This is a genomic window from Phyllobacterium sp. RCAM01083 (assembly GCF_055685835.1).
Map to the genome: position 1 here is coordinate 2264589 of NZ_JBVFZN010000005.1, position 54255 is coordinate 2318843.

The window sequence follows — 54255 nt, forward strand, 5'->3', positions numbered from 1 at the left end:
TCGCCAAGGATGAACCGCATCCGTTGTCGGCGCCGTTCACGCTTGACCGGTTCTACAGGGGCTATGTCATCGACGATAAAGGCATGGGGCCGACGCCGCGGCTGCACTGAACGCGGCTTTAGTCTCCGGCGGCACGCTGCCGCAACACGTCACGAATCTCGGCAATATCGGCGAGCATGTCCTCGATATTGGAGTTGTCATGATGACGCGGAGCGAAATGCATGTCGGCATATTCGTAGAGAAGCTGCGCAACCGCGACCTGATCCTCGGCCCATGCCGCATCTTCATCGGCCATTTCAGCGGCATCGGAAGCGGAATTGCGCGTTTGGGCCTGCTTGATGGCAGCACCCAGGCGTGACTCGGCGGGCGCTGCAACCGTTTTGTCCGTACCATGTTCCGTCCGCTTTCCGCCCGACGGCGGACCCGGATCAAACGGGCCGTCGTTTCCGGCACCGGCTGGTGAAGGCTCATGTCGGTTGCGGGCACCCCGCCCGCGCAGCATTGCGACACCCAGTCCGGCAAGCAGGCCAGCCAGCATCCCGCCAATCACGGGAACGCTGCGTGACGGCCCTGCGGGCTCGGCGGATGGCTGCGCTGGCGAAACGACCCGGATACTGGTTCCGCTCATATCGGCGTTTTGCGCGCTTGCCTGGCCGCGCTGCGCATAGGCGTCATAGGCCGCGCGCTTTGTTGCGGCATCCTGCTCCAGTGCTCGCAGCCGGGTCATGTCCCCGCTCGTTCCGGCTGTGCGCGATTTGAGCTGCGCAAGCTGGTTTGCCAGATCCTGCTCCCGCTGCACCGAACGTTTGAGTTCGGCCTGCGCCGAGGCCGCCATGCGGCTCAATTCGTTGCGCACGTCCTTGCGGATTGCTTCGACTTCCGACCGCGCCTGTATGAGCAGCGGATGGCGCGGTCCAAGCTTGATCGCCAGCGTATCGGCCTGCTGCTTGAGAACCGAATATTGCGAACGCAGCGCTGCAATCGCGTCGGACCCCAACGCATCCGGCACCGTGTTGCCGAGAACGCTATCCACCGACGCGCCTTGAATGGCGGCGGCCTGCGCGTTGAGCTTTATTGTCTGATCGCGGGCGGCGGCGAGCGCATCGCCCGCCTTTGCAACATCGTCAGCCGGTCCGCCCTGGGCATCGGCGAGATTGTTGTCGATCCTGAATTTCTGCGCCGCGTTCTCGGCATCTTCCGCAGCACTGCGCAGCTCATTCAGCCGGCCGGCAAGCGGGGCCGCTGCTCCCGCACCCGGTGACGGATTGCGCTGCTCCTCGATGAAGACATCGGACAGAGTGTTGGCAAGGTGTGCAGATTTCTGCGGATCGCTGGATTTGACAGTAATATCGAAAACAAAATTCTGTGCGCTCCTCCCGACCGTGAGATTGTCGGACAGATTGCGCACCAGCAATGCTTCGCGTGACGCTGTGTCCGGTGTGCTGTCGGTCGAGAAAAGCTCGCGAACGGCAGCAAGCCAACCCTTGTCCTTCAGATTGCCATTGAATTCCGGATCTTTGGCGAGACCTGTCCGGTCGATCACCTGGGAAAGCACGCGGTTCGAGCGGATGGCGCGCAATTGGCTCTCGGCAATGGCCAGGGATGCCTCGGTCGGCAGCTGACCGGGCGCAGGCGTTGTCCCACTCAATGGGATGTTGCTCGGGTCGACCAGCAGTTCTGCGGTTGACGGGTAGAGCTTCGGCATTGTCATCGCATAGCCGGCACCAAGCAAAGTGCCGATCACGGTCGTCGCGATAATCAGTTTTTTGGAATTGACGACGCGATTGAGGGCGTTGGACGGCTCGATGAACCGTTTCATCGCGACATGATCGTCCGCAACGGGCTCGACGGGGCTTGTCGCCGGTGCAACGGGTGCATCAACCGCAACCGTCGGCGAAACTGGCACGGCGGATGCATTATCGTCGATCCGGCGGTTGAGTTCGGCCTTGATGGCCGCCATGTCGGCACGCATGCGATCGATGGCGATCTGCTCGGCCTCTTCATCTGTCAGGGCAGTATCGGACGCCGGCGCGGGGAGCTGCGTGATTTCGCTGCTGGCCGCCAGACGCAGCGCCCGCATCCGCTGATAGTGTTCCAGATCGTCTTCGCGGCGGGGCGCTTGCGGGGGTGTTGCAGGCGCCACGCGTGCGGGCGCACTACCCGCCGTTTCCGGCTGGCTGGCAAACGAGAGCAGCGAGCGTCGTGGCCGCTTGTCTATCCCGTTGTCCCGATCACCCATTCCTGTCCGCACTCCATAAGAACCGTTCAATACCTTACCCCCGAAGCATGGCTTACGGTTAACCCAACCTAAAGTTCTATGGGAAATAAATCGTTAATCATTGGTGAAACACCGGGGAATTTATCCGAAGATGCCCTGCGGTATCGCGATGTCTCCCATTATTTCAATGATCGGTGCACCGGCCGCAGGGTTGCCCAGTTGACCCGGCGCTTAGGACCGGATCAAAGTGCGGCCACATGATTTGGGAGAAGACAAATGGTTGACAGCGTGGTTCTGGTTGGTTGCGGCAATATGGGTTTCGCCATGCTCAAGGGCTGGCTGGATGCGGGCATATTGCAGCCAGGACAGGTCCATGTCGTCGAACCGACCGATGCCTTGCGGGATCGGGCAGCGACACTCGGGGTCAACGCCGTGGCGGACGCCGCATCGCTCGCCGCCGGTCTTCAGCCGCGTGTGATCCTGGTCGCGGTCAAGCCGCAGGTGATGGGCGACGTCCTGCCCGCCTACAAGCGCTTTGCCGAACACGCGACATTTGTCAGCGTGGCCGCTGGTATTACCGTGAACTTTTTCGAGAAGCATCTCGGCGATAAGACCGCGATCATTCGCACGATCCCCAACACCCCAGCGGCAATCGGCAAGGGCATGATCGTCACGTTCCGCAATCCCCATGTCGGTGACGACGATGCGGCATTTGTCGACAAGCTGCTGAAAACCAGCGGTGCCGTCGCCTCCGTTGACGATGAAAGCCTGATCGACGCGGTGACGGCCGTTTCGGGTTCCGGGCCCGCCTATGTGTTCCATTTCATCGAAGGCCTGACCGAGGCCGGGGTCGCCGCCGGGCTGACGCGGGAGATCGCCGGTCTTCTCGCCATGCAGACCGTTTATGGCGCCGGTGCGCTGGCTGCCGCCAGCGCCGACACCCCGACGACGCTGCGCGAACAGGTGACCAGCCCCAACGGCACCACGGCCGCGGCGCTGAAGGTGCTCATGGGCGAGGACCGGCTGAAAAACCTTCTGACCGAGGCCGTGCATGCGGCGCACCAGCGCGCCATCGAACTTGGGAAAGTTTGAGCTTTCCCACCCCGCCGGGCTGCGCTAGCCTTGCAGTATGAACGTTCACCCGTCGCTTGACCTGATACCGGAAACCAGGCCGCAGCGCGCCTACGGGCATGCCCGGCTGGCTGTGAAACCCGTCAACGGGCGTACGCGCATCGCCACGCTCTATCAGGAAGGCTGCGCGAAAATCCGGCTGCCGGATCGCGACGATGCGGCGCTGGAAGCCGTGATGATCAACACATCCGGCGGCCTGACCGGCGGCGACGACATGCGCTGGCAGTTCGATGCGGGCAATGATTGCCACGCGCAGATCACCACGCAGGCCTGCGAGCGCATCTACAAAGCCTCGTTTTCTGTCGCCCAGGTGGAAACCACGCTGTCGGTTGGCGAGAACGCCGGTCTCGCCTGGCTGCCGCAGGAGACGATCCTGTTTGAGCGCTCCGCCCTGAAGCGAACGCTGACCGCCCGGCTTGCCGGAACGGGCCGCGCGCTGATCATCGAGCCGGTGGTGTTCGGCCGCAAGGCGATGGGCGAGGACGTCCAGACCTGCACGTTCCGTGACCGCTGGCGCATCTACCGGCAGGACAGGCTGGTTCACGCCGAAGACTTTGCGATCGGTCCCGATACGGCAGCCATGCTTGCCCGGCCTGCCCTGCTCGGCGGACTGCGGACAATGGCCACCATCCTGCTGCTCGACCATGATGCGGAGCGGCATCTGGAGCCGGCGCGAAAAATAATCGGTGAAAAAGGCGGTGCTTCCGCCTGGTCTGGCAAGCTTCTTGCGAGGCTGGTGGATGAGGATGCCTATTCCCTGCGGAAACGGCTGATACCGCTGATCGAACTGCTGAATCAAAAGGCAGGCGTGCCTAAAGTCTGGTCAATCTAGGGTCTGGACCGCGGCGCACGGAACAAACATGGGATGGCCAAGAGGACAAAATGAACCTGACACTCCGTGAAAAAGACAAGCTCCTGATTGCCATGGCGGCAATGGTCGCCCGCCGCCGCCTCGAACGCGGCGTCAAGCTCAATCATCCGGAAGCCATTGCGCTCATTACAGATTTTGTCGTGGAGGGCGCGCGCGACGGCCGCTCGGTCGCCGAACTCATGGAAGCCGGGGCCCACGTCATCACCCGTGCCCAGGTGATGGAAGGCATCCCCGAGATGATCCACGACATTCAGGTGGAAGCCACGTTCCCCGACGGCACCAAGCTCGTCACCGTTCACGAACCGATCCGTTAGGAGACACCATGATCCCGGGTGAAATCATTCCTTGCGCAGGCGAGATCGAACTGAACGCCGGCGCAACCACTGTAACACTAAAGGTTGCAAACACCGGCGACCGTCCCGTGCAGGTCGGCTCGCATTATCATTTCTTCGAAACCAACAATGCGCTGATATTCGACCGTGCTCAGGCACGCGGCATGCGGCTGGATATCGCGGCGGGAACCGCGGTGCGGTTCGAGCCGGGACAGGAGCGCGACGTGACGCTCGTGCCGCTTGGCGGCAACAGGACCGTTTACGGGTTCCAGCAAAAGATCATGGGAAAGCTTTGACCGACCAGCTTCCCCAATGCTCTGTCGCGCGGTCAGCTCGGCTTTTTGGTGACAAGGGTCAAAAGGCCCTTGGCATCGAGGCTCGCGACAACCACCGCCGCCGACGTCAGGCCCTTTTCCTTCAGGGCTGCGGAGACTTTCGGCGATGCATCGATCGAGGTGCGCAGCTGCTGCATGTCCTTGTCGGAGCGCTTGGCCACGGCATCGTTGACCTGGGTTTTCGTGCTCTCGGGCAATTCGTTGATATCGACAATGTTGATCGTCGTGATCGGCACCGCTCCAGATTGCGCCGGGGCCTTGCTGGCCGGTTGCTGTGTGGCTGGTGCCGCAGTCTGCGCATAGGCGGCGGACGTGGCGAGCGGGAAAGCGGCACACATGGCCAGGATCATCATCTTTCGCATCGTTTTTCCTTTCACGTGATTGGCGAACGATCATCTTTTGATGACGGGCGCAGTTCACCTGCGGAATTCGATCTCAAGCGGTCGGTTATCGGGTCATTCCGGGGCGATATCGTGGCCGGAATGTGGCTCCGGTCTCCCGCCGCCGTGCGCGTACCGTGCCAGACCTACAGCCCAGGAGGGAACCACCATGCCCGCTAAAATCTCCCGCTCCGCCTATGCCCGCATGTTCGGCCCGACAACCGGCGACAAGGTGCGCCTTGCCGACACGGAGCTGTTCATTGAAGTGGAAAAGGATTTCACCATCCATGGCGAAGAGGTGAAATTCGGCGGCGGCAAGGTCATTCGCGACGGCATGGGACAGAGTCAGGTGGCCCGGGCTGACGGCGCGGTCGATACGGTCATCACCAATGCCCTGATCGTCGACCATACCGGCATCTACAAGGCGGATGTCGGGCTCAAGGACGGACTGATTGCCGCCATCGGCAAGGCCGGCAATCCCGACACGCAGCCGGGCGTTACCATCATTATCGGACCGGGCACGGAAATCATCGCCTGCGAGGGCAAGATACTGACGGCCGGCGGCATGGACGCGCATATCCATTTCATCTGCCCGCAACAGATCGACGAAGCGCTGATGTCGGGCGTGACCACCATGTTCGGCGGCGGCACGGGCCCGGCACACGGCACGCTGGCGACCACCTGCACGCCGGGCCCATGGCATCTGGCGCGGATGATCCAGGCCTTCGATTCCATTCCGATGAACCTCGGACTATCGGGCAAGGGCAATGCCTCGCAGCCGAAAGCGCTGGAGGAGATGATCCTCGGCGGCGCCTGCTCGCTGAAACTGCACGAGGATTGGGGCACCACGCCGGCCGCCATCGATAATTGCCTCACTGTTGCCGACCGGTTCGACATTCAGGTGATGATCCATACGGACACGCTCAACGAGAGCGGGTTTGTCGAGGATACGGTTGCCGCGTTCAAGGGGCGTACGATCCACGCCTTTCACACGGAAGGCGCAGGCGGCGGGCATGCGCCTGACATCATCAAGATCTGCGGCCTGCCCAATGTCATTCCCTCGTCGACGAACCCGACACGGCCCTACACGAAGAACACCATTGCCGAACATCTCGACATGCTGATGGTCTGCCATCACCTGTCGTCGTCGATCCCCGAAGACGTGGCGTTCGCCGAAAGCCGCATCCGCAAGGAAACCATTGCGGCCGAAGATATCCTGCACGATATCGGCGCGTTCTCGATCATCTCGTCGGACAGCCAGGCCATGGGCCGCGTCGGCGAAGTTCTGATCCGCACATGGCAGACCGCCGACAAGATGAAACGCCAGCGCGGCAGCCTGCCGCAGGAAACCGGCGACAACGATAACTTCCGCGTGAAACGTTATATTGCCAAATACACGATCAATCCGGCGATTGCGCAGGGCGTTTCCAGACATATCGGGTCGATCGAGGTGGGCAAGCGCGCCGATCTCGTGTTGTGGAATCCGGCCTTCTTCGGCGTCAAACCCGACATGGTGCTGCTGGGCGGCTCCATCGCCGCCGCACCGATGGGCGACCCCAATGCATCCATCCCGACGCCGCAGCCGGTGCATTACCGCCCCATGTTTGGCACCTTCGGCAAGAATGTCTCCAATTCCTCCGTTGTCTTTGTCAGCAAGGCATCGATTGAGGCAGGCCTGCGCCAGTCGCTTGGAACGGACAAGCGCTTGATCGGCGTCGAGAACACCCGTGGCGGCATTTCAAAGGCATCGATGATCCACAATGACGCCACGCCGCACGTGGAAGTTGACCCTGAAACCTATGAAGTGCGCGCCGACGGCGAACTTCTGACATGCGAACCGGCGACGGTGCTGCCCATGGCACAGCGCTATTTCCTGTTCTGAGGAGAATGAACCATGAAACGCGTCACAGGCCATGCGCATGCCGGTCACTACAGCGGCACGCCCTTCGACCATATCGTCCTGGCACATGACGAGAGGCATCTGCGCCGCAAGGTCCTGACCCTGCAACAGGGCGAGCAGATTCTGATCGACCTGCCCGATCCCATCGCCTTCACCCATGGCGACGTCCTTGTCCTCGACGATGGAAGGATGGCAGAGATTATCGCCGCCGAGGAAGTCCTCTACGAAGTGACGCCGCGCGACAGGCAGCACCTGTCGGAACTGGCCTGGCATCTGGGCAACCGCCATTTGCCGGCGCAGCTGGAAGAAGACCGCATCGTTATCTTACGCGACCATGTGATCAAGGCCATGCTGGAAGGTCTGGGAGCCAAGGTGACCGAGATTGTCGCCCCATTCCATCCGCTGCGCGGCGCCTATCACAGCGGCCATGGTCACGATCACCACGATCATGCGCATCATGATCACGGGCATCACCATCATTCCCATGACTGAGTTCACCGCAAACACCGCGCTGCTGCGGCTCATGACCTGGCTGTCCCCGGCCTTTCCCGTCGGCGCCTTTTCCTACAGCCATGGCATTGAACGGGCGATCCATGACGGACTGATCCGCGACAAGGATACGCTGCATGCCTGGCTGATCGACCTCCTGCATCACGGCTCCGTCTGGAACGACGCCGTGCTGTTTGCCGCCGGTTGGCATGAAGCGGGGGAAGGCGGGGATTGCCAGTCCATTGCAGCCCTTGGCGAAGCCATGGCCGGATCGAGGGAACGGCACATGGAAACCATGCTGCAAGGCAGCGCTTTCCTGCAAGCCATCGCGCACTGGGGAGCAGACCAATCGGGCACGAGCAGCGAAATGCCCTACCCCGTTGCGGTGGCCATTGCCGCTGCCGGCAATGGCGTGGTGCTGCAGCCTGGGCTGGCCGCCTTTCTGCATGCGGTCATTTCCAACCTCATTCAGGGTGCGGTACGGCTTGTTCCGCTTGGCCAAAGCCACGGGGTCGCGCTGATAGCGGCACTGGAACAGCCGATCCTGACGGTTGCGCAACGCGCCGCCGCCTCAAGCCTCGATGATTTGGGATCGGCAGCGATCCTGTCGGACATCATGGCGATGCAGCACGAAACACAATATTCAAGGGTTTTCCGGTCATGATTTCACAGAATGGACCGCTTCGCGTTGGGATTGGCGGCCCCGTTGGCTCCGGCAAGACCACGGTCACCGAAATGCTGTGCAAGGCGATGCGCGACCGCTACTCCGTCGCCGTCGTGACCAATGACATCTATACCAAGGAAGACGCGCTGATCCTCAGCCGCCTGCAGGCCCTGCCGGAAGACCGGATCATGGGTGTGGAGACCGGCGGCTGCCCGCATACCGCCATTCGCGAGGATGCCACAATCAATCTGCAGGCGATTGCCGAGATGAACAAGCGCCATCCGGACCTCGATATCGTCTTCATCGAATCCGGCGGCGACAATCTGGCCGCAACATTCTCGCCCGATCTCGCCGATCTGACGATCTATGTCATCTCGGTTTGCCAGGGCGAAAAAATACCGCGCAAGGGAGGACCCGGCATCACCCGTTCCGACCTCCTGATCATCAACAAAAAGGATCTGGCACCCTATGTCGGTGCCGATCTTGACGTCATGGATGCCGACACGAAGCTGCAGCGCGGGGCCAAGCCCTATGTTTTCACCGACATGCTGCGGCGCAACGGGCTTGATGAGGTCATCGCGTTCATTGAGACCGCAGGGGGTCTGCGGCCTTAGCCGCTGGCCCGTGCAGGCTCGGCCTGCTGCCCTGCGATCATGACCTCGGCGAGAATTTCGTAGGACCGAATCCGCGCCTTGTGATCGAATATGTGGCCCGTCGCCATGATTTCATCAGCCCCGGTACGCCGGATGAACTCTTCGACACCCGCTTTGACGGTCGACGGTGAGCCGGCGACCGTGCACGACAGCGACTGGCGCAAGATCGCGCGCGCGTGCAGGTCGAGTGTTTCCTCGTAGCCTTCGACAGGCGCGGGCAATGGCCCCGGCATGCCCGTGCGCAGATTGACGAATGCCTGCTGCTGCGAGCTTTTCAGCAAGTGTGCTTCATCATCCGTTGCCGCTGCAAAAACGTTCAGCCCCAGCATCACATAAGGCTTTTCCAGATGTTCGGACGGTTCGAAACGCGCGCGATAAATCTCGACTGCCCGTTCCATCTCGGCCGGAGCAAAATGCGAGGCGAAGGCGTAGGGCAGCCCGAGGGCCGCGGCCAGCTGGGCGCCAAACAGGCTCGAACCCAATATCCAGACCGGGACGTCGAGGCCCGCTCCCGGCACAGCCTGGACCTTCTGGCCCGGCTCCGGTTCGCGGAAATAGCTCATCAGTTCCACCACATCCTGCGGAAAACCGTTGATGTCCTGTTCCAGATTGCGGCGCAGGGCATGGGCGGTTATCTGGTCCGTCCCCGGCGCGCGGCCAACACCAAGATCAATACGGCCTGGGTGCAGCGCCGCCAGCGTGCCGAAAGCCTCGGCGACCATCAGCGGTGCATGGTTCGGCAGCATGATGCCGCCGGCGCCGAGGCGAATGGTCGACGTGCCGGCAGCCACATGCGCGATGACGACGGCTGTCGCAGCACTCGCAATCCCGCGCATGTTGTGATGCTCGGCAAGCCACAATCGGTTGTAGCCGAGACGTTCGGCATGCTGAGCCAGATCCAGCGAATTGCGGAGGGATTGCCCTGGCGTGCTGCCAACAGGAACCGGTGAAAGGTCGAGGACGGAGAGTGGGGTCATTGCCTTCATATAGGCGAGCAATCACCGCGCACAATGCGCGGCAACCGATTCATGATTCACAAAATTTGAAGCCATGTTCAATGGAAGATAATGAATCCCCGCGCCCTGAATTGGACCAGCATTCAGTTCTTCAGGACCCGCAGACCGGCAGACTCGGCACGCAATTCCATTCCGACAAGCGCACGTGTTTCCTGGGACAATTGTTCATCGGACTCACGGATAGCCGTTTCAATGAAATAGGCGATCATCTCAAAGCCTTCACCATCGGCAATAGCGCACAGTTTCGAGAGTTCTGTTTTCAATACTTTCAGCGTCTGAACTCTTTTGTTCATGCTATTCTCTCCAGATCCCACCAGCGGCACTGCCATTTTTTCTTTTCATTGAAACATTCACACTATTGCAGATAAAAATCCATGTTGCAGACCACGCGATCAACAAACTCCACGGCACAATTTATGGATATTTTCCTCAGTAGTTAATTGTTCTTGCAGTTTATATTGAAAGTTTTCTAACGGTATTATTAGCAAAATTCACCGCTTGAAAAGCCCCGCAATGATCACAACTTTTGGCAATAACTTCTTACCTTGATTCAAATTTACATAAAATTAGAATTACTTACGAACAACATCATGAATGCATTCATTTATTTTTTCCGGCCCCAAATTTGTCGGTCAGAGCCGGGAAATTCGCAGCTGTGGTTTTCCGCATATTTCTTTTGATCCCGACTTCACCGCCTTGTCGATCAGGCCGGAAGCAAGGTCTGAAACCACTTCGACGGCGATATCTTCCGGCAATCCGGTCTCGGCCATTCCGGCTTTCATGGCGGCAAAACTTGCCGCACTGTCGGTTCCGCAAATATAGGCTTTGGCTTCCAGCAAGGCGGCCCGTTCAAACTTCTTGTTGTAGATCTCACTGGCCTCGGACGGCGCTGCGGCCTGCCCCTTCATGCTGAAGGCTCCTGCCGGCTGGATCGACAATGCCGACGCTATCATTGCTACCATAAGGACTGACGCAGATATTTTACGCATCTTCTCGGCCTCGATTGCGGAGGTCCGATGCTTTCATCATCGGCCTCTTTACGAAGCATTAACGAATCAGGATGCCCGAAAGTTCCGTTCGCGCGCTCAACTCGGCGTGATGGCCAGGTGATAATTGAACGCTTCTTTGCTGCATTGCACCAGGCGCATTGCTGCTATGCAATATTATCTGTATTAAATCACATCAATGGAGTTATTGTTGGATCAGGAATTTTCGACAGCGTCACCTCCTCCCGGCTCTGTCGAAACGGTTGGCCTCTTCTCCTCCCAGAAGGCCTTCCATAACCAACGAAACCCACCGCACCTCCTCCCGCGGTGGGTTTTGTTGTTTCAGGGCTTCCCACACTTCCCTCATGCAACACGCCAGACGAAAACACCGGCCGGAGTTTGATCTCGCGGGCCGGTGCTTTGAAAAACATTCAAGTTTTTGAAGGTGTATCCAGGTTTTACTGCACCGCGTTCTGCGCGCCCGGTGTCTCGGGAACCTTTGACGGAACGGCCTTCTGGGTCAGGGACTTGGGTGGCGGAACAAAATGCGTGTCCTTCGCCGGCGACAGGGCATCAGCTGCTGCTTTCGGACTGTTGCTCGTGCTGGTACTCATGCTTGTGCTGCAGGCCGCAAGGGCCAGAAGAGACAAGACAGCCAAGGGTAATGCAATGCGCATTCGACATTCCTTTGTTTGCATGAAAGAGCCGCCCAAGCGACACTTAGGACAATCGCGCCCGCTTGACCACCCAATCCAAGCCATCGAGCGTCAAATAAAGCGCGGGCACGGTCCTTGAAAACCGGGCACGCGTTCCCTAGCGAATAAGGATCGCCCTGAGATCATTGACATTGGTGCCGGTTGGCCCCGGGACGAAGAGATCGCCGATGGCATTGAACGCCGACCAGGCATCATTGCCGTTGAGATAGGCGGATGCGTCGAGCCCCTTGGCCAAAAGCCGCGCGATGCTGCCGCTGTCGGCAAAGGCCCCGGCATTGTCCTCCGAGCCATCGATCCCGTCCGTGTCCGCCGCAAAGGCGCTGATACCGTCATATCCGTCGATATCGAGCGCCAGGGACAGCAGGAACTCGCTGTTGCGGCCGCCCTTGCCTTTTCCCCGCACGGTCACCGTGGTTTCACCGCCGGAAAGCAGGACCACGGGTTTGGCAAACGGCTGATTTTTCGCCAGCACCTGCTTGGCCAGCGCCGAATGCACATGCGCCACCTCCCGCGCCTCGCCTTCAATGGCATCGGACAACACGACTGCCTCCACGCCAAGTGAACGGGCGGCATCGGCCGATGCTTCCAGCGAAACGGCAGCGGAGGCAATGACCCGGTGCTCATGCGCCGCAAATACCGCATCTGACGGCTTGGGTGCGTCGGCCGCTGCCGACTGCAGGTGTTTCAGGGCTGCCGCCGGCAGAGCGAGACTGTAGCGCTCGACGATCCGCAGGGCATCCTCGCGGGTTATGGCGTCGGCAACGGTCGGACCCGATGCAACAAAGGCCGGATTGTCGCCGGGTATATCGGACACGATCAATGAAAAGACGCGCGCGGGATAGGCGGCCGCAGCCAACCTTCCGCCCTTGATCGTGGAGAGATGTTTGCGCACGGCATTCATCGCGGAAATCGGCGCTCCCGAAGCGAGCAGCGCCCTGTTGACCGCGATCTCGTCATCGAGGGTCATGCCATCCGGCGGCGATGGCAGCAAGGCCGACCCGCCGCCTGAGATCAGCGCGACCACCAGATCATCGCTGGTCAGGCCCGAAACGGTTTCGAGCAGGCGCTTCGAGGCAACAAGACCCGCCGCATCCGGCACGGGATGCGAAGCTTCGATGATCTCGATGCGCTCGCATGGAACACCAAAGCCGTAACGGGTGACCACCAGCCCTTCCAGCGGGCCATCCCAGGCCTTTTCAAAGGCGCTTGCCATCTGCGCCGATCCCTTGCCCGCGCCGATCACAATAGTCCGGCCCTTGGGCTTTTCCGGCAGATGCGCGGCAATCGTGCGCTGCGGATCAGCGGCAACGACGGCGGCTTCAAACAGCTTTTTGAAAAACTCCTTATCCTGCATGCGCATCACATATCCAGATCAAAGACAAGAACACCCTGAACGCCGTCGGCAGCGGCGGCAACAATGCGCCCGCCGATAGCCCTGTGCCCGGCGTCGTCAAGGTAGGTGTCACGCGCATCCGCATCGGCGAAATCGATGATGAAGCCTTCGCTGAAGCCTTTGTCCATGCCGGTTTCCGGACTGACATTGGCACCGGCATGAAAGGACAGGACGCCGGGCAGTTTTCCGCACAGCGTTGCAAGATCGTTGTATATGTCCTGGCGGGTAGCGGCGGCGACATCACCGCGAAAGCGAATAAAAACACAATGGCGTATCACGGAAGAGACTTTCACTGATGGTTGGCGGCCCGATTGTGCGGTGAAGCAGCAAGGCCTGGCATTATCTTGGATCAATCGACGCGTATCCTGACGGGATTGCCGAAAATTGCGAGCGCTATTTCCGCCTCCTGCGCAAATTTCTCTGGACGGAACCTAACCGAACAATCGTTCCACCGACATGGCCATCGACAACAGGCGGCGATCCGCACCATGCCGGGCAAACAGCATCAGCCCCCCGGGCAATGCCAGGCCCGGCATAGGAATGCTGATCGCGGTCAAATCGAACTGGTTGGCAATCTGCGGGTTGCGTAACAAGAGGCCTTCCGTGCGTTTGTAGAATTCCTCGTTCTCGCTTACGTCAGCGATCAGCGGAGCCGTCATCGGCACCGTCGGCAGAGCCAGGAGATCATAGGCGGCAATATGCCGGTCCATTTTTCGCACCAGCGCCTGCCGCTTTTGCATCACGCCGATGTAGTCGGCTTCCGAAACACTCAAGCGCCGCCGCAAGGTTTTCTGGACGCGCTGATCCACATCAAGCCCGGTCTCATTCAACCAGTCCGCATGAACCCGGCTGCCTTCGATCCCGGCAATGGAGCCGACCGAGGTCGCCTCAGCCATTTCATCGACCAGTTCATCCAGCGAGCATTCCACCAGGATCGCTCCGGCTTTTTCGCATAGAAGCAGGCTTTCCTCGAATGCCCGAGCGATAACCGGCTCCATTGCGGAGAGAACCTCCCCCTGCGGCAGGCCGATGCGCAGGCCGGTCAGGGACAGGGGTTCAGGGACATCCGGGGCCTCGCCCGCCATCACCGCATCCGCCACGGCGCAATCGGCGACCGAGCGCGCCAGGGGACCAACGGAGTCAAGACTTGGCGCCAAGGGAAAAGCGCCCTGCAGGGGAACACGCTTTGCCGTGGGCTTGAAACCGGCAACACCATTCAGCGCCGCGGGAATGCGGATGGACCCGCCCGTGTCCGACCCTATGGAAATCTCGCTCGTGCCATCGGCGACAGAAATCCCCGCGCCGGTCGACGATCCGCCGGCAATGCGGCTGCTGTCGCGGGCATTTCCGGCGATGGGATAGTGCGGATTGAGGCCAACGGCGGTGAAGGCAAACTCGGTCATGATGGTCTTGCCGAGAATGACAGCACCGGAGCGCCGCAAACGCTCGACGATCACCGCATCCTTGACCGGGGCCGGGGCACTCTGGCGCATGCGCGAGCCAGCCAGGGTTGGTTCGCCAGCCACATCGAACAGATCCTTGATCGAAACGATCCGGCCATCGAGGCCGCCAAGGCTGGTCTCCTCGCGCATCCGCCGGTCCGAGGCATCCGCCTCCGCCCGTGCCGTGGCGGCATAGAGCTTGACGAAGGCATGCCCGTCTCCAGCAGCGATGGCCGCAAGGCTTTGCTCCAGTTTATCACGCACAGATCCGGCCGATTGAGACAAAGGCATCCTCCCCTCCCACATGAACTGCATTGTCTATAACGCCGCCTGCTGAAAATTCAAAAGGGGGTTCGGATTGCCGGTCATATTGCTATGCAGCATGCTCATTGCTGCCATGCAACATTAGCAATTTTCATGTGGCCGGACGCGTCGCACTATTTTCCCCGGGAGGTTGGTCAAAAATAAGGGGAATACCAAATGAGCCTTCGCAACCATATCCAAAAGTGGCGCCAGTATCGTCAGAACCTGTATGAATTGAGATTGTGCACCGATCGCAATCTCGCCGATCTGGGCATCGCCCGCTCGGACATCCGCCGCGTCGCGTGGCAGGCCTGCGACTGAGCCTTTCAACAGCTGCATTTATATGGACTAAATCGGGCAGGCCGTTACCGGCCTGCTTCAGTGACCGACGCCGAACGAGTAATTCCAGGTCACGCCGATTGCCTTCTGGTCTTTGGACCCGAGTTTCGGCACAATCGGACTATCCTCCGCATCGCCCGCCAGCCGGTCATACCGGCCGAACACCTGAACGCTCCACGTGTCGGAGAATGAGTAGGTGGTGGCTGCGACAACCCCGTATGATTTGACCCCGCCACCCGGCGTGTACGGCTCGACGCGGTGGTTGTTGTGGGATTCCTCTTCCGTCACACCGAAGGTGTTGCGCATATAGGTGCTGTCGGCAAGCGACAGGCGGGGCCCGACAGAGAACAGAAATTTATTATAGCGCTGGAATACGTCAGCCGAGAGATCGGCGACGAGACCCTCGGAATTATTGAAAGCCTGCCTCACCTCGGCGCGCACCCGCAGGCGATCCTGGATCGGCCAGAACTGCGCGAATACGCCGCCATCCACGGTCCATGACACATGGCGCAGGCCGACAAAGCCCCGATCATCCGAATGGGAACGGCCGGACCGGAAACCGATGACAGGGCCGATCTCCAGCCCGCCGAGGGTCAGCAGCGTATAGTCGATATTGTCGTCGGGCGCACTCATGCCCTCGGGCTCATCGCCACGCCGGATATCGAAGGACGGCATGAAACCGAAGCCGTTGGCGCGCGCACCTTCAAACTTGCTGCCATATTCGACGCTGGCGCCAACCGTCACGATCCAGCGCGCCGGATTGACGGGCTTGCCGTCGCTGGCAATCGGGTCAGAATCTGCCGCAAATGCACTGTGGGCGGTGGCGGTCACAAGACCAGCGCACGCCAGTGCGGCGGCAAATTGCCTTATACTCCGATACATCATCTCAAACGGTTGTCCCGATTTGCAATCATCCAGGATTGCCCCACCAGCAAAATTCATTTCTCTGGCCAATGCCAGCGCCATTCTCATCAGAGAAAATAGGCGCTTGAATGATATAAGTCACCTTCTGAACGGAAACGACAGGAAAATCGATATACGCAGTGAATCAATTTTAAACCAGAGACAATCCACAGGGACACGCGCCCTTCCCGCAAACGACGCAATCGCGGCGGCGGGCCTGTGAGCGTATTGCCTTTTTACAACCGCTGATTTAGTGACGATTATGGTGTCACTCTCGAAGCTTCGAATAGTATTTCTCCGTGCAGTTCGACGTGAAAATAAGCGGCGCGTTGTCTATACTTGCCTTTTTGGGTATTCCGAACGTTTCGCAGACTTTGAGTACGACCGGCCAGAGAATACAGATTTCGTCTGCTTCACAGATGATCCGAAACTGTCCTCAAATTTTTGGCGGGTTATTCACGTGCCCGCCTCATCGCTCGATCCGCACAGGACATCCAAAGGCTATAAAATTCGACCGCATCTGTATTTCCCCAACCACAAATACAGTCTCTATCTCGACAATACGGTGAAACTAAAGAAGCCGGTCTCGACCATATTCGACGAGTTTGCGGCCTCGAGAGATATGATGCAGGCGTTTGTTCATCCTGAGAGAGATTGTGCCTATGACGAGGCCAGGGTTGTCGCTGATATCGGATATGACAGAAAATCCATCGTCGAGCAGCAAATGGCACGCTATCGAGAGCTAGGTTATCCGCAGACCAATGGTTTGAATGTCGGAACGCTACTGCTGCGCAAGCACAATGAGCGGCGGGTCGTTGCCGCAATGAATGCATGGTACGAGGAAGTGCTGAAGTTCTCGAAACGCGACCAGCTCTCCTTCAATTTCATACAATGGCGTCATGGCTTGCAGGTATCGCCAATCCGCGGATCGCCGCACGAAAACGAAATGATGGAATGGCCAACTGTTTTGAACAGCCAAAGGCTGCCGCGCGACTTCGAAGATAACAGGTACCTGGAACTCAATCAGGACGTCGCTGCTGCCGCGGTAAATCCGCGTGAACATTACTTGCATTACGGCATAAGCGAAGGCCGATCGTATAAGTGATTGCCATTCTATGGCCCTGATGCCTGCTGCACCACGACGCAATATAAAATCGGCTGATATCCGACATGGCTATCAAGCAAACTATTGATCTTATTGAGAAAGAAGTGGTGCCCAGACGCGGATTCGAACCACGGACACGCGGATTTTCAATCCGCTGCTCTACCAACTGAGCTATCTGGGCACTTCAGGCATTTCCGTTATCCGGCAAGCCTTTCTGACAGCGTTGATTTTCCGTCAGAAGCGGGTGGGTTATAACACTAAAAATCCCCCTGTCCAGCATCAACTGACGAATTTTTTGCCGTTTTTCTGCCTCTTGCAAACAGCATGCATTGATGCGTTGTTTATTATCCAAAGAGACAGGATTCGCATTTCATGGATGAAACGGGGGACAAAGCTGCCAGGAGCAGTGCTTTTGGCTGGGGAATCATCGGCAGCGGCGAGATCGCTCAGCGATTTGCCGCCGATCTTGCGTTTGTTCCGCAGGCCTTCATCGCCGCCAATTATTCCCGCTCGCTCGCCGATGCCGAACAGTTTCGCGATGCATTTGGCAGCAAGTGTGCCTATGGCGACCTTGATTCCCTGCTGGCGGACCCGGCCGTCGACGCCGTCTATATCGCAACACCCAATTCCATCCATCTGGCACAGGCCCTGAAGGCCGTGCGCTCCGGCAAGGCCATCCTCACGGAAAAGCCCATTGCGCCATCCCACACGGAAGCCTCGGTCATCCAGCGCGAAGCAGCCCGGATCAAGGTCTTTGCCATGGAAGCCATGGAGACCCGCTTCCTGCCGGCTGTCGTGGCGGCCAAAGCGAGAATCGATGCGGGCGAGATCGGAGCGATTCGCCGAATCACCGCGGAACTCGCCCATGCCGAGGACTACACCCCGGAAAACCGCCTGTTCAACCGGTCCCTCGGCGGCGGTGCCACGCTTGACCTCGGCATCCACGGCGTCTCCCTGGCGATGCATTTTCTCGGCCAACCGCAAAAAGTATCCGGCCTGTGGCACGCCGCGCCGAATGGCGTGGATATGAGCTCGGAAATAGCGCTGCACTATGATGGGGCCGACGCGATCCTGTCCTGCGGTTTTGATCGCAACGGCGCGAATCATTGCGTCATCGAGGGAACGCAGGGCACGCTGCGGCTGGATGCCCCGTTTGACAAGGCGCAGCGGCTGACGATGTACCGGCCCTTCCTGGTTGCGACACCCTTCGGCCCGCTGAAACGGCCGGGAGGCCTGCTTGGCAGGCTGCTTGATCGCCTGCCGGTCCCCGGGCGCAGGAGCGAAGACTATCCGTTTGAAGGCAACGGCCGGCAGTTTGAAGCCATGGCGGTGATGGACGCCATGCGCAAGGGTGAAACAAGCGCAAGGACCATGCCCCTGAGCGACAGCATCCATGTCCTGCGTGCGATCAATATCGTGCTGGCACAGCCCGCCACACCGCGTGTGATCAAGCTCTGAAACGTTTCACGGCGGTGCGTTCAGCGTTCGGTGTCGTCTTCGCTGTCGTCGGCGCTTTCAACCGCCGGAAGAACATAGGCACCCGTCAGCCAGCGATTGAGATCGACATTGCGGCAGCGGCTCGAGCAGAAGGGATAGTGCTCCCGCTGTGACGGCCGCTTGCATTCTGGGCATGGCCGTGTCGGCCGCAATGGCGTTACCTTCGCCGCGCTGTTGTTTTCGTCCATCAGTCCAAGACCTAGTGTGCCGATGATTGCCAGTTTGCATAGACGGGATAACCCTCGCCATGCAGGAGACCGGCTGTCTCGTAAAGCGGCAGGCCGACCACATTGCTGTAGGAGCCGACAAGTTTGACCACAAAACCGCCCGCAAGTCCCTGAATGGCGTAGCCACCGGCTTTTCCGCGCCATTCACCCGATGCAAGATAGCTCTCCAGCTCCTCGCGCGAAAGACGCTTGAAGCGCACCCGGGTTTCGATCAGATCCTGACGGATCTTGCCCTTCGGCGTGACAAGGCAAAGACCGGTGAAAACGCGATGCGAACGGCCGGACAAAAGGCGCAGGCAGCTGGTTGCGTCGTCGAGAATTTCAGCCTTGGGCAGAATGCGGCGTCCAACCGCCACTACGGTATCGGCAGCGATGATGTAGGACTTGCCAAGGTCCGCGTCACCCTTCAACTCGTCTGCCACCTTTTCGGCCTTGAGGCGCGACAGACGGCGTGCGAGCGAGCGCGGGTGCTCGGCACGCAAAGGCGTTTCGTCCACGTCGGCGGGCAACAGGCGATCGGGCTCCAGGCCGATCTGGCCCAGCAGCGCCAGACGGCGCGGCGAGCCGGATGCCAGAACCAGTTTGTGTTGATCGCTCATGAACGCATTCCTGGAAATTCGTGTCCTGCGGACAAGTCAGGCCGAAGCCGGGAGGACTGTTATTTGAAGCGGTAGGTAATGCGACCCTTGGTCAGATCGTATGGGGTCATCTCGACAAGGACCTTGTCACCCGCCAGAACGCGGATGCGGTTCTTGCGCATACGGCCGGCCGTGTGAGCAATGATTTCATGATCGTTTTCAAGTTTGACCCGGAACATCGCGTTGGGCAGCAGCTCCGTCACGAGACCGGGAAACTCTAGTACTTCTTCTTTCGCCATGCGTAGTTCTATCTCCAGAAAGGAATTTGCGGTCACACTCGACCGCAATTTTGGGCGGAACCTATAGTATTGCGCGGCATTTGTGAACAAGGGAGTTCAATGCAATTGTGCACGGGCTGACAAAGGTTCGAATTGCCTAGCCGAAACGCGCTTGAATATGGTGTTTGAGGTTGTCGCGCACGTCGCGGTAGGCCTCCATGATCTGGTCACGGCGTCCGCGCACCAGCGTCGGATCGGGTGTCGGCCAATATTCCACATGGACCGATGTCGTTCGCGTCAGCTCCAGCGCCATGTGATGGGCCTTGGGCGACAGCGTGATGATCAGGTCGAAATAGTCGTCCTCAAGCTCTTCGAACGTGCGCGGGTGAAGGGAAATGCGCTTCAACCCGAGTTCTTCCAGCACGGCATCGACGAATGGGTCCGGTTCGCCTTTTTCAACACCGGCCGAGGCAACATAAACCCGGGGCGGTAGCAGGCTGCGGGCCAGCGTTTCGGCAATGGGCGAACGGATGGAGTTCATGCCGCAGATGAACAGCACCGCACCGGGCATGCTCCGTTTGGCAGGCTCCTGCCCGTCCGGGAGCTTGTCGGGTTCGGCGCCCACTGGTCCGCTCATCCCCGCCAATGCAGCACACACACCAGGGTAAAGAGGCGGCGGGCGGTATCGAAATCCACCTCGATCTTGCCGTTCAGGCGATCCATCAGCGCTTGCGATCCTTCATTGTGCAGCCCCCGTCTCCCCATATCGATGGCCTCGATCTTGCTTGGACTGGATGAGCGGATGGCCTCGTAATAGCTCTCGCAGATCATGAAGTAATCCTTCACCACCTTGCGCAATGGCGTCAGCGACAGAATATGGGTGACCACATCATCGCCGGCCTCACGCGAAATGGCAAAGACGAGACGCGACTCGATCAGTGACAGTCTCAGGCGATAGGGGCCCATCCCATCGTCATTGACAGGACGGAAACTGTTTTCCTCGATGAGATCAAAGATGGCAACGGCGCGCTCATGCTCGACATCGGGCGTGGAGCGGCCGATGGTCTCGTCCAGCTCCACATCGATCAATCGCGCATCGGTATTGCCCGTTGCTGTCATTGTCACCCTATAGGTTCAACCGGATCGCGACGGAATTGCCGTGCGCATCAAGACCTTCGGCGCGCGCGAGTTCTATCGCCGCCGGCCCCAGAGCGCGCAACTGTTCCACACCCAGCTTCAGGATGGACGTTCGCTTGACATAGTCAAGCACCGAAAGGCCGGAAGAGAACCGGGCTGACCGCGCTGTCGGCAGGACATGGTTGGAGCCGCCGACATAGTCGCCGATCACCTCGGGCGTATAACGGCCAAGGAAAATGGCCCCGGCGTTGCGCACGCCCGCCAGCAGGGCTTCCGGATCAGCGGTCGCGATTTCCAGATGCTCGGCCGCGATGCGGTTGACCAGCGGCAGTGCAGACTGCAAATCCTGAACCTGGATGACCGCGCCATAATCGCGCCAGCTGGCGCTTGCGGTTTCCGTCCGGGGCAGTCTTGCCAGTTGGCGCTCGACGGCGGCGATAACAGCATTGCCGAATGCCTCGTCGTCAGTGATCAGGATCGACTGCGACGCCGTATCGTGCTCGGCCTGGGCCAGAAGATCGGCAGCGACCCAGTCCGGGTCGTTGTCGCTGTCGGCCAGAATGAGGACCTCCGACGGACCTGCGATCATATCGATGCCGACCGTGCCGAACACGCGGCGCTTGGCAGCGGCCACATAGGCATTGCCTGGACCAACGATCTTCGACACCGGTGCTATGGTTTGCGTGCCATAGGCCAGCGCGGCGATTGCCTGTGCACCGCCCACCCGGTAAATCTCGGAAACACCGGCAAGGCGTGCGGCCACGAGAACCAGCGGATTGAGCTTTCCGTCCGGAGACGGCACAACCATGACGATGCGCTCGACGCCGGCCACCTGGGCCGGGACAGCGTTCATGAGGACCGAGCTCGGATAACTCGCCGTGCCGCCCGGCACGTAAAGCCCGACCGATTCCACCGCCGTCCAGCGCGACCCGAGTTCCACACCCAGTGCATCGGTGTAGCGGTCGTCCTGCGGCATCTGCCGCTGGTGGTGGGAATGAATGCGGTTACGGGCGAGCTTGAGCGCCTCGACGGTTTCCAGCGGCGCTGCCGCCATCGCCGCATCGATTTCGGCTGGTGTGATGGCAATGCCGTGCTGCACAAGGTCGATGCGGTCAAAACGCTGCGAATAGTCGATAAGCGCCGCATCGCCTTCGGTGCGAACCCGATGAATAATATCGGCAACCACGCGATCCACATCCTCCGATACTTCGCGCTTGGTCAGAAGAAACGCGGAAAACCGGGATTCAAAATCAGGGTCGGACTGCCTCAACACCAAAACCACAATAACTGCTCCTCTTGCCCGTCAGGCTTCGTGTTCCGGCTTGAAATCGGTTTCCCATGCGGGGCCGAGATCGGTCAGCTGGGCCTCGATGGCTTCCACCTCGAGCCGCAACGCCCTGTTGGCAGCAAATGTCAGCTCGATCACGCCTGAAGGCGCATCGCCAACGATGAAGCGGATCGCCAGCAGGGAAAGCACGTCGTCCTTGAAACGGCGGTCGATGCCGGTTGCCTTGAGGCTTTTCACCCGGGCGAAATGCAGTGCCGTGCGCCGGCGTTCAAAACTGCGGTGGCGCTTGCCATCGGCGGCCAATTCCCAGACAAACCGGTTGACGGCCAGCACCAGACGGCTTTCGGCCGGCAGATAATCGATATCGGCTATTTTCAGCACCGAATCCTGCAGATGCGCAGAAAGGATTTGCAGATCTTCCTCATCAAGCGCGATGAGTTTGAGAGTGTCCATGTCTACCCTTTGCATAACTTTTCAGGACCATGGCGCGCAAAACACGCCATGCTCCCTTCCCTGTTAGAGGAAAGTTCAGGCAAATGGAATTCTGCTGCGCGGAGAAAGTGCGCCAGCAGAAAAAACAGCCGGGAATCAGTCGCTGATACGCTCGACAACCGCACCGCAACGGGACAGTTTTTCTTCCAGACGCTCGAAGCCGCGATCAAGGTGATAAACGCGGTTGACCGTCGTTTCGCCTTCGGCGGCCAGACCGGCGATAACCAGCGAAACCGATGCGCGCAAATCCGTCGCCATGACCGGCGCGCCCTTCAAACGTTCCACGCCTTCGATCTTGGCCGTTTGCCCCGACAGGGAAATTTTCGCGCCAAGGCGAGCCAATTCCTGCACATGCATGAAGCGGTTCTCGAAAATGGTTTCGGTGATGTGGGACGTGCCCTTGGCCTTGGTCATCAGGCCCATGAACTGTGCCTGCAGATCGGTCGGGAAACCCGGGAATGGCTGGGTGGTCACATCGACCGGCATGATGCCATGGCCGTTGCGCACAACACGCAGACCGGAATTTGTTTCGGAAATTTCCGCACCGGCCTGTCCGAGCGTCTCCAGTGCCGCACTGAGGAGGCTGGCATCGGCGCCTTCGAGGATCACGTCACCACCCGTCATGGCAACGGCCATGGCGTAGGTGCCGGTTTCAATGCGGTCGGGAATGACGCGAACCCGCGCACCGGAGAGGCTGGTCACGCCCTCGATGGTGATGGTCGGCGTGCCTGCACCGCTGACGCGGGCGCCCATGGCATTGAGGCAATCGGCGAGGTTGACGACTTCGGGTTCCTGTGCGGCGTTCTCGATGACGGTTTCGCCCTTGGCCAGGGTCGCGGCCATCATCAGCACATGGGTGGCGCCGACCGATACTTTCGGGAAGGTGAAGCGCGTGCCGACGAGGCCGCCCTTGGCGCTGGCCTTGACGTAACCGTTTTCAATGTCGATGTCGGCGCCGAGCGCCCGCAGACCATCGATGAACAGATCGACCGGACGCGTGCCGATGGCGCAGCCGCCCGGCAGCGATACGGTGGCAACGCCCATGCGTGCCAGAAGCGGCCCAATCACCCAGAAACTGGCGCGCATCTTGGACACGAGTTCGTAGGGGGCGGTCGTATCGACAATATTGCGGGCGGTGAAGTGGATCGTGCGGGAATAGGCGCCGTCCTGGCGTTCGCGGCGGCCATTGACCGAGTAATCGACGCCATGATTGCCGAGAATGCGGATCAGCTGCTCCACATCGGCCAGATGCGGCACGTTTTCGAGCGTTAGCGTATCATCCGTCAGCAGCGACGCGATCATCAACGGCAGGGCCGCATTCTTGGCACCGGAAATCGGGATGATGCCATTGAGCTTATTACCGCCAACAATCTTGATACGATCCATAATGTGTCACTTTCGCGGGGATAGACCCGTCCTGTCGTTGAGACCCTTTGCAGAGCCGGTTGATCTAAACCATCGCAGAGAATGGTTCAAGAAATGCTTCGATCGCAGCGCGACCGGTCAAGATTCCGAAGACGGGGTATCGGAGGATGTCTGTTCTGCAGCGGTGATTCCCTCGTCCCGGTCATCTGCAGCCCCGGAGCGCCGGGAACGTATTTGCTGTTTTCGCCGCGCCAGATTCGCCCGCAATTGTTCTGAACGCCGCTTCTCACGGCTTGTTTGCTCGGAATTCGGGTTTTTCGAAGACGGCGATGTCATAAGTTATCTTTCAAAATCCGTGCGCCCCAACGCGGCTTTTATCCACGTAAATACAGGGCTTTTGGCAAATACTGATATTTTGCCCAAGAGATTACAATTGCTTGCTTGCGATTTGAGCAATGATATGGCAGAAGTCCGCCGCGTTCGCAAATCAGCTGCGGTAGCTCAGTGGTAGAGCACTCCATTGGTAATGGAGAGGTCGAGAGTTCAATCCTCTCTCGCAGCACCAGTCTTTTCGATGATCGGACGATCATCCCGTGTGCGAACGTTATCCACAGATCATTTTGACGATACAGCCTGATCGCTGACCAGGGGTCATGTTCCGCTGACGCGCTTGTAGTGGGCTGATTCGCTGCCCATGCATGCCCGCAGGACGCCGACGATACTGCCCAGGCGCGACGCCGCCTTGACCAGTGTTCTTCCCCGCGTGAACGGCACGGCGATCAGGTAGAGGCAAAGCGACAGCAGGCGGCCAATGAGCGAGCCGGGCAAACGCAGGAGCGTTGCGGCCCTGTGCTTGTTCAGCTTTGTGCCCATTTCAATGATGCTGATGTCCCGGCTGCGCCGGTATTGATAGGCGAAGGTCAGCCGGTCCTGCGGTACGGTTTCATAGGCGACGGCCGCCGGGGTCCAGCCTGTCTTGGCACCGAGCCTGCGCGCGTCCGCCCACAAGCGCCAATCCTCGCCGCCAGCCAGGGCAAGCGCATTGTCGAAACGCACGCCGGTTCTGCGGAAGAATGCCAGATCTCCCATCCAGCTGCCGGTGGCGATCCGTATCCGGTCGCCCTGTCCGGCATTGCGCCTGCGCAGGTACTTTGCTTCGCTGTTCCGGTTGGCGCGGTCCATGCCGGACCAGATCATTTTCTGCCACACCGTCACACCCGGACCATGCGGCGCGAGCCGAACCGGAGACCCGACAATATCAAAATCAAAGGCATCGCGCTCGGCAAGCAGCTGAACGAGCCAGTCCGGTTCGACGGTTTCGTCATCGTCGGCAAAGGTCAAAAGGTCATCGCCGGCATCGAGCGCACAGTCCAGAACCCGATTGCGGGCAAAGGCAATGCCGAGACGCGGCTCGACTTCGTACTGAACGGTGGACTGCGGCAGCAGGGCCCGGAACGTTTCCACCACGTCGGAAAGGGTTGGCTGGTCATTGTTCTCGACCACGACAAAACGGATGCTGGTACCCGCCGGAACCTGCATCCGCGCATAGGATTCGAAGAGGTTTTTCAGCATCATCGGCCGATTGCGGGTGATGGTCCCGACGCAGATGCTGCGTTCCCTCACCGTTTCTGCGGACACAGGATTTCCCATCATCAACCGGTGACGGATTTGCGCAGGACGTTCAGCCAGCCATCGGTCCGGCGAACGATCTTGCGGGGCAGGAGCAGCATGTCATGCTGCGGTGTCGCCCGGCCGCGCTGGGTGGTGGTCGCCGTGGTATATCCCGCCTCCACAACCATTTGCCTGACCTCCCCGGAAAAATCGCCATAGGGATAACAAAAGGCATCCACCGTGCTGCCCAGCATGTCTTCGAGTTCGTGGCGCACATCGGCAATCTGACGCCGCGCCTCGTCCGGGCTGACCTCGGTCAAGTGCACATGATCGAGCGTGTGCGCACCGACTTCATGCCCCGATGCCGCCCATTCCAGCATTTCCGCGCGGGACATGCAGGGGGAATGGGGAACGCCGACGTCAGCATCCCATATGTTGGAGCCGCCGATCTGCCGGCTGACAAAATAATTCGTGGCGGTAAAGCCCAGTGCATCCAGCACCGGCAGCGCATGCGTCATGACGTTGCGGAATCCGTCGTCAAAGGTGATACCCACCACTTTGCCGGTCTTTTGGCCCGCCAGGTAGGGTTGCAAATCCCGCATCGACATTCCGGCATATCCCATGCGCTTGAGCCATTTCATCTGGCGATGGAAGTTGGCCGGATCGACGGTCAGATAGCGGAACGGACTGCCGCGCCCTGCCGGTTTGTCAATCTGATGGTACATCAGGATGGGTATGGGCATTTTATGCGAACTCAAATGAAAGTGGACCGGGTTGAAATTTCAGACATGACATATGACGGTATCCATCGAATATAGGAGAAACAGCTGTTGCGCCAATTCTAGCTCCGGCGAACATGCTTGTCTCCGAATCTGTATGTTACGTTTTCAACATGACGCCTGGGTTGCCGCGGGCAAGATTCGGCCTATAGACCACTCAGTAAGCGCATGCGGCCATTTCCCGCGCGAATCGCTCGACCCACCATTTTGCAGCGGGTCCGAGGGGATGGTCTGCCATGTGGAGGGCAAAGAGCGAGTAGTGGCTCTCCGGATAGGGTTCAAGGTCGAGTTTCACCAACCGGCCTTCGGCAACGTCGTCCTTTATCATCCATTTGGGCAGGCCGCCCCAGCCCAATCCGGCGACCATCAGCTCATGTTTGATCCCTACGTCGGTCAGCCGCCACGTCCGGTAGGCGAAAACGCCAAAGTTCCGGCCCTTGGTCTGTTCTGAGAGGTCAGTCACCACAAGCTGGACGTGATCGCGGATGAAGGAGAGCGGCACCGGCCCCTTGTACAGGGCCAGGGGGTGATCCGGCGCGGCAGCGGGTGTCATGGTCATCTCACCAACCCGGATCGTGGTCAGGTCATCGCTGGTCTGAACCGGCGGCCCGCCAATACCGATATCCGCCTGCCGTTTTTGCACGAGATCCCATACCATGCCGAGCGCCCCGACATGCAGCCGCAGGCTCACAGTCGGGAATTGTTCCTGAAAAGCCTTCAGCACGGATATGAGCACCGGCGACGGCACGGACACATCGACGACAATCGCTATTTCCGCCTCCAGCCCCGCCTTGAGACCCTCGGCACGCGCCCGCAGTCCCTGCAGCGCCGATGCCATTCGCCGGGCGTCCTCCAGCATGGCGACACCCGCCTCCGTCAGACGCGGTTCGCGGGTTCCGCCGCGGGAAAACAGCTGCAGCTCCAGCTGCGATTCCAGATTGGCGATCGTATAGCTGATAACCGACTGGGACCGGTTGAGATGGCGCGCAGCCGCGGAAAAACTGCCGGTATCGGCAACGGCAAGGAAGACCTGGAGCTGATCGAGAGTCGGATTTGGCTGCATGATCTATCTAATCCATAGATGGGTTTGATAGATATTTTCCCAGTTTTCTAAATGGATGTCGAGCACCAAATTACGGACATCAATTCATTGTCCTTTTTGGAAGGTACCAAAACCATGTCGTCCATACTTCTCATTACCTCGAGCCCACGCGGCGCGGCTTCCCACTCGACACAGGTCGCCACGGAGTTTGCGCGTAAGCTGCAGCGGGCAACACCGGGCAGCACGATCGTCACACGCGACCTTGCCAGCCGCCCGCTGCCGCACATCAATGCCGACTACACGGCCGGCATTTACACTCCCGTGGAGGCACGCACCGCCGAACAGCAGCGGGTTGTCTCGGTTTCGGATCAGGCCGTCGACGAACTCTTTGCCGCCGACAGCATCGTCATCTCGACGGGATTCATCAATTTCAGCATTTCTTCAACGCTGAAATCATGGATCGACCATATCGCCCGCGCCGGCAAAACCTTCAGCTACGGTGAAGATGGTCCCAAAGGTCTTGTCACGGGCAAGAAGGTCTATCTGGTGATCGCATCCGGCGGAATTTACTCCGCTGGCCCGGCATCCGCATTGGATCACGCGACACCTTACCTCAAATCCGTGCTGGGCTTCCTCGGCATGACCGACGTCGAAGTCATTCGCATCGAAGGCGTCGGCATGGGACCGGAAGCCGAAGCCAAGGCAATCGCGACGGCTCAGGAACAGACCAGCCATCTGGCTCTGGCTGCCTGACGCAGCGGGCTCCCGGGAGGTGAATTCGCGTCCACCTCTTTGATCCATTTTAGCAGTGATGCTGATTTTAATCGAGGGACGCCCATATACCCGATGAGGGCTGTCTATTTTGCCTGCTTGTATTCGGCTTCGTCCAGGCGGCGGAGCTGGTCGAGCAGGCTCTCCGGTACGGTATCATCAACCTTGTAGATACCGGCGGCGCGTATAGCGGTCCGGTAGGACGACTGGGAAATTTGTCGTCGCATAATCCTGGATAGCTGTTTTTCGTTGGTCCGGTTGGCGCCGCCCATCGCATTACTCCAACTCTACTTCGTGGTCTTCAAGGTCCTGAACTAAACACCTTCCCAGCGAAGAAGGTTCCCCTTTTCTAGGATGACGCATGTTAAAACAATGTGTCGCTCCGCCGCATGGCCGATTCAACGACCGAAAGTACGGCATCCCGCGCAGCAGCGCTGCGCAAACAGGACAGTCAGCGCCCTGAATTGCGGCTGGCAAGACCCTTTTCCCACGCCAGCGCCGTTTCGACGATCACGTCAAGATTGTCAAAACCGGGTTCCCAGCCCAGGTCCTTTCGCGCCCGTGCGCTATTGGCCACAACGGATGCGGCATCGCCCGCCCGCCGGTCCGTCAGGCGCGCGTCAATCGGTCTCCCGTGAACGCGCTCGACGCTTTCAATCACGTCGCGCACCGAATATCCCCGGCCATAGCCGCAATTGGCGACGATGCTGCTGGCCCCGGTGCGGAGCCGGTCCAATGCCAGCCGATGGGCGGCGACGAGGTCGCTGACGTGAATATAGTCACGCACGCAGGTGCCATCCGGCGTCGGAAAGTCGTGACCGTAAATTTCCATGTAAGGCCGTTTTCCCAACGCCGTTTCACAGGCAACCTTGATCAGATGAGTCGCGCCGCGTGTCGACTGGCCGGAACGGCCCTTCGGATCGGCCCCGGCCACATTGAAATAGCGCAGCGCCGTGTACCGGAAATCATGCGCCGCCGCCGTGTCGCGCAGCATCCATTCCGTCATCAGCTTGGAAACGCCATAGGGCGATTGCGGCAGCAGCGGTGTCTCTTCGGTAACGGGCTCCAGCCCCCCATCGCCGTACACAGCGGCCGTTGACGAAAAGATGAAGTTCTTCACGTTGGACTTGACGACCGCTTCAATCAAGGTGCGGGATTTCGAGGTGTTGTTTTCGTAGTAGGCCAGCGGATCCCGAACGGAATCGGGCACCACCACGGAACCGGCGAAATGGATGACCGCGTCGACATAATTGCGCTCGATCGTATCGCGCACGAGATGCTGGTCAGCAATGTCGCCAATGATGAGCTTGGCCTCCGCAGGGACCGCCCATTCAAACCCGGTGGAGAGGCGATCGATGACCACGACGGATTCACCGGAATCGAGCAATTCCCAGACCATGTGACTGCCGATATAGCCCGCACCCCCGGTTATGAGTACTGTCATCTGCCATCCCCCCTGAACCACGCCAACAGCTCTATCGCGGTATCTTGCCGCATTTTGGCGGGTCTGCAAAGCGTTGAAGATGCATCATAAAAATAACGTGGCGAAAGAATCGCAGACCATCCTGCCTCGGGAGCGGGCAGAACGGGTTTCCGGCGTTCCCCATATCGCCGGCGCTCTTTCGACGTTATAGTGTTAGAGCCCGCTGGCAGACTCGCCATTTGCCAAGCGTGGCAAATTGCCCACCTTCCCGTCATGGATTTTAGCCCGCAAAAAAGCTACTAAGTCCAGGATACAGGAGCAGTTCATGGACTATCGTCGGTTTTTCGAAGACGCGATCGACCAATTGCACGCTGAAAAGCGCTATCGGGTCTTTGCCAATCTGGAACGGATCGTGGGGAGATTTCCGCGCGCGCTTTGGCGTACTGCCGATTCCACACGTGAAATCACCGTATGGTGCTCGAACGATTATCTGGGAATGGGTCAACATCCCTCGGTTATCGCGGCCATGCACGATGCGTCGAGCCGCATGGGCTCCGGTGCCGGCGGCACGCGTAATATCTCCGGCAACAATCATCCGCTCGTCGAGCTGGAAAACGAACTGGCCGATCTTCACAACAAGGAAGCCGGTCTGGTCTTTACCTCGGGCTTCGTGTCGAACGAGGCATCGATATCGACGATTGCGCGGCTTCTGCCCAATTGCCTGATCCTCTCCGACGAGTTGAACCATGCCTCGATGATCGAAGGCGTGCGCCGCTCCGGCGCCGAAAAGAAGATTTTCCGCCACAACGATGTGGCACATCTCGAAGATCTGCTGAAGGCGGCCGGCAAGGAACGCGCCAAGCTGATCGTGTTTGAATCGGTGTACTCCATGGACGGCGATATCGCCCCCATCGCGGCCATTGCCGATCTGGCCGAGAAGTACAATGCCATGACCTATATCGACGAGGTTCATGCGGTTGGCATGTATGGCAATCGCGGTGGCGGCATCACCGATCAGGAAGGCCTCTCGGACCGCATCGATATCATCGAAGGAACCCTGGCCAAGGCTTTCGGCACACTGGGCGGCTATATAACCGGCCCCAAGACCGTGATCGATGCCGTTCGCTCCTACGCGCCCGGCTTCATCTTCACCACCGCCCTTCCCCCCGTGATCGCGGCAGCGGCTACCCAATCGATCCGCCACCTGAAAGTTTCGCAGGAAGAGCGCAGATTGCATCAGCAGCAATCGCAGCTGACCAAGGATGTCCTGGCTGCCGCCAACCTGCCGGTCATGCAGTCGCAGACCCATATTGTCCCGATCCATGTCGGCGACCCGGAACTGTGCAAGATGGCGAGCGACCGGCTGCTTCAGGTGCACGGCATCTATATCCAGCCGATCAACTACCCCACCGTCCCGCGCGGCACCGAGCGGCTGCGCGTCACGCCGACGCCCTTCCACTCCGATGAACTGGTGCTCGAACTGAAGGACGCGCTGGTCGAGGTCTGGACGGCGCTTGGCATTCCCTTCGCCAAGGACAGCGCTCCGTCGGTCAACACGGGCGAACGCGTCGTGACGCTTGCTGTTTCCAAGGCCGGCGGCTGAAGCCACGCTTTCCTGAAATCACATAAGCCCGCTATTTCAATGAAATGGCGGGCTTATTTATTGGCATCGGTATCGTTCAGCCAGCGCGCCAGAAACGGCACGGCAAAGGCGATCATCAGAAATCGCGCCACGTGGTGGGACGCCACATAGGACGGATCGACGCCCAGAGAAAAGGCAATCACTGTCAGCGCTTCCAGCGCCCCCGGTGCAAAGGCCAGGGCGATCTGTGCCGAATGGATATCCAGGACGTACCAAACCGCCAGGGCTGCCAGAAAAGAGGCGGCCGTTCCGAGAACAAAGGCACAAAGGGCGGCCGGCAGATAGCGAACGAGCTGGGTACGATGCTCCGCACCCACCCTCGACCCGATCAGCACGCCCAGAATGATCAACCCGATATCCGCGATCGAGCGCGGGACCACCGCTGTCACGACCGATGCGGCGTGCAATGCCGCACTTGCCAGCAAGGCACCGAGCATCATGCCGCCGGGAACGCGCGTGTACTGGCCGAGAAGCGCACCGGCAAGGCCGCAGACAAACAGAATGAGCGCTTCCTGGATTGTCCAGTGATCGTTCATCTCCACCACGACATGCGGCGCATTTTTGGCAATGACGGCAAGCAGCGGGGCAAGAAAGCCGATGAGAAGCAACAGGCGGATACACTGAACGACGGTGATCTTGACCATGTTGGCCTGCGTTCCCATGGCGGCTACCAGCACGAAGGAAAGCGCTCCCGGCAACGATGAAAACAGCGCGGTGGGCCCATCCCAGCCGAAGCCCTTGCGCAGCATGACATAGGTCAGTCCGGTCACCGCGATGAGCGCCACGAAGAGCATGAAAAAGCTGACCGGCCACAGCACCATCTGATTGACGGTATCGGCGGAAACGCCGGACCCGGCCTGGATACCCAGCATGAAGAAGACAAAGGCACGCAGCCAGTCGGGCAGATGAATACGGACGCCGGAAAGGGATGCAGCCGTGACCACAAGCGTCGACCCGAGCAGGAACGGGATAGGCAAACCTACAAAACCGGCGCTGAAGGCGCCGGCTGAAGCGATGAGGAGCGAAAGAATGGTGGCCTGGGTATTATTCAGATGTAAGCGATTCAACGTTTCCTGATCCAGTCTGCGAGGCGATCGGCAGCCTCCTCGACCTGATCTATACGTCGGGCAAAACACAGTCGCAGGAAGGCTGCGCCACCATCGCCAAAAGCCGTTCCGGGCGCAAGGCCAACCTTTGCCTCATCGACGATATCAAAGGCAGCGCGATAGGAGTCGGAAACGCCCTCGATGCCAAACAGCAGGTAGAAGGCACCGGCCGGCGGCGACATGCGCACCCTGCCCGTTGCTGCGAGTTTGGCGCAAAGAATATCGCGCGCCTTGCGCGCACGCTCCACCTGCATCCGGATAAATTCGTCCCCATGATCGAGGGCGGCGACAGCACCGCGCTGCATGAACTGCGCAACACCCGAATTGGAATACTGGATCAGGTTCTCCACGGTTTTGCCGAGGGCGGGATGCACGGTCATCCAGCCGACACGCCAGCCGGTCATTGCCCAGTTCTTGGAAAAACTGTTGACGAAAATAATCCGGTCATCGGGATCCATGACATCGAAAAATGAGGGGGACCGGCGCGCACCGTAATAGAAATGCGTGTAGATCTCGTCGGCAACGATCCACAGACCGTGCTGGCGGGCGATCTGCAATATCTCGCGCAACGTCTCGATATCAGCGGTCCACCCGGATGGGTTGGATGGAGAGTTGATGAACAGTGCCTTCGTCCTGGGAGTGATCGCATCGCGGATTTTTTGCGGATCAAGCGTCCAGCCATTGCCGGTGAAATCCTGCGTTACCGGAACCGGCGTTGCACCCGCTATGCCAGCGGCAGCGGCAAAATTCGGCCACGCCGGCGACACATAGACGACCTCGTCTCCAGCCCCGGCCGTGGCCTGGATGGCCAATTGTATCGAATGCATCCCGGAACCCGTGACATAAAAATGATCGACGGGCAGATCCACATTGAAATGGCGCTTGTGATAATCGGCCAATGCTTGCCGCAATTCCGGAATGCCTGCCTGCCAGGTGTAGAAGGTCTCGCCATTGGCCAGACCCGTATTTGCCGCATCCCTGATGAAATCCGGCGTAGGCAGATCGCCCTCACCCGCCCAGAGCGGAATGACGCCGTCCTGGCGCCTGCCATGGTTCATCACCGCAACAATGCCGCTCTCCGGCGCGACCGCAGCTTCATGGCGCAAATGTTCAATCAGACCCATACATATCTCCAGTGCCAAACGCACATCCCGTTCAAAGGCAGACCTAACGCAACGAAGCGCAACAATCACGCGGATATTTGTGATGTTCCCATCACCGATGCTGATGATCTGCTGACGTCATCCTGACAATCAGGCAAACAAAAACCCCGGCACCAGGCCGGGGTGTCTGAACCAATGCGGAAAGTCCTAGCGCTTGGCCAGGAGATCGCGAATATCGGTCAGCAGGGCTTCTTCCTTGGTCGGTGCAGCCGGGGCTTCAGGGGCCGCAGCTTCCTTTTTCTTGAGCCGGTTCATGGCTTTCACCACCATGAAAAGAACCCAGGCAATGATCAGGAAGTTGATCAGCAGGGTGATGAAGTTGCCGTAAGCAAGTGTTGCACCGGCTGTGCGTGCGGCGGCCAACGTCGCAGCGGGCGCACCTGCCAATTGGATAAACATATTGGAGAAGTCGACACCACCGGTGAGAAGCCCGATGATTGGCATCAAGATGTCGTTCACGATCGAATCAACAAGTTTGCCGAAAGCACCGCCGATGATCACACCAATGGCGAGATCGACCATGTTTCCCTTCAAGGCAAATTCTTTGAATTCCTTTAGCATGATATACCACTCTCCAGTATTCCGTGTTAATTGGAAGCTGTCAGTCCCCAGTGATGCAAGTTGCACCACAGATTGACAGTAACAGATGTTCCTAATTTATTAATATAAAGTTTTATTTTCCGAACGAGCAACCCTGGTTATTCAAGTGTTTTCGACGGGCAGATTTTAAAATTAATTCATTTTGATGAACACGTTCATCGCAATTTATGGAAGGTTGAAGCCCATGACGGGCTGGACTGTAGCGCTTGTCGCGATTTTATATCTCATTGCACAGTATGTGCGGGTCAAAACCATCGGCCGGCGCAATCGCCTTGATCAGAAGGGCGACCGGCCGTTCATCTATGCGCTCAGTCTTGCATCGGGCGGCAGCAGCTGGCTGTTTTATGGTGGCCTTGGATATGCCGCCGAAAGCGGCATTGAATTTGCCGGGCTGTTCATCGGAATAGCTCTGGCTTTTACCCTGGGCTTTCCGTTCTTCCATCGTGTGATCAAACTTGCGCAATCGCAGGGCATTGCCTCCATCGCCGACCTGATTGGCGCCCGCTATGGCAAGAGTTTCTCGGTGACCGCGTTTGTCACGATCATCGTCACGGTTGGCGGCGTTCCCTACCTCGCGCTGCAGCTCACCGCAGTGCATTATCTCTTCGAGGTATTCGCCGGCACGTTTACCCCGCATAGTGCGGACAGGGCCCACGAACCCCATTGGCTGCTCTGGGGTCTTCTGTGCGTCATCGCCCTGTTCGTCATCCACAACAGCGAAAAATCGCCTCAAACCATGGATCGCGATGAAAGCATGGTGCGCACGCTGGCCAGCGATTCCGCTTTGAAGATGATTGCCTTCATAGCGGTGGGCATAGCCGCGACGACATTTCTTTTCGGCACACCGGGCGAATTGCTCAGCCACCTCGCTGGCAGCAATACTGCCATCCCCGCACTGCAGGCACACATCTCGTTGGCGAATGTTGTCGCGCTCGCGCTGATCGGCGCATCGACAACCCTGCTTCTGCCCAGTCAATTCTATCTCACGGTCGTGGAAAACAGGAGCAGACGGGAATTGTCGGCCGCGCGATGGCTGGTTCCGGCATGCCTGTTGATTGCCGGTCTTCTTGTTTTGCCCCTTGCGGCAATTGGCAACTGGATCCTGCCGTCCGGTGTCTCTCCCGATTTTTATTTTCTTTCACTCCCTCTGCGGGCGCATCAAAACTGGCTGGGCATTCTGGCTTTCGCTGGCGGTCTCTCGGCTGCAGCCACCATGCTGGTACTGCCTACCATTGTGCTGTCCATCATGATTTCCAACGACCTGATTTTGCCGACCCTGTTGAACTGGCCAAGGCGGGCGACATCGGCCGGCAAGGACGATTACACGGCCGTCATTCCAAAAATCCGGCGTTACTCCATCATTGCCATTCTGCTTGCCGCCTATGCCTACCAGTTCACAATAAAGGATTACGTTGACTTTGCGGAACTCTCGCTCATTTCCGCGGTGAGCCTGATGCAGATGCTGCCACCCTTTCTCGGCGGTTTTGGCTGGCGCAGGGCAACAGCACGCGGCGCACGGTGGGGTATGGCTGCAGGCACTGCCGTGTGGCTTTACACCATGCTTCTCCCCACCTGGCTTGATGAATCCTGCTCCCTTGTCACCAGCGGACCCTATGGCATCGGCCTCCTGCGCCCGCATCATCTCGGGGGATTGGACGCAAGTCCCGTGGTGAACGGGCTGCTGTGGAGCCTGACCGCTAACCTGGCTTTGTTCATCCTTGGCTCCCTGTCGAAAAGCGCAACGCCGCTGGAGCGCATCCAAGCCAATATTTTCATCCCCGAAACGGAAGAAGCCGCTCTTTCCAGCAGGAATCATCATGCCAACGTGACTGTCGATCAGTTGAAGGACACCATATCCCGTTACATCGGCGCTGAACAAACCCGGCTTGCGTTCAATGCCTTTCATGACCAGGAGGGAATTGCCCTGGAAGGCGCGGCCGATTTCAAAACGATGCATTTCTCCGAACAGCTGCTTTCCAGTATCGTCGGCTCGCCATCCGCCAGGCTGATCCTGTCCCTTGCCATGGGTCCCTCCGGAGCGGCGCAGAAGCAGACGCAGATACTGCTTGATCACGCGACGGAAGCCCTGGTGCAAAACCGCGACCTGCTGCAAACGGCGCTAGACCGGGTGGATCAGGGGATCGGCGTTTTCGACCGGCAATTCCGGCTCATGTGCTGGAACCGGCCGTTTCCGCTCATGCTCGATCTTCCCGATCGCCTGCAGCGCATGGGCACACCGTTCGACGCGATTGTTTCCTTTCTCCTTGTGCAGAGAAACGCTGCTGCAAACGGCGGCGATGTCGCTTTGCCGGAGCTGGAGGCACTGCCCGCGCGCTGGCGCATCGCCCTTGGCAATTCGGGCCGGATCATCGACGTTCTTGCCAATGCCATACCGGACGGTGGCATGGTGGCAACCTTTACCGACATCACCCAGACTGTCGAAACAGACAGAATATTGCGGCAAAGCAATGAGCGCCTTGATGCGCGGGTGCGCGAACGCACGAAAGCGCTCACCCTTGCCAATCAGGAACTGGCCAAGGCACGGCGCCGCGCCGAGGACGCCAATATCAGCAAGACACGTTTTCTGGCCGATGCGGGGCATGATATTCTGCAGCCCCTCAACGCAGCCCGTCTCTATGCCTCGGCACTGACGGAACAGCTTGCCAAGCCGCAGCTGAAGGATCTTGCGACCAACCTCAATTCATCCCTTGAGGCGGTCGAGTCGATCTTCAACGCGTTGCTGGATATTTCACGGCTTGATGCCGGTGCCCTCAGGCCTGAGATATTGACCATTCCATTGAACACCATCCTCTTGCAGGTCTTTCGCGATTTTCTGCCGGTGGCGCAGGAAAGGGCGCTGGAGTTCAAACTGGTTGAAAGCTCGGTTGTCGTTGCAACCGACCCTCATCTTCTGCGGCGGCTTCTCCAGAACCTTGTTTCGAACGCCATCAAATATTGCAAATCGGGCAAGATACTCATGGGCGTTCGCCGTCGCGGCGATATGATCGAGGTTCAAGTCTTCGATACGGGTATAGGCATCGCCAACACCGAACTGAACATCATTTTCCGCGAATTCTCCAGGCTTTCCCGCGGCATGAGGGAATCGGATGGACTTGGGCTCGGCCTATCGATTGTCGAGCGCATCGCCGCACTGCTGGGGATGTCCATCGGCGTATCTTCCCGGATTGGTAAAGGCTCGGTGTTCTCCGTCAGAATGCCGGTATGCTCCGATGCTGTGCTGCCGGTCATCAAGAATCCGGCGGCTTCGGAGCCCAATCGCGCGCTGGATGGCCTCAGGATTCTCTGCATCGATGACGACGAACGTTCTCTTGCCGGAATGAAGGAGCTGCTGCAGACGTGGGGCTGTGCGGTGGAGGTCTTGACCAATGGCAAGGGCTTGGAGGCGCTATGCCAGAACCTTGGCGAACCACCGGATATGATCCTTGCCGATTACAATCTCGAAGATGAGAACGGAATTGACCTCATCGGGTATTTGCGCGGCCAGTACGGGTGTCCCATACAAGCCGCCCTCATCACCGCAGACCGGTCGAGCCAACTGCGCGACCGGGCCGCCGCCGCAGCTATCCCGCTGATCAACAAGCCCGTGCGGCCCGCTGTCCTGCGATCGCTGCTATCCCATCTGCAAAACACCCCTGCGGACGCCTGAATGATCGCCAGCGCTAATGAAACTCCACCGTTCTGGCGTTCAGGGGCGCGGGGGTGCTGTTGAAACGGGACAAGCAAATGACCGCTTGTGTCCGGCTTTCAACACCAAGCTTGTAGAGAACCGCAGAGACGTGCGCCTTGATCGTGGCTTCCGACACGTTGAGTTCATGCGCAATCTGCTTGTTGAGCATACCGTCGGCCATCATGCCGAGAACCCGTCCTTGCTGCGGGGTAAGACGACGCAAGCGGCCGACCAGCTCGAACAGTTCCTGATCCAGTTGTCCCCCGCCCTGACCGGTCAGCGGTGACCATATCTCGCCATCGAGTATTCTGCCGATGGCATCGGCAATCTCATCAAGGGTTGAGGATTTGGAAATAAAGCCCGAGGCGCCGAGCGCCAGCGCAGTACGGATGGTAACGGCATCATCGGTTGCCGAAACAATCGCTATCGGTACGCTCGGGTGCAGCGAACGCAAAGCAATCAAGCCAGTCAGACCGCTGACGCCGCCCAAGGCAAGATCGAGCAGCACAAGATCAACGTCGGCTGCATCGAGGATGTGCCTTTTGGCACTCTCTAGATCGCTGATCTCGATAATGTCCGCGTCGCCTGTCTGCAGCATAAGTGCAGCTTTCAACGCACCCCGGAAAAGCGGATGATCGTCCACAATGACAAACTTAAATCTCATGCCTGAAAAGTCTCCGTTTTGAAATTGCAACATCTGAAAATCTAATCGTTTTAATAATAGCGACTAAAGCGCATTTTCCTGATATATCAAGACAAATCTATTGCGCGGGTAAGTTCAAAACCAATGCGGACTGTTCGTAGATGTCTGCTAAACACATGAATTGACTTGGCAAAACATCAATCCCGCGCAATCATAGACCTATTTCGCCACTTTTCGAAAGAAAGATGTATGATAACGAATACACTTTACCCCGAGACCCAGCCCTATGCCGAGCAGATGCTCGCCGTGTCTGATCTGCACAGCATTCACGTGGAGGAATGCGGCAATCCCCAGGGCAAACCGGTCATCATGATCCATGGCGGCCCTGGCGGCGGGATCAACCCCGCCATGCGCCGGCTGCACGATCCTGAACTCTACCGCATCATTCTTTTCGACCAGCGCGGCTGTGGAAAATCAACGCCTTATGCTGAACTGCGCGAGAACACCACTTGGGATCTCGTGGCGGACATGGAGCGTATCCGCAACCATTTCGGCATCGATAAATGGCAGGTTTTCGGCGGCTCGTGGGGGTCGACACTGGCTCTTGCCTATGCGCAGACCCACCCCGCCCATGTCAGCGAGCTGATCCTGCGCGGCATCTTCATGATCCGCCGTTTCGAAATCGAATGGTTCTATTCCAACGGTGCGAGCATCATCTATCCCGACCGCTTCGAAGCCTATCAGGAGCATATTCCGGAGGCAGAACGCGGCGACATGATCGCGGCCTACTACAAGCGCCTTACCGACGAGGACCCGGCCGTGCGCCTGGCCGCCGCCAAATTGTGGGCACGCTGGGAAGGTTCCGCGCTTTCCCTTCTGCCGGACCCGGCGCGGGAAGAGGCTTTTGCCGGCGATCATTTCGCCATCGCGTTTGCACGCATCGAATGCCACTATTTCCAGAACAGGGGCTTCTTCGAAACGGATGACCACCTCCTGCGCAACGCCCATCTGATCCGTGAAATTCCCGGCGTTCTCGTGCACGGCCGCTATGACATGTGCACGCCGCTCCTGAACGCCTGGCATCTGAAAAAGGTCTGGCCGGAAGCCGACCTTCGCATTGTCGAAGATGCCGGGCATTCCGTCACGGAACCGGGCATTGTGCATGAACTGATTGCTGCAACCAAAAGATTTGCAGCCTGACAGCAACGCAGGCAACCGGTTGTTTCGGCGGCCGGTTGCCTGATCATGCCGCCAGATGCTTGCGGCGTGACTTGACCACCCACAAATGGCCAAAGGGATCGGTCAGCACACCGACGCGGTCACCATTGTCCAGTTCCTCGACGGCATTGCGCACATGGCCGCCTTCGGCCGTGGCGTGGTGCATGACACGGTCGACGTCGTCAACATGGATATCGAGCATGACTGGCGTCGCGCCAATCGCGTGGACAGAACGCGGCCCGCCCAGCGATGCATCCGCATCGCGTTTGGGGTTGGCGCCGACAATCATGATCACCGACGCGCCCATCCGCATTTCCGCAGCGATCAACGCGCCATTGTGCAGATACGGGCGCCCGACCACCCGCGCGCCGAATACATTTTCATAAAAATCCATGGCCATTTGCTGGTCGCCGTGGCGCACAAAAAGCCGGATGGAAATTTCACCGATCAGTCTTGGCCCCTCGTTCATCCTGTCCCTCCAGCGTCCATTAGCGAGGGACTAAAGTCGTATAAAAACGCGAACAAATCAAGAACAAAATGATCTTTGGAGCAAAGGTTTTGGCATTTTCCGTGGAAAACATGCCTTGACAGATCGCCCGAGATTTGACCCGTTTCAGGTTTTCTGCGGCTGGGCCTGCTGCGGCTTGGCGCCGCTGTTATCGTTCTGGAATTCCTTGGCTATCCCCATGAAACGGCGCATGAATTTCTCCATGTAATTCATGCCCTTCTCGAACTCTTCATCGGAAGGAAGCGCGTCGCGGACAACCGGCGGAATCTTGCCCATGCTGGCGACTGTGTCTTCCAGCTTGGCAACGCGGGTCTTCAGATCCGCCACATCCTCCTCGTAGGCCCTGCGTTCATCCGCAGCGAGTTTGCAGATCAGCTGCCCGGACTTTTCCTGGCAGATGGACATCTCTCCGGTCCTGTTGTTCATCCTGATGTAACCGGTATCGGTTTTTTCCAGGGAATAATTCGTTGGTTCCTCGGCCGCCGCGCCGCTCGCGGCTGCGATTGCAAGGAACGGAACAGCCGCAACAGCGGCCAGCAGTGTTCGTGTGCGTGACATGACAGACCTCCGAAATGCTGAACCTCAAGCTTGAGAGGATAATACGCCGAAAATAGGAATGAGCGCCGAGATTTCTGTTACCGGCAGCAGTCTACTCTTTGCGTATTGCGGTTTTGCGTCTAGTAAATCCGCATGAGCAAACTGATTTACAAGATTGCCCCACGGGCACTGTGGCAGGCGGCGGAAGCCGCAGGCGTGTTTGATGGCGCGCCGATCGACCATGCCGACGGCTATATCCACTTCTCCACCGCTGCACAGGCGGTGGAAACGGCGAGCAAACACTTTGCCGGACAGGATGACCTGCTGCTGGTCGCTGTCGAGACCGACCGGTTGGGCGATGCCCTGAAATACGAGGTTTCCCGCGGCGGCGACCTCTTCCCGCACCTCTACGCGTCTTTGCCGATGGCGGCCGTCCTGTGGGTCAAACCGCTGCCGCTTGACACCGATGGCAAGCACCAGTTTCCGGAGATGAATGCATGAGCGGACTGTTTCAGTCGCTGGGCCGCAAGGTCCTGTTTTCCTTCGACCCGGAAGACGCCCATGGCATGTCGATCAAGGCATTGAGGACCGGGCTGGTGCCGGGATGTACATTGCCGGACAGCCCCGCCCTGCAGGTTACCGTTGCCGGGCTGAAATTTCCCAATCCTCTCGGCATGGCCGCCGGTTACGACAAGAACGCGGAAGTGCCGGACGCCCTGTTGAAGCTCGGTTTCGGCTTTGCCGAGATCGGGACCCTCACGCCGCTGGCGCAATCCGGCAATCCAAAGCCACGCATTTTCCGCCTTGTCGACGACAATGCTGTGATCAATCGCCTTGGCTTCAACAATGAAGGCCACGAAGCCGCGTTCCAGCGGCTGTCATCGCGCAAGAATCGTCCGGGAATTGTCGGGGTCAACATCGGAGCCAACAAGGATTCAACCGATCGCGTGGCTGACTACGTCGCCGGCATCCGGAAGTTCCATACGCTCGCAGCCTACTTCACCGCCAACATCTCGTCGCCCAACACGCCGGGCCTGCGGGATTTGCAGGCCCGTGACAGCCTCAAGGAATTGCTCGGCAAGGTGCTGGAAGCCCGCGATGCGGTTGCAGCGCAATCCGGTGTCCGGCGCCCGGTCTTTCTGAAGATCGCGCCGGATCTGCCTGAAGCCAGCCTTGACGATATTGCTGCCGAAATCGCGCTGCATCCGCTGGACGGCCTGATCATCTCCAACACCACCCTGTCACGCACGGGTTTGCGCAGCCCGCAGCACACGGCCGAGACCGGTGGCCTGTCAGGTGCGCCGATCTTCAATCGCTCCACGATTGTTCTGGCAAAGATGCGCCAGCGCGTTGGCCCCGCGCTGCCGATCGTCGGTGTCGGCGGCATCGACAGCGCCAGGACGGCAATCGCCAAGATTCGCGCGGGTGCCGATCTCGTCCAGCTCTATACCAGCATGATCTACCATGGCCCCGGGCTCGCTGCTGAAATCCTCAAGGAGATGTCCGCCACGCTCAAGCGCGAAGGCATCAGCAATATCAGCGCGTTGCGGGATCGTGACCTTGCGGATTGGGCGGCGAAAGACATTCCCGCCTGACGACAGAGCGTAATTTTGCCACTGTTCCGCAATCCAACGGATGGCGGCGATAAACTCCAGCAAAATGGAAACAGAGTGATGACGCGCAAGAGACGGGTGGCAGTTCTATTCGGCGGCCGTTCGGCCGAACATGAGGTTTCCCTGCTTTCCGCCGGCAATGTCGTCAAGGCAATCGATACGTCAAGATATGAGGTGGTGCCTATCGCCATCACCCGCACCGGTCAATGGCTGCTTGTCGCGCTTGAAGATGGCGGCCTGCCAAAGGCTGTTCCGGCAACCGGACCTGAAATCAGCCTGCTGCCCGGCGGCAAAGGCCGGCTTCTCGTTATTCCGGCAAGCGGCGCACCGCATGAAATACCGCCGGTCGATGTGGTCTTCCCCGTGCTGCACGGCCTCTTCGGCGAAGACGGTTCGGTGCAAGGCTTGGCGGAAGTTGCCGATGTGGCCTATGTCGGCTGCGGCGTCCTCGGCTCCGCAACGGCGATGGACAAGGACATTGCCAAGCGCCTGCTCAAGCAGGCCGGCCTGCCCGTTGCCAAGGGCGTGACACTCCAGTTTGGCGAAACCGCCGGGTTTGACGACATCACGCGCGAGCTTGGCACACCGGTCTTCGTCAAACCCGCCCGGCAGGGCTCGTCCGTCGGCGTTGGCAAGGCTGCCACAGCCGAGGCTTTCGAGGCGGCCGTCAAGGAGGCATTCCGGCACGACCGCAAGGTCATCGTCGAGGAGTTTGTCCAGGCCCGCGAGATCGAATTTGGCGTTCTCGAACACAGCGACGGTTCATTGACCGTTTCGGTTCCCGGCGAGATCGCTCCAGCCGCCAGCCACGGCTTTTATACCTATGAAGCCAAGTATATCGATGCCGATGGCGCGGCCTTGTCCATTCCGGCCAACCTTCCGGCATCTGTCCGGGAACAGCTGCAGGACACGGCAGGCCGGGCCTTTCGGGCCCTCGGCTGCGAAGGCATGGCACGGGTCGATTTCTTCCTGCGGCCGGACATGAGCGCCGTCGTGAACGAGGTCAACACCATACCGGGTTTCACCAATATAAGCATGTATCCGAAGACACTGGGCGCGAGCGGCATTCCCTATCCGGAACTGGTGGACCGGCTGATCCAGCACGCGCTGGATCGCGCTGATCGCCAGCGCTCCTGAACGATCTAGCTGGCAAACTGCAGCCGCGCCCGCCGCGGCAGGATCGCCAGCAGCGACAGACCGCGCAGCCCGAGGAACAGGTGAAGCGCCAGCCAGAGCCCGTGATTGCCCATGAACTGCGGCAGAATGAAATAGGCGGCGAAATACCCGGCAAGTGACAGCATCATCATGTTGCGCATGTCGCGTGACCAGGTGGCCCCGATGAATACGCCGTCCATATGGAAGGCCAGCAGCCCGGTAACGGGCGCCAGGGCCGCCCACGGCATGTAGAGTGCGGCCATGGCCTGCACATCCGCAGATTTGATCAAAACCGCCACGATGGCATTGCCGTAGATGAGGAAGAACAGCGCCATCAGCGAAGCAAGGACCAGCCCCCACAGGAATGAAAGCTTGATGCCGCGATCAAAGGCCGGGCGATAATGGGCGCCGACGGCACGGCCGGAAATCTGCTCGGCTGCCGTCGTCACGCCGTCGATGAGATAGCCCGAGATCAGCAGAAAATTCATCAGCACGGCGTTGGTTGCCAAGGTCACGGCACCGGCCTCGGTACCAGCGCGGGTGAAATAGGCATAGGCGATCAGCAGGAAGAACGAGCGCAGCATAATATCGCGGTTGACTGCAAACATCCGCCGGATGGCCGGCATATCAAGGATACGCGCAAGCGATGGATTGGGAACGGCCCGAAACTGCCAGTAGACCATGGTCAAGCCGACAACCAGCGCGACGCTTTCACCAAGCACGGTTCCCCAGGCAATGCCCGCCACGCCCCAGCCCATGACCAGACCGAGCCAGCAGGTCATGACCACATTGACGCCGTTGAGCAGGAATTGCAGGTAGAGGCCCTGCATCGCCTTGCCCTGCCCGAGCAGCAGACCGAGAACGACAAAGTTTCCAAGCGCCATCGGCGAGGAAAAGAGCCGGATAGACACATAGGTGGACATGGCGTCGGCGACTGCCTGATCCGGGTTCATGAAGCGAACCGTTGCAGTCAGCACCAGCGGCGTCACGGCAATAAAGACAAAGCCGACAAGCACGGCTATGCCGATGGCCCGCCAGAACACCGCTTGCTGCTCCACGTTGTCATGACGGCCCATCGCCTGCGCCACCAGCCCGGTTGTTCCGGCGCGCAGGAAATTCATGGTCGAGAAGAGAAAATCGAAAACCAGAGCCCCGATCGCCAGCCCGCCGAGCAGATGCGGATCGCCGAGCTGGCCAATCACAGCCGTATCGACGAGACCGAGCAAGGGCGTCGTCAACGATGCCAGCATCACGGGAATCGTGATCGACAGCATCAGACGGTTCGTCACCTCGAACGGGCGAACGATTTTTGATCCATCAGGATGGGACACTTGCGTTGACATGGGACACCGGGAAAGACGCCAGAGGGGCTATCCATATCCTATGCCATCGCGCGCGGCGCTTTTCCAGAACTATCGGCCAACCGCGGCCGATAGTTCAGCTGGCAAGGACCAGCGCCCAATACCGCTGGCTGCTGCCGCTGGCAGCTTCCGAATAGGCAAGACCGAACCGGGTGAACTTCTGATCCAGCATATTGCGGCGATGCGGCGGCGAGGCCATCCACATGGCAAAGAGCCGGTCGAGTTCCATGCGGCCGACGGCGATATTCTCCGCAGCAACGCCGTGGATCTCATTGTTCCGCACACGGGTGGCAAAATCACGCCCCCAGCCGGTCGTATGGGACATGCGGCCGGCGCTGGCCATGTAACCCGCCTGCTGCAATGCGGCGCTTTCCAGCGAAGAATCGGCGGTCAGGCCAGCCAATCCATTGGAAGAGCGTATATTCTGCACAAACGATGTCGCTGAAGCCGATACACCGGCACTTTTCCCCGGCGTACGTGTTACTGTCTGGCAGGCGGCCAGCGGCAACAGCGCCGACACGGCGGCGAACCCAAGCACGCTGCGGCGTGACAAATGAAATCTATGGTCGGGCATAAGCAATTCCTGAATGAGACGCACTGCCGATATCCAGCAATTGTGGCTCATTCAGGCCAAGGCGATATTTTTGCGCTTAACGCCGGTAGCTCAGCAGCCGCAAAATGATGAAGCATGGCACAACCACGACCGCGCCCAACAGGAAGTAACCGGCGAAACGCTCGATGGCGCCGAAACCGAGGTTCCAGATGCGGCGGGCAAAATTCTCGAAGCCATACAGAATATCGAGCGGCGACCAGTTGAACGCGTTCATGATCACGCCGACGAAAAGCGATACGAGAATGAGCTTGAGCAGAACACGGCCCGGCGTGTCTCCCAGAAAACGGTTCATCTTGTCCGACATTGATACTCCGATAGCGGCGGCGGCAATTGCAGCGATGGTGTTCACATATGGCCATATGCGGCCCGGTTCAAGCAATTGCACGGCGATAGCGGATTCGCCAAGCGTTCCAGACCAAATATATCCTGGATAAGGCTGGCGGTAGCCGGCAAGACGGTCAGATTGGTTTCAATGCCGATCCTGCACGAAAATATCGACCGTTTTTGCCGCCGCAATGAAGGCTTTTCGGGCTTCGCCGACCGTTCTTTCGCCATTCAGGGCATCGTGGCATATTTGTTGTGCGGCGAGATAGCTCGGTCCGTGCCGGGCCGGCCAATCCTCCGACAGAAATTCAGCGGCTTCTTTTACCGAGGCTATACTTCGGTATTTGCCTATCTGCCTGGTCTCTACGGTCACAGATTCAAATGTCAGTTTACGCATGATGTGAGACGCCCAAGAAACAGCCATGTCCCCTCAAACCCGCATTATATTGGCATTCGATAGTGAGCACAACTCTTCCGGCCGGGCATACCGCCAAGCCGGTTATGCCTGACAGGCCATTGCCGTGCGACGAGTGCCCTCGATCACAGTGCGTCTGAAGATGATCGCGTTACTTGCCGCATTCTTCGAACAACTTGGAAACAACTGGCAAAAAGTGATCTTCATAGGTCAAGCAGGAGTGATAAATACCCGCCGCAACTCTTTCACGTCCGATTTCCTCCCACTCGGGATTTTTCGGTGTGTGCCAATCGGTGACTTGAGAAATCAGCACTTCCCTGTCCATTGCTGCAGGGTATTGTTTCAAAATGGAGCGCGCCTCATCAACCAGTGGAAGATAACGCGCCACCGCCGCCAATTTTCGCGTGCGGGCTTCCCCATCCAAAACCAGTTCACAGACACGATCGCCTTTTGCTCCAGCTGTCGCGGCGGAAAAGAGGAGTTCGGCCGGTTTGCCGCGCGCGCACAATCGCTTTTGCAGGATCGCGCCCATGGCCGATGCCAGGTCGTGGATTGGATTGTATCCATCACGTGCATCCGCAACTATTCTGTAAGAATGATGCTCTCCAATATCAGCCTCAATTGACGCGATCACCCCCGCGAAAAACCCGTGATCATGACGTGCCAGCGCTTCGTACCAAAGCCGGTCCGAAATATCGCCAAATATCGCGCCCGCAGCGGATCCGGTCTTTTCGATGATTTCCCGGGAATAATGCGTTCGGGACTGTTCCTTGCTTCCAGATCCGTCTGTCAGAAAGAAAACAAGGGGCTTGTTCAATTCCACCCAATGGTGAATGCGCAGCTCATGCCCAGGATGCGCCAAAAGAAGAATACTTAGTGTTTGTTTATTCTGCATTGGTGAAATAGACCATAGCTGCGCAACAAAAGCATCGGGGAAATATAAAGTGCGTGTTCTTATTACAAATTTTGTTTTTGGAATGCGGTCCGGATCCGAAAGTGTCGTTGAACTGCTGGCTGACGCACTTCGAGGTGCCGGCCACCAGGTGATGATTTTTGCCCCGACATTGGTCGGCGACACCAACTGGATGATACAGAAGGGACATCAGATCTATCACGCGATAGATCAGATACCCTATCGGCCTGATGTCATTCATGCCCACCATGTGTCCCCATGCTTTATTGCCATGGCACGTTTTCCCGACGTGCCGGTCGTCTACACCTGCCACAGTTCCGTGTTCGAGATCGAAGCGCCTTTGCTGCACCCCCAGATCAAGCACTATGTCGCCGTAGATGCAGCGTGCAGAGACAAATGCTTGTCCAGAGGCATCCCGGCCAATCGCCTGACCACGATAGAAAACGCCGTTGATTCAGCGCGTTTTATCGCACGGCCCCCTCTTCCGGACCGCCCCCGGAAGGCGCTCCTGCTTACCAAGGCCAGCGGTCATGCTGAATTGGTGCGGCGCGCATGTGCCGCAGAGACCATGACCCTTGACGAGCTGGGCCCTGGAACAGGCAAGTTTTCCGATGCGCTTGAGAAGGAATTGCTCCAATATGATTTGGTCTTTGCAACGGCGCGCATGGCGCTGGAAGCGGCCTTTGTCGGATGTGCGGTTGTTGTATGTGACGGTCGCGGCTTTGCCGGACTTCTCACGACCCGCAATGTCGCGGCCTGGCGGAAGAATAATTTTGGTGTGCGGTTGCTCGCCCGGCCGACAACTGTCGGGCTATTGCAGGAAGCGATCCAGCATTATGACGCCAAGGATGCGGCAGATGTAGCCGTATATCTGCGTGAGCATTCGCCGGCAGACAAATATGTCTCCCAATACGAAAAACTCTACCGTTCGGCCATCAAGGCAGGATCACCCGGCCTGCCTGCACTCGATCTTGCCAATGGCCAATGGGCGCAGGAACTCGTTGCAACCGCTGAAAAAAGAACCTGGTTTCGTATCGCCTCTGACATGCATTGGATGCCGGAAACAGACACTCTCAGGCAAATGCTGGATCAATCAAAATCAGAGATCCTTGCCGAACTGCATTCGGTAACAGAGCGTCATCTGCCCAATTCCCATTCCATGGAAACGCTCGCTCAAACATTGACCACGAAAATCGATAAACTCGATCGTGAAATTTCAACGTCAACGAATATCCTGATGAGTTTGAAGGCCATATATCAAGCGCTCATACCATCTCCACTCAGGCGCGTTGGTGCAGTGTTGCGGGCGCGCTCAAAGCGGCAAAACAAATCGCCGTAGTCGAAAATATCCGGCGCGAGGACCACCTCAATTACAAAAGCCCCCGCGTCCGGAGATACGGGGGCTTTGGAATATCGCACCAATCCTGTCGATTGGCCATTTCGGTCTCAGCGGCGGGCGTCCAACAGGTCGTTCACTTTGTCAATTTGCGCCGTCGTGAGTGTCCGATGGAAATCCGTGCTCAATTTGGCTTCCGCGGCTTCGAGGGCCTGCTCCCGCAACGTGGGATCAGTAATGGCAAGGGCTGCTTCGCGGCTGCGTTCGTAAGCGGCGATCTTACCGACGGAGGAATTGGGGGCTGCCCGCTCCCGTGCCCGCGCGGATGCATGTGCTGCGTTAAGCGGACCCAAGGTATTCTTGTCCAGATCCCTGTCGCTCAGATCTGCTTCCTTGGTCTTGGATTTGTCATTTGCGTGGTCGCCCTTGGCATTGCCATGGCCTTCACCGCCATTGCCTTTTCCGCCGCCCTCGCCGCCACCGTTGCCATTGCCATTTTTGGCCAGTGCAGAACTGACAAGGCTGTAATTGCCCGTCGTCGAGAGTGCTGTGCCGGCAACCAGCAAACCAAAACATGCAACGGCAACAAAACCGCGCTTCACAAGAGTCATACCCATCTCCTCAATATGTCCCGGTGATCGTTCCCCTGCCGGAACGTTAAGAATCCGTTTAGGGCCATTATGAGGCGCTAATAGCGATAATAGTGCCTGTGATGACGATGGTGCTTCCAATAGCCGGGACGGTGGTGCCGATTATTCCAGTGGTGGCGGCGATGGTGATGACCTCTCCAGCCGTGCCGATAATGATGGCGGTGGCCCCAATGCCTGCCGCGATTGTGCTTGTATTTGACCAGCTCCACATTCGAAGCGATCGGCGCGCGTTGGACGGAGATAGGCGAGGCCTGCGCGGATACGATTGATGTCAGGCCCATCACAAGCGCGATGAGGCCAGCAGCCACTAGGGAAAGAATATTCTTTATGACAGCTCCCTCCAGATGATCCCTCTCCACATTACGCCGTTGTTGATGAACATTCAAACAAGCACGCCGCGGCAAGCGAAAAGCAGGCGGGTCTATTCGCCGCGAGGCAATTTTTCCAGCACAAGCTGCAGAGTGGACGTCAAAACGTCGATATTCTCTTTGCCGGCGACGCTTTCCCAGTTCTGTTGAATACGTTTGCCCGCCGCCATCGCCGTGGGCTGCACCGCCTGCCCCCGGACTGTGAGAAAGACCAATCGCCCCCGCTTGTCCCGAGGATCGGGGCGACGCTCCACATAGCCAAGCTTTTCAAGCTCTTCCACCGCCTGGGTGATCGATTGTTTGCGGGTTTTTGACAGTTTCGACAGTTCGCTGACCTGAATTCCAGATGAAGGCGTAAAGGCCAATACATTCGAATGGGATGGGCGAATATCGACGAACCCCGCCTCATCGAGCGCGGTGTCGATAGCCTGCGTCCATTGCTGATGCAGGAGCCGCAGAAGAATTCCGAGATTGGGCGTTGGTGAACTCATCAGCGTGCTGTTTCCCGTTCGTGTGCGGAGCCAGAATCCTTCAGATATTGACAGGTGACTGTCTACACGATATTAGACAGTTACCTGTCAATATCTGAAGAGGACAATCTCATGCCATCCATCTCCATCCTTGATTCAACCCTATACTACGAAGAAACGGGCGTGGGTACGCCCATTGTATTTCTCCATGGGAATCCCACCACATCGCATTTGTGGAGAAACATTACCCCCGCTCTGTCGGGTTATCGCCGTCTGGCTCCCGATCTGATCGGCATGGGGCGCTCGGGCCGCCCCTCCCTCGACTACAGTTTTGCCGATCAAGCCCGCTATCTCGATGCCTGGTTCGATGCACTGGGACTATCCGATGTCATCCTTGTTGGCCACGACTGGGGCGGTACGCTCGCCCTGGATTGGGCGGCGCGTCATCCGGAGCGGGTGCGGGGCGTCGCCTTCATGGAAACAATTCTGCGGCCGATGCGGTGGGCCGATTTTCCGCCGGAGGTTGCAGAACGGTTTCGGGCATTGAAGACGGAGGGGCTTGGCGAGACCATCGTGCTCCAGAGCAATAGCTTCATCGAACAAACCTTGCAGGCAACGGTGCTTTCCGGCCTTTCAAGCGAAGATATCCATGCCTATACGCAGTCATACACCACCCCTGAAAGCCGCCGGGCCATTCTCGAATGGACGCGCTCAATGCCTGTCGATGAGGAACCGGCGGCGCTGATTGAAAGAATGCGGCATTTCAACACCTGGCTTGCCGACAGTGTCGATGTTCCGAAACTGTTGATTGCGTTCGAAGGATCGGGAAAAAACCTGGCGATCGGGGCGGACATGGTAGCCTGGTGCAGGGCCAACTATGCCAACCTCAGCGTTGTCAATTGCGGTGCCGCCAAACACAATGCACCGGAAGATCAACCCGAGGAAATCGCGCAATCACTTGGCAAGTGGCTGGAGCAGATCAATATTTGACAACCGGGTCAACGCGAGGCGGCATCCCTGCTGCCGTCTTGCGTTCCATGCAAACAAGGGATGGAGCGGGTGAAGGGAATCGAACCCTCGTATGCAGCTTGGGAAGCTGCCGTTCTACCATTGAACTACACCCGCCTATGCCCGCGGACTTGCCTCGGGGCAGATAACCGGAATGAAAAGCAGCCGGGATCGATAGTCAACCGGATTCGCACATCACCCTGCAAACAGCGTGTATATCAGCTACGGCGCATGCGGCCGGCGATAGCGACAATGCCAAGGCCGATCCAGCCCAGCACCGCAATCAGCAGAAGCGGCGCGGCCGGGATCATCAGCCAGCCCAGCACACCCATCGTGTAAAGCGTATCGCCAATGTCGATGCCGCCCAGCAGACACGGGTGAACGCTGTTCTCATCCACCGTGCAGCCAAGCGTATTGGCGATCGCATAGGTCACCAGGACCGACAACAGCGGCAGCAGCGCAATGAACGTCAGAATGGCGAGCACGACAGCTGCTGCACGCCGTTTCGAGCCGGTTTTCCGAGGCATCGCAAACCTCCAATCCTGCATGACAAATCCCAGGAATACATCCAGGCCGTCAAATCGGCGTCTTGTCAATCAACCGCGGTTCACGAGCGGAAATGTTTGGAGAGTTTCAGGCCCTGCGCCTGATAGTTCGAGCCGAGGTCGGTGCCATAAAGGGCCTTGGGCCGCTCCAGCATATGCTCATAGATCAGGCGGCCGACGATCTGGCCATGTTCGAGAATGAATGGCACCTCGTGGCTGCGCACTTCAAGCACCGCGCGGCTGCCGGTTCCGCCTGCAGCGGTGTGCCCGAAACCCGGATCGAAGAACCCGGCATAGTGCACGCGGAATTCGCCGACCAGCGGATCGAACGGCGTCATCTCCGCCGCATAAAGCGGAGGAACATGCACGGCTTCACGCGACACGAGAATGTAGAATTCATCGGGATCGAGCACCAGTTCGCGCGCGCCGCGATCATGGATCGGCTCCCAGAAATCGAAGAGGTCATGCGCCCCGCGCTTGTCAACATCCACCACGCCCGTGTGGTGCTTGCCGCGATAACCGACGAGGCCGTTCGCATCGCCGGTCAGGTCGATGGACAGGGCAATGCCGCCGCCCGATATGTTCGGCGTGTCCGACGCCACGAGCGTCTCGCTTGCATGCAGTGCGGTCAGTTCCGTCTCGTCGAGCTGCGCCCGTCCGGTGCGGAAGCGTATCTGGGAGAGACGCGATCCTGCACGCGCCACAATCGGGAAGGTACGCGGGCTGACTTCGAGATAGATGGGGCCATTATATCCCGCCGGCACCTTGTCGAATTCCTGTGCCCCGTCAACGATGACGCGGGTGAAAATATCAAGACGCCCGGTCGAACTCTTGGGATTGGCCGATGCGGAAACCCCGGCAGGCAGCGCCAGGCTTTCCAGCAGCGGGACGATATAGACACAGCCGGTTTCCAGCACGGCACCGTGACTGAGGTCGATCTCGTGCAGCTTGAGTTTTTCCAGCTTGTTGATGACGGGGGTTCCGGGCCCCGGCATGAAACTGGCCCGTACGCGATAGGCTTTCGTGCCCAGGCGCAGGTCCAGGCTGGCCGGCTGGATCTGATCAGCGTCGAAATCACGCTCGGTTTTCAGTGCACCGGCCTGATGCAATGCCCTGATGCCGCTATCCGCCAGAATGCCCGCTTCACGTATACTCATATCGACCGCCGAAACCTCATATAATTTCCCAAAAGCTTTAGCGTCTCACCCGATTGACGCAAGCCGCCAAGAGGATTAAAGCAATTTTATCCCGTGGTGATTTGGCCGGCCGGCTTGCAGCCACGTTAAACAATTTGCTAAAAGAGGCCCGGTCTCGTCCGGCCTTTTTGCGATTCCCGCAAGGCCGGTTTTTTATTGGCCAGATTCTGGCAGATTGAGAAGACGATGACCACAACCCGTAAGCTGCGCCCCGCGACACAACTCGTTCATGCCGGAACCTTGCGCTCCGGTTTCGGTGAAACATCGGAAGCCCTCTTCCTCACTCAGGGCTTTGTCTATGACACGGCGGAAGCCGCCGAATCCCGCTTCAAAGGCGAAGAACCCGGCTTCATCTATTCGCGCTACGCCAATCCGACAACCGATATGTTCGAAAAGCGCATGTGCGCGCTCGAGGGCGCGGAAGATGCGCGCGCAACGGCTTCGGGAATGGCTGCGGTTGCGGCGGCAATCCTGTGTCAGGTCAAGGCCGGAGACCACGTTCTGGCCGCGCGCGCCCTGTTCGGCTCGTGCCGCTACATCATCGAGACGCTCCTGCCCAAATATGGCGTGGACTTCACCCTGATCGACGGCTCCAAGGCCGAGAACTGGGAAAAGGCCATCCGCCCGAACACCAAGGCGCTGTTCCTGGAAAGCCCGACCAATCCGACCCTCGAGATCGTCGATATTGCCGCCGTGGCCAAGGTCGCCAATTCCGTCGGCGCCAAACTGATCGTCGACAATGTGTTTGCGACCCCGCTGTTCCAGAAGCCGCTGGAACTTGGCGCCCACATCGTCGTCTATTCGGCCACCAAGCACATTGAAGGCCAGGGACGCTGTCTTGGCGGCGTCATCCTTTCCGACAAGAAGTGGATTGACGAAAACCTCCACGAATATTTCCGCCACACCGGCCCGGGCCTCAGCCCGTTCAATTCCTGGATCATGTTGAAGGGGCTTGAAACCTTGCCCGTCCGCGTCCGCCAGCAAACCGAAAGTGCGGCGAAAATTGCCGACTTCCTCGCGGATCATCCGGCAGTTTCCAGGGTTATTTACCCCGGCCGTGCGGATCACCCACAGGCGGACATCATCGCCAAACAGATGACCGGTGGTTCCACGCTCGTGGCCTTCGAACTCAAGGACGGCAAGAAGGCGGCCTTTGATTGCGAGAACGGACTGGAAGTGGTGCGGATTTCCAACAATCTTGGAGATTCGAAGAGTCTCATCACACACCCCGCGACAACCACGCACAAAAACCTTACAGATGAAGCACGTGCAGAACTTGGCATTTCGGACGGGCTGCTGCGCCTGTCGGTTGGCCTGGAAGATGCCGACGATCTGATCGAGGATTTCGATGCTGCCCTCAAGGCAGCCAAGTAAGACAGAACCAATCCCGCACTGAAACCAATTTCAGTGCGGGAGCGGTATATTTAAGTATAAACGTTGCAGAATGTTGGCTATTCACATTAAATTTAATCATCTTTATGTATTGTAATGGTTGACGAGACGGCCACGACCCGCAATA

Annotated in this window: 60 protein-coding genes, 3 tRNA genes and 1 riboswitch (1 of these 64 cut by a window edge); of the genes, 23 read left to right on the forward strand and 40 right to left on the reverse strand. The window is 58.6% G+C overall.

All coding sequences use genetic code 11. The features are described from left to right. On the forward strand, window positions 1–110 hold the end of the coding sequence (locus tag ACZ25R_RS17895) for a sarcosine oxidase subunit beta family protein (protein WP_105736383.1). 1144 nt of this gene lie to the left of the window's left edge; the window shows 110 of its 1254 coding nt (coding positions 1145–1254); the start codon falls outside the window, past its left edge; its stop codon occupies window positions 108–110. 8 nt (window positions 111–118) lie between these two features. Here ACZ25R_RS17895 and ACZ25R_RS17900 read toward each other — a convergent pair whose 3' ends face one another. Then, window positions 119–2239 (reverse strand): GumC family protein, encoded by a 2121-nt coding sequence (locus ACZ25R_RS17900; RefSeq protein WP_472461758.1) that lies wholly within the window; start codon window positions 2237–2239, stop codon window positions 119–121. 255 nt (window positions 2240–2494) lie between these two features. Between ACZ25R_RS17900 and proC the strand changes: the two genes are divergently transcribed. The 4 genes from proC to ACZ25R_RS17920 are packed head-to-tail and all read left to right on the forward strand — an operon-like array spanning window position 2495 to window position 4848. Beyond that, window positions 2495–3310 carry a pyrroline-5-carboxylate reductase gene (proC, locus tag ACZ25R_RS17905; protein ID WP_472461759.1) on the forward strand — a complete coding sequence of 272 codons (816 nt, stop codon included), beginning with the start codon at window positions 2495–2497 and terminating at the stop codon, window positions 3308–3310. A 37-nt stretch (window positions 3311–3347) separates the two neighbouring features. Next, entirely contained in the window at window positions 3348–4181 is an 834-nt protein-coding gene (locus tag ACZ25R_RS17910; protein ID WP_472461760.1) for an urease accessory protein UreD, read from the forward strand. A 50-nt stretch (window positions 4182–4231) separates the two neighbouring features. Further along, the gene (locus ACZ25R_RS17915) at window positions 4232–4534 is read left to right on the forward strand and encodes an urease subunit gamma (protein WP_105736392.1); all 303 of its coding nucleotides are present in this window, start codon (window positions 4232–4234) and stop codon (window positions 4532–4534) included. An 8-nt stretch (window positions 4535–4542) separates the two neighbouring features. Then, window positions 4543–4848, forward strand: a complete 306-nt coding sequence (locus ACZ25R_RS17920; protein WP_464662756.1) for an urease subunit beta — start codon at window positions 4543–4545, stop codon at window positions 4846–4848. A gap of 32 nt (window positions 4849–4880) precedes the next feature. Here ACZ25R_RS17920 and ACZ25R_RS17925 read toward each other — a convergent pair whose 3' ends face one another. Continuing rightward, window positions 4881–5249, reverse strand: coding sequence for a hypothetical protein (locus tag ACZ25R_RS17925; protein ID WP_472461761.1), 369 nt, complete (start codon window positions 5247–5249; stop codon window positions 4881–4883). Between the two features lie 187 nt (window positions 5250–5436). On the opposite strand from ACZ25R_RS17925, the gene ureC reads away from it, so the two are divergent. From ureC to ureG, 4 genes are read left to right on the forward strand one after another with little or no spacing between them, the layout of a single operon-like run. Continuing rightward, on the forward strand, window positions 5437–7149 hold the full coding sequence (gene ureC / locus ACZ25R_RS17930) for an urease subunit alpha (RefSeq protein WP_472461762.1): 1713 nt from the start codon (window positions 5437–5439) through the stop codon (window positions 7147–7149). A 12-nt stretch (window positions 7150–7161) separates the two neighbouring features. Continuing rightward, window positions 7162–7659, forward strand: a complete 498-nt coding sequence (gene ureE, locus ACZ25R_RS17935) for an urease accessory protein UreE (RefSeq protein ID WP_472461763.1) — start codon at window positions 7162–7164, stop codon at window positions 7657–7659. Beyond that, complete coding sequence (locus ACZ25R_RS17940) at window positions 7595–8320, forward strand: urease accessory protein UreF (RefSeq protein WP_472461764.1); 726 nt, start codon at window positions 7595–7597, stop codon at window positions 8318–8320. Before ureE ends, ACZ25R_RS17940 begins: the two co-directional genes overlap by 65 nt. Beyond that, window positions 8317–8934 (forward strand): urease accessory protein UreG, encoded by a 618-nt coding sequence (ureG, locus tag ACZ25R_RS17945; protein ID WP_346306016.1) that lies wholly within the window; start codon window positions 8317–8319, stop codon window positions 8932–8934. The genes ACZ25R_RS17940 and ureG overlap by 4 nt, the downstream gene beginning before the upstream one ends. Here ureG and ACZ25R_RS17950 read toward each other — a convergent pair. From ACZ25R_RS17950 to ACZ25R_RS17980, 7 genes are all read right to left on the reverse strand, one after another. Beyond that, window positions 8931–9950, reverse strand: coding sequence for an LLM class flavin-dependent oxidoreductase (locus ACZ25R_RS17950; protein ID WP_472461765.1), 1020 nt, complete (start codon window positions 9948–9950; stop codon window positions 8931–8933). The two genes, ureG and ACZ25R_RS17950, sit on opposite strands and share 4 nt — an antisense overlap. Before the next feature lie 122 nt (window positions 9951–10072). Continuing rightward, window positions 10073–10318, reverse strand: a complete 246-nt coding sequence (locus tag ACZ25R_RS17955; RefSeq protein ID WP_464662751.1) for a hypothetical protein — start codon at window positions 10316–10318, stop codon at window positions 10073–10075. 303 nt (window positions 10319–10621) lie between these two features. After that, on the reverse strand, window positions 10622–10897 hold the full coding sequence (locus tag ACZ25R_RS17960; RefSeq protein ID WP_464662750.1) for a hypothetical protein: 276 nt from the start codon (window positions 10895–10897) through the stop codon (window positions 10622–10624). Between the two features lie 536 nt (window positions 10898–11433). After that, a complete protein-coding gene (locus tag ACZ25R_RS17965; protein ID WP_472461766.1) occupies window positions 11434–11589 on the reverse strand; it encodes a hypothetical protein in 156 nt (51 codons plus the stop codon). 199 nt (window positions 11590–11788) lie between these two features. Beyond that, entirely contained in the window at window positions 11789–13051 is a 1263-nt protein-coding gene (locus ACZ25R_RS17970) for a glycerate kinase type-2 family protein (protein WP_472461767.1), read from the reverse strand. After that, window positions 13051–13362 (reverse strand): Dabb family protein, encoded by a 312-nt coding sequence (locus ACZ25R_RS17975; RefSeq protein ID WP_472461768.1) that lies wholly within the window; start codon window positions 13360–13362, stop codon window positions 13051–13053. The genes ACZ25R_RS17970 and ACZ25R_RS17975 overlap by 1 nt, the downstream gene beginning before the upstream one ends. A 153-nt stretch (window positions 13363–13515) precedes the next feature. Further along, the gene (locus ACZ25R_RS17980; RefSeq protein ID WP_472461769.1) at window positions 13516–14817 is read right to left on the reverse strand and encodes an amidase; all 1302 of its coding nucleotides are present in this window, start codon (window positions 14815–14817) and stop codon (window positions 13516–13518) included. Between the two features lie 189 nt (window positions 14818–15006). Between ACZ25R_RS17980 and ACZ25R_RS17985 the strand changes: the two genes are divergently transcribed. Continuing rightward, window positions 15007–15150, forward strand: coding sequence for a DUF1127 domain-containing protein (locus ACZ25R_RS17985; RefSeq protein ID WP_223611812.1), 144 nt, complete (start codon window positions 15007–15009; stop codon window positions 15148–15150). A gap of 57 nt (window positions 15151–15207) precedes the next feature. Here ACZ25R_RS17985 and ACZ25R_RS17990 read toward each other — a convergent pair whose 3' ends face one another. Beyond that, window positions 15208–16053, reverse strand: a complete 846-nt coding sequence (locus ACZ25R_RS17990; protein WP_472461770.1) for a MipA/OmpV family protein — start codon at window positions 16051–16053, stop codon at window positions 15208–15210. 280 nt (window positions 16054–16333) lie between these two features. Between ACZ25R_RS17990 and ACZ25R_RS17995 the strand changes: the two genes are divergently transcribed. Continuing rightward, window positions 16334–17176 carry a glycosyltransferase domain-containing protein gene (locus tag ACZ25R_RS17995; protein WP_472461771.1) on the forward strand — a complete coding sequence of 281 codons (843 nt, stop codon included), beginning with the start codon at window positions 16334–16336 and terminating at the stop codon, window positions 17174–17176. 105 nt (window positions 17177–17281) lie between these two features. Here ACZ25R_RS17995 and ACZ25R_RS18000 read toward each other — a convergent pair. Then, window positions 17282–17357 (reverse strand) — tRNA-Phe (locus ACZ25R_RS18000). Window positions 17358–17548: 191 nt separating this feature from the next. Here ACZ25R_RS18000 and ACZ25R_RS18005 point away from each other — a divergent pair. Beyond that, on the forward strand, window positions 17549–18634 hold the full coding sequence (locus tag ACZ25R_RS18005; RefSeq protein WP_472461772.1) for a Gfo/Idh/MocA family protein: 1086 nt from the start codon (window positions 17549–17551) through the stop codon (window positions 18632–18634). A 20-nt stretch (window positions 18635–18654) separates the two neighbouring features. Here ACZ25R_RS18005 and yacG read toward each other — a convergent pair whose 3' ends face one another. From yacG to murA, 8 genes are all read right to left on the reverse strand, one after another. Beyond that, on the reverse strand, window positions 18655–18861 hold the full coding sequence (yacG, locus tag ACZ25R_RS18010) for a DNA gyrase inhibitor YacG (protein ID WP_374042664.1): 207 nt from the start codon (window positions 18859–18861) through the stop codon (window positions 18655–18657). Window positions 18862–18872: 11 nt separating this feature from the next. Beyond that, window positions 18873–19499 (reverse strand): Maf-like protein, encoded by a 627-nt coding sequence (locus ACZ25R_RS18015; RefSeq protein ID WP_403169935.1) that lies wholly within the window; start codon window positions 19497–19499, stop codon window positions 18873–18875. Window positions 19500–19558: 59 nt separating this feature from the next. After that, window positions 19559–19777, reverse strand: a complete 219-nt coding sequence (infA, locus tag ACZ25R_RS18020; RefSeq protein ID WP_008122731.1) for a translation initiation factor IF-1 — start codon at window positions 19775–19777, stop codon at window positions 19559–19561. A 136-nt stretch (window positions 19778–19913) separates the two neighbouring features. Further along, on the reverse strand, window positions 19914–20393 hold the full coding sequence (locus tag ACZ25R_RS18025; RefSeq protein WP_223611819.1) for an arsenate-mycothiol transferase ArsC: 480 nt from the start codon (window positions 20391–20393) through the stop codon (window positions 19914–19916). Then, window positions 20390–20875, reverse strand: coding sequence for a UPF0262 family protein (locus tag ACZ25R_RS18030; RefSeq protein ID WP_403169931.1), 486 nt, complete (start codon window positions 20873–20875; stop codon window positions 20390–20392). Before ACZ25R_RS18030 ends, ACZ25R_RS18025 begins: the two co-directional genes overlap by 4 nt. Window positions 20876–20882: 7 nt before the next feature. Next, window positions 20883–22175 carry a histidinol dehydrogenase gene (gene hisD / locus ACZ25R_RS18035; protein WP_472461773.1) on the reverse strand — a complete coding sequence of 431 codons (1293 nt, stop codon included), beginning with the start codon at window positions 22173–22175 and terminating at the stop codon, window positions 20883–20885. A gap of 21 nt (window positions 22176–22196) precedes the next feature. After that, the gene (locus tag ACZ25R_RS18040; protein ID WP_223611825.1) at window positions 22197–22634 is read right to left on the reverse strand and encodes a DUF2948 family protein; all 438 of its coding nucleotides are present in this window, start codon (window positions 22632–22634) and stop codon (window positions 22197–22199) included. A 135-nt stretch (window positions 22635–22769) separates the two neighbouring features. Continuing rightward, on the reverse strand, window positions 22770–24059 hold the full coding sequence (gene murA, locus ACZ25R_RS18045) for a UDP-N-acetylglucosamine 1-carboxyvinyltransferase (protein WP_223611827.1): 1290 nt from the start codon (window positions 24057–24059) through the stop codon (window positions 22770–22772). A gap of 469 nt (window positions 24060–24528) precedes the next feature. Here murA and ACZ25R_RS18050 point away from each other — a divergent pair. Further along, window positions 24529–24603, forward strand: a tRNA-Thr gene (locus ACZ25R_RS18050). Between the two features lie 86 nt (window positions 24604–24689). Here ACZ25R_RS18050 and ACZ25R_RS18055 read toward each other — a convergent pair. From ACZ25R_RS18055 to ACZ25R_RS18065, 3 genes are all read right to left on the reverse strand, one after another. After that, window positions 24690–25676 carry a glycosyltransferase family 2 protein gene (locus tag ACZ25R_RS18055; RefSeq protein WP_472461774.1) on the reverse strand — a complete coding sequence of 329 codons (987 nt, stop codon included), beginning with the start codon at window positions 25674–25676 and terminating at the stop codon, window positions 24690–24692. A 14-nt stretch (window positions 25677–25690) separates the two neighbouring features. Next, window positions 25691–26392, reverse strand: coding sequence for a polysaccharide deacetylase family protein (locus tag ACZ25R_RS18060; RefSeq protein WP_472461775.1), 702 nt, complete (start codon window positions 26390–26392; stop codon window positions 25691–25693). A gap of 193 nt (window positions 26393–26585) precedes the next feature. Continuing rightward, window positions 26586–27491 carry a LysR family transcriptional regulator gene (locus ACZ25R_RS18065; RefSeq protein WP_472461776.1) on the reverse strand — a complete coding sequence of 302 codons (906 nt, stop codon included), beginning with the start codon at window positions 27489–27491 and terminating at the stop codon, window positions 26586–26588. A 114-nt stretch (window positions 27492–27605) separates the two neighbouring features. On the opposite strand from ACZ25R_RS18065, the gene ACZ25R_RS18070 reads away from it, so the two are divergent. After that, a complete protein-coding gene (locus tag ACZ25R_RS18070; protein ID WP_464662739.1) occupies window positions 27606–28223 on the forward strand; it encodes an FMN-dependent NADH-azoreductase in 618 nt (205 codons plus the stop codon). 104 nt (window positions 28224–28327) lie between these two features. On the opposite strand, the gene ACZ25R_RS18075 is transcribed toward ACZ25R_RS18070, so the two are convergent. Next, window positions 28328–28513, reverse strand: a complete 186-nt coding sequence (locus ACZ25R_RS18075; protein WP_464662738.1) for a hypothetical protein — start codon at window positions 28511–28513, stop codon at window positions 28328–28330. A 179-nt stretch (window positions 28514–28692) separates the two neighbouring features. Further along, window positions 28693–29685 (reverse strand): UDP-glucose 4-epimerase GalE, encoded by a 993-nt coding sequence (gene galE / locus ACZ25R_RS18080; protein WP_223611841.1) that lies wholly within the window; start codon window positions 29683–29685, stop codon window positions 28693–28695. Window positions 29686–29989: 304 nt separating this feature from the next. Between galE and hemA the strand changes: the two genes are divergently transcribed. After that, on the forward strand, window positions 29990–31267 hold the full coding sequence (hemA, locus tag ACZ25R_RS18085; RefSeq protein ID WP_472461777.1) for a 5-aminolevulinate synthase: 1278 nt from the start codon (window positions 29990–29992) through the stop codon (window positions 31265–31267). A 53-nt stretch (window positions 31268–31320) separates the two neighbouring features. On the opposite strand, the gene ACZ25R_RS18090 is transcribed toward hemA, so the two are convergent. The 3 genes from ACZ25R_RS18090 to mscL form a co-directional block, all read right to left on the reverse strand. Continuing rightward, on the reverse strand, window positions 31321–32373 hold the full coding sequence (locus ACZ25R_RS18090; protein WP_472461778.1) for an AbrB family transcriptional regulator: 1053 nt from the start codon (window positions 32371–32373) through the stop codon (window positions 31321–31323). After that, on the reverse strand, window positions 32370–33536 hold the full coding sequence (locus ACZ25R_RS18095) for a pyridoxal phosphate-dependent aminotransferase (protein ID WP_472461779.1): 1167 nt from the start codon (window positions 33534–33536) through the stop codon (window positions 32370–32372). Before ACZ25R_RS18095 ends, ACZ25R_RS18090 begins: the two co-directional genes overlap by 4 nt. Window positions 33537–33722: 186 nt before the next feature. Next, complete coding sequence (mscL, locus tag ACZ25R_RS18100; RefSeq protein ID WP_464662733.1) at window positions 33723–34136, reverse strand: large conductance mechanosensitive channel protein MscL; 414 nt, start codon at window positions 34134–34136, stop codon at window positions 33723–33725. Window positions 34137–34359: 223 nt separating this feature from the next. Between mscL and ACZ25R_RS18105 the strand changes: the two genes are divergently transcribed. Next, window positions 34360–37842, forward strand: a complete 3483-nt coding sequence (locus ACZ25R_RS18105) for a hybrid sensor histidine kinase/response regulator (RefSeq protein WP_472461780.1) — start codon at window positions 34360–34362, stop codon at window positions 37840–37842. A 13-nt stretch (window positions 37843–37855) separates the two neighbouring features. On the opposite strand, the gene ACZ25R_RS18110 is transcribed toward ACZ25R_RS18105, so the two are convergent. Then, a complete protein-coding gene (locus ACZ25R_RS18110) occupies window positions 37856–38560 on the reverse strand; it encodes a response regulator (RefSeq protein ID WP_472461781.1) in 705 nt (234 codons plus the stop codon). 195 nt (window positions 38561–38755) lie between these two features. Between ACZ25R_RS18110 and pip the strand changes: the two genes are divergently transcribed. Next, a complete protein-coding gene (pip, locus tag ACZ25R_RS18115) occupies window positions 38756–39706 on the forward strand; it encodes a prolyl aminopeptidase (protein ID WP_223611852.1) in 951 nt (316 codons plus the stop codon). Between the two features lie 43 nt (window positions 39707–39749). Here pip and ACZ25R_RS18120 read toward each other — a convergent pair whose 3' ends face one another. After that, the gene (locus ACZ25R_RS18120) at window positions 39750–40193 is read right to left on the reverse strand and encodes a VOC family protein (protein WP_223611854.1); all 444 of its coding nucleotides are present in this window, start codon (window positions 40191–40193) and stop codon (window positions 39750–39752) included. A 144-nt stretch (window positions 40194–40337) separates the two neighbouring features. Beyond that, window positions 40338–40790 carry a hypothetical protein gene (locus ACZ25R_RS18125; RefSeq protein WP_472461782.1) on the reverse strand — a complete coding sequence of 151 codons (453 nt, stop codon included), beginning with the start codon at window positions 40788–40790 and terminating at the stop codon, window positions 40338–40340. A gap of 132 nt (window positions 40791–40922) precedes the next feature. On the opposite strand from ACZ25R_RS18125, the gene ACZ25R_RS18130 reads away from it, so the two are divergent. The 3 genes from ACZ25R_RS18130 (at window position 40923) to ACZ25R_RS18140 (ending at window position 43519) form a co-directional block, all read left to right on the forward strand. Then, window positions 40923–41270, forward strand: a complete 348-nt coding sequence (locus tag ACZ25R_RS18130) for a DUF952 domain-containing protein (RefSeq protein ID WP_223611857.1) — start codon at window positions 40923–40925, stop codon at window positions 41268–41270. Continuing rightward, the gene (locus ACZ25R_RS18135; protein WP_472461783.1) at window positions 41267–42364 is read left to right on the forward strand and encodes a quinone-dependent dihydroorotate dehydrogenase; all 1098 of its coding nucleotides are present in this window, start codon (window positions 41267–41269) and stop codon (window positions 42362–42364) included. The genes ACZ25R_RS18130 and ACZ25R_RS18135 overlap by 4 nt, the downstream gene beginning before the upstream one ends. A 78-nt stretch (window positions 42365–42442) precedes the next feature. Next, a complete protein-coding gene (locus tag ACZ25R_RS18140; RefSeq protein WP_472461784.1) occupies window positions 42443–43519 on the forward strand; it encodes a D-alanine--D-alanine ligase family protein in 1077 nt (358 codons plus the stop codon). 5 nt (window positions 43520–43524) lie between these two features. Here the strand turns inward: ACZ25R_RS18140 and ACZ25R_RS18145 are convergent, their stop codons facing one another. The 5 genes from ACZ25R_RS18145 to ACZ25R_RS18165 all read right to left on the reverse strand — a co-directional run bounded on the left by ACZ25R_RS18145 (window position 43525) and on the right by ACZ25R_RS18165 (window position 47145). Further along, window positions 43525–44880, reverse strand: coding sequence for an MATE family efflux transporter (locus ACZ25R_RS18145; protein WP_472461785.1), 1356 nt, complete (start codon window positions 44878–44880; stop codon window positions 43525–43527). 94 nt (window positions 44881–44974) lie between these two features. Next, window positions 44975–45472: a CAP domain-containing protein gene (locus tag ACZ25R_RS18150; RefSeq protein WP_472461786.1), complete on the reverse strand. Its 498-nt coding sequence runs from the start codon at window positions 45470–45472 to the stop codon at window positions 44975–44977. Window positions 45473–45548: 76 nt separating this feature from the next. Further along, window positions 45549–45815 carry a DUF6460 domain-containing protein gene (locus ACZ25R_RS18155; protein WP_346307005.1) on the reverse strand — a complete coding sequence of 89 codons (267 nt, stop codon included), beginning with the start codon at window positions 45813–45815 and terminating at the stop codon, window positions 45549–45551. 165 nt (window positions 45816–45980) lie between these two features. Further along, window positions 45981–46232 (reverse strand): DUF982 domain-containing protein, encoded by a 252-nt coding sequence (locus ACZ25R_RS18160; protein WP_223611866.1) that lies wholly within the window; start codon window positions 46230–46232, stop codon window positions 45981–45983. Window positions 46233–46401: 169 nt separating this feature from the next. Further along, window positions 46402–47145 carry a hypothetical protein gene (locus ACZ25R_RS18165; RefSeq protein ID WP_472461787.1) on the reverse strand — a complete coding sequence of 248 codons (744 nt, stop codon included), beginning with the start codon at window positions 47143–47145 and terminating at the stop codon, window positions 46402–46404. 49 nt (window positions 47146–47194) lie between these two features. On the opposite strand from ACZ25R_RS18165, the gene ACZ25R_RS18170 reads away from it, so the two are divergent. Next, window positions 47195–48502, forward strand: a complete 1308-nt coding sequence (locus tag ACZ25R_RS18170; RefSeq protein WP_472461788.1) for a glycosyltransferase — start codon at window positions 47195–47197, stop codon at window positions 48500–48502. A gap of 107 nt (window positions 48503–48609) precedes the next feature. Here the strand turns inward: ACZ25R_RS18170 and ACZ25R_RS18175 are convergent, their stop codons facing one another. Beyond that, complete coding sequence (locus ACZ25R_RS18175; protein WP_464662711.1) at window positions 48610–49110, reverse strand: Holotricin-3 precursor; 501 nt, start codon at window positions 49108–49110, stop codon at window positions 48610–48612. Between the two features lie 460 nt (window positions 49111–49570). Next, window positions 49571–50008 (reverse strand): MarR family winged helix-turn-helix transcriptional regulator, encoded by a 438-nt coding sequence (locus tag ACZ25R_RS18180; RefSeq protein WP_346307010.1) that lies wholly within the window; start codon window positions 50006–50008, stop codon window positions 49571–49573. A gap of 90 nt (window positions 50009–50098) precedes the next feature. Here ACZ25R_RS18180 and ACZ25R_RS18185 point away from each other — a divergent pair, with 90 nt between their 5' ends. Further along, window positions 50099–50977, forward strand: a complete 879-nt coding sequence (locus ACZ25R_RS18185; RefSeq protein ID WP_472462513.1) for a haloalkane dehalogenase — start codon at window positions 50099–50101, stop codon at window positions 50975–50977. Window positions 50978–51038: 61 nt separating this feature from the next. Here the strand turns inward: ACZ25R_RS18185 and ACZ25R_RS18190 are convergent. From ACZ25R_RS18190 to ACZ25R_RS18200, 3 genes are all read right to left on the reverse strand, one after another. Next, a tRNA-Gly gene (locus ACZ25R_RS18190) sits at window positions 51039–51112 on the reverse strand. 101 nt (window positions 51113–51213) lie between these two features. Next, window positions 51214–51522 (reverse strand): hypothetical protein, encoded by a 309-nt coding sequence (locus ACZ25R_RS18195; protein ID WP_403169876.1) that lies wholly within the window; start codon window positions 51520–51522, stop codon window positions 51214–51216. An 80-nt stretch (window positions 51523–51602) separates the two neighbouring features. After that, window positions 51603–52697, reverse strand: a complete 1095-nt coding sequence (locus ACZ25R_RS18200; RefSeq protein WP_223611877.1) for a 2'-deoxycytidine 5'-triphosphate deaminase — start codon at window positions 52695–52697, stop codon at window positions 51603–51605. 83 nt (window positions 52698–52780) lie between these two features. Beyond that, window positions 52781–52860, forward strand: a riboswitch (SAM riboswitch). Window positions 52861–52922: 62 nt separating this feature from the next. Here ACZ25R_RS18200 and ACZ25R_RS18205 point away from each other — a divergent pair. Next, on the forward strand, window positions 52923–54110 hold the full coding sequence (locus ACZ25R_RS18205) for an O-succinylhomoserine sulfhydrylase (RefSeq protein ID WP_223611879.1): 1188 nt from the start codon (window positions 52923–52925) through the stop codon (window positions 54108–54110). The last annotated feature ends 145 nt before the right edge of the window (window positions 54111–54255 follow it).

Excerpts from the sequence above, each read along its gene's own strand:
- ACZ25R_RS17900 (WP_472461758.1), bottom strand. The coding sequence starts at position 2,239 with ATGGGTGATCGGGACAACGGGATAGACAAGCGGCCACGACGCTCGCTG.
- proC (WP_472461759.1), top strand. The coding sequence starts at position 2,495 with ATGGTTGACAGCGTGGTTCTGGTTGGTTGCGGCAATATGGGTTTCGCC.
- ACZ25R_RS17910 (WP_472461760.1), top strand. The coding sequence starts at position 3,348 with ATGAACGTTCACCCGTCGCTTGACCTGATACCGGAAACCAGGCCGCAG.
- ACZ25R_RS17915 (WP_105736392.1), top strand. The coding sequence starts at position 4,232 with ATGAACCTGACACTCCGTGAAAAAGACAAGCTCCTGATTGCCATGGCG.
- ACZ25R_RS17920 (WP_464662756.1), top strand. The coding sequence starts at position 4,543 with ATGATCCCGGGTGAAATCATTCCTTGCGCAGGCGAGATCGAACTGAAC.
- ACZ25R_RS17925 (WP_472461761.1), bottom strand. The coding sequence starts at position 5,249 with ATGCGAAAGATGATGATCCTGGCCATGTGTGCCGCTTTCCCGCTCGCC.
- ureC (WP_472461762.1), top strand. The coding sequence starts at position 5,437 with ATGCCCGCTAAAATCTCCCGCTCCGCCTATGCCCGCATGTTCGGCCCG.
- ureE (WP_472461763.1), top strand. The coding sequence starts at position 7,162 with ATGAAACGCGTCACAGGCCATGCGCATGCCGGTCACTACAGCGGCACG.
- ACZ25R_RS17940 (WP_472461764.1), top strand. The coding sequence starts at position 7,595 with ATGGTCACGATCACCACGATCATGCGCATCATGATCACGGGCATCACC.
- ureG (WP_346306016.1), top strand. The coding sequence starts at position 8,317 with ATGATTTCACAGAATGGACCGCTTCGCGTTGGGATTGGCGGCCCCGTT.
- ACZ25R_RS17950 (WP_472461765.1), bottom strand. The coding sequence starts at position 9,950 with ATGACCCCACTCTCCGTCCTCGACCTTTCACCGGTTCCTGTTGGCAGC.
- ACZ25R_RS17955 (WP_464662751.1), bottom strand. The coding sequence starts at position 10,318 with ATGGCAGTGCCGCTGGTGGGATCTGGAGAGAATAGCATGAACAAAAGA.
- ACZ25R_RS17960 (WP_464662750.1), bottom strand. The coding sequence starts at position 10,897 with ATGAAGGGGCAGGCCGCAGCGCCGTCCGAGGCCAGTGAGATCTACAAC.
- ACZ25R_RS17965 (WP_472461766.1), bottom strand. The coding sequence starts at position 11,589 with ATGAGTACCAGCACGAGCAACAGTCCGAAAGCAGCAGCTGATGCCCTG.
- ACZ25R_RS17970 (WP_472461767.1), bottom strand. The coding sequence starts at position 13,051 with ATGCGCATGCAGGATAAGGAGTTTTTCAAAAAGCTGTTTGAAGCCGCC.
- ACZ25R_RS17980 (WP_472461769.1), bottom strand. The coding sequence starts at position 14,817 with ATGCCTTTGTCTCAATCGGCCGGATCTGTGCGTGATAAACTGGAGCAA.
- ACZ25R_RS17985 (WP_223611812.1), top strand. The coding sequence starts at position 15,007 with ATGAGCCTTCGCAACCATATCCAAAAGTGGCGCCAGTATCGTCAGAAC.
- ACZ25R_RS17990 (WP_472461770.1), bottom strand. The coding sequence starts at position 16,053 with ATGATGTATCGGAGTATAAGGCAATTTGCCGCCGCACTGGCGTGCGCT.
- ACZ25R_RS17995 (WP_472461771.1), top strand. The coding sequence starts at position 16,334 with ATGGTGTCACTCTCGAAGCTTCGAATAGTATTTCTCCGTGCAGTTCGA.
- ACZ25R_RS18005 (WP_472461772.1), top strand. The coding sequence starts at position 17,549 with ATGGATGAAACGGGGGACAAAGCTGCCAGGAGCAGTGCTTTTGGCTGG.
- yacG (WP_374042664.1), bottom strand. The coding sequence starts at position 18,861 with ATGGACGAAAACAACAGCGCGGCGAAGGTAACGCCATTGCGGCCGACA.
- ACZ25R_RS18015 (WP_403169935.1), bottom strand. The coding sequence starts at position 19,499 with ATGAGCGATCAACACAAACTGGTTCTGGCATCCGGCTCGCCGCGCCGT.
- infA (WP_008122731.1), bottom strand. The coding sequence starts at position 19,777 with ATGGCGAAAGAAGAAGTACTAGAGTTTCCCGGTCTCGTGACGGAGCTG.
- ACZ25R_RS18025 (WP_223611819.1), bottom strand. The coding sequence starts at position 20,393 with ATGAGCGGACCAGTGGGCGCCGAACCCGACAAGCTCCCGGACGGGCAG.
- ACZ25R_RS18030 (WP_403169931.1), bottom strand. The coding sequence starts at position 20,875 with ATGACAGCAACGGGCAATACCGATGCGCGATTGATCGATGTGGAGCTG.
- ACZ25R_RS18040 (WP_223611825.1), bottom strand. The coding sequence starts at position 22,634 with ATGGACACTCTCAAACTCATCGCGCTTGATGAGGAAGATCTGCAAATC.
- murA (WP_223611827.1), bottom strand. The coding sequence starts at position 24,059 with ATGGATCGTATCAAGATTGTTGGCGGTAATAAGCTCAATGGCATCATC.
- ACZ25R_RS18060 (WP_472461775.1), bottom strand. The coding sequence starts at position 26,392 with ATGCCCATACCCATCCTGATGTACCATCAGATTGACAAACCGGCAGGG.
- ACZ25R_RS18065 (WP_472461776.1), bottom strand. The coding sequence starts at position 27,491 with ATGCAGCCAAATCCGACTCTCGATCAGCTCCAGGTCTTCCTTGCCGTT.
- ACZ25R_RS18070 (WP_464662739.1), top strand. The coding sequence starts at position 27,606 with ATGTCGTCCATACTTCTCATTACCTCGAGCCCACGCGGCGCGGCTTCC.
- ACZ25R_RS18075 (WP_464662738.1), bottom strand. The coding sequence starts at position 28,513 with ATGGGCGGCGCCAACCGGACCAACGAAAAACAGCTATCCAGGATTATG.
- galE (WP_223611841.1), bottom strand. The coding sequence starts at position 29,685 with ATGACAGTACTCATAACCGGGGGTGCGGGCTATATCGGCAGTCACATG.
- hemA (WP_472461777.1), top strand. The coding sequence starts at position 29,990 with ATGGACTATCGTCGGTTTTTCGAAGACGCGATCGACCAATTGCACGCT.
- ACZ25R_RS18095 (WP_472461779.1), bottom strand. The coding sequence starts at position 33,536 with ATGGGTCTGATTGAACATTTGCGCCATGAAGCTGCGGTCGCGCCGGAG.
- mscL (WP_464662733.1), bottom strand. The coding sequence starts at position 34,136 with ATGCTAAAGGAATTCAAAGAATTTGCCTTGAAGGGAAACATGGTCGAT.
- ACZ25R_RS18105 (WP_472461780.1), top strand. The coding sequence starts at position 34,360 with ATGACGGGCTGGACTGTAGCGCTTGTCGCGATTTTATATCTCATTGCA.
- ACZ25R_RS18110 (WP_472461781.1), bottom strand. The coding sequence starts at position 38,560 with ATGTTGCAATTTCAAAACGGAGACTTTTCAGGCATGAGATTTAAGTTT.
- pip (WP_223611852.1), top strand. The coding sequence starts at position 38,756 with ATGATAACGAATACACTTTACCCCGAGACCCAGCCCTATGCCGAGCAG.
- ACZ25R_RS18120 (WP_223611854.1), bottom strand. The coding sequence starts at position 40,193 with ATGAACGAGGGGCCAAGACTGATCGGTGAAATTTCCATCCGGCTTTTT.
- ACZ25R_RS18125 (WP_472461782.1), bottom strand. The coding sequence starts at position 40,790 with ATGTCACGCACACGAACACTGCTGGCCGCTGTTGCGGCTGTTCCGTTC.
- ACZ25R_RS18130 (WP_223611857.1), top strand. The coding sequence starts at position 40,923 with ATGAGCAAACTGATTTACAAGATTGCCCCACGGGCACTGTGGCAGGCG.
- ACZ25R_RS18135 (WP_472461783.1), top strand. The coding sequence starts at position 41,267 with ATGAGCGGACTGTTTCAGTCGCTGGGCCGCAAGGTCCTGTTTTCCTTC.
- ACZ25R_RS18140 (WP_472461784.1), top strand. The coding sequence starts at position 42,443 with ATGACGCGCAAGAGACGGGTGGCAGTTCTATTCGGCGGCCGTTCGGCC.
- ACZ25R_RS18145 (WP_472461785.1), bottom strand. The coding sequence starts at position 44,880 with ATGTCAACGCAAGTGTCCCATCCTGATGGATCAAAAATCGTTCGCCCG.
- ACZ25R_RS18150 (WP_472461786.1), bottom strand. The coding sequence starts at position 45,472 with ATGCCCGACCATAGATTTCATTTGTCACGCCGCAGCGTGCTTGGGTTC.
- ACZ25R_RS18155 (WP_346307005.1), bottom strand. The coding sequence starts at position 45,815 with ATGTCGGACAAGATGAACCGTTTTCTGGGAGACACGCCGGGCCGTGTT.
- ACZ25R_RS18160 (WP_223611866.1), bottom strand. The coding sequence starts at position 46,232 with ATGCGTAAACTGACATTTGAATCTGTGACCGTAGAGACCAGGCAGATA.
- ACZ25R_RS18165 (WP_472461787.1), bottom strand. The coding sequence starts at position 47,145 with ATGCAGAATAAACAAACACTAAGTATTCTTCTTTTGGCGCATCCTGGG.
- ACZ25R_RS18175 (WP_464662711.1), bottom strand. The coding sequence starts at position 49,110 with ATGACTCTTGTGAAGCGCGGTTTTGTTGCCGTTGCATGTTTTGGTTTG.
- ACZ25R_RS18180 (WP_346307010.1), bottom strand. The coding sequence starts at position 50,008 with ATGAGTTCACCAACGCCCAATCTCGGAATTCTTCTGCGGCTCCTGCAT.
- ACZ25R_RS18195 (WP_403169876.1), bottom strand. The coding sequence starts at position 51,522 with ATGCCTCGGAAAACCGGCTCGAAACGGCGTGCAGCAGCTGTCGTGCTC.
- ACZ25R_RS18200 (WP_223611877.1), bottom strand. The coding sequence starts at position 52,697 with ATGAGTATACGTGAAGCGGGCATTCTGGCGGATAGCGGCATCAGGGCA.
- ACZ25R_RS18205 (WP_223611879.1), top strand. The coding sequence starts at position 52,923 with ATGACCACAACCCGTAAGCTGCGCCCCGCGACACAACTCGTTCATGCC.